Here is a 57671-nt window from a genome sequence, read left to right on the forward strand (position 1 = left end):
AGATGACTTGGCAAATACTTACCAAGATACTTAAAGGGGTAAACTTTCCTGAAAACGGAAAGATTATCTCAATGTTCTAAACAACAAATAAGGCATAAAGCCTATCTTACCTTTCGGGAGCCGGATGCGGTAGCTCTGCATGTCCGGTTCTGAGGAGGGGCCTAATTGAGCGATTGGTTAGGTCTACTCACACAGGGACAATCATACTTCTAAATTCTTTAATCTTAACTATACACTTGTTATTTAATCTTAATGTTAAGGAAGCTTCAATTGTCTCTTCCAACACAATACCGCACTTATAACCGTTTTCGGTTTTAAATTCTTTTTGAACAACTTTACGCTTAGTAGGTTCAGAAAATATAAATTTTTCCTTACCGTTACTGTTAAAATCACTTCCTGGACCGACGACTTCTATTGTACCGGTTGTCACTTTATAAGCGCTTGAAAGGGTTTTAGCTCCAATCTTTGTACTATCTACCAGTTTTTTTCCGTATATTTTAGCCTTTTCTCTTTTAGAGGTAGGAGTATTAGGGGGCGTTTGCTCTAAAGGATCTACAGAATTAGTTGTCATCGACTGAGTGGGAGTACTCGTATTACCTCAAGACGAAGGATGCTTTGTTATATCAGTTATTTTACTTTCGGCATCAGTACCGAGTACTGCTATTTGTCCACTTCCTATCTTATAGGCGTTTTCTATAATTTTACTTCCTGTGACGGTAACTTTTACTGCCCCTTCTACTGCTGTATAACATGCATAACCAGCACATACTATAATAACTCCAAGCAATTCAGCATCATTATCACTATAATTAGCTTGTCTCCTACGATGCTCTTTGACAGCATAAATTTGTGCAGCATATTCCTCTTTTGTCCTTGACATAAAACGCCCTTCATTTAAACTAATAATAACAATTAATGTAAGATTTTCTATGATTAAGTCAATATAAATCTTTTATTATAAAGTAAAAAACCGAAAATTATTTATTAATAGATAGTTGATTGTAGTTAGAGAGATATTATAAATACGAGTTTAGAATAAGCACTTATCCTAAATTCGCCTTTGTTTGCTTTGAAAAGGTGTGAGTGAGTATTCACGGTTTTTTACTGTCACCTAGTTCAATTGACCACGGGAAGGTATTATTGCGTGGATAAAAAAACGCATTCGGTGTCATACCGTGGTTTGACCACGGTATTCATAAAAATAACTAGTACTAGTTGTTTTTATATTTTTACTGGATCCCGCGATCAAGTCGCGGGATGACAGGATAGAATTGTGTCTGCACAACAACACATGCTTGCAATGACGATTTGGTATCCACGCGGGAATGACATTGAAGCTATGAAATAAGCCCATTAACCTTGCGTAATGGCAGCTACTTCATCGGCAAAGTTTTTTTCTTCGTGTTCTATACCTTCACCAAGTTCGTATCTAATAAATTTGGCGATTTTAATTTCTGCACCGAGTTCTTTTTCAGCATTTTTAATTACTTCCGCAACGGTAAGTTTAGGTTCAAATAAGAAATTTTGCTGAAGCAATACAACTTCCGAGAAGAATTTACGTATTCTACCTTCTACCATTTTTTCTATAATATTATCAGGCTTTCCTTCTTCTTTAGATTTTTCAAAAAATACTTTTCTCTCACGCTCTACGAGTGCTTGATCCAAGCTTGAATCATCTATACTTTGCGGGTTATTTCCTGCTACATGAACAGCAATTTGTTTAGCTAAAGCTTCTAGTTTTGCTTTATCTTTTGCGTTAGACGCAAGACCTACTAATACGGAAATTTTTCCTAAATTCGGTACAACTTCATTATGCACGTATGAACCGATTGCTCCTTCAGATATCTCTAATATATCCATACGACGTAATGTTAAATTTTCACCGATTGTAGCGATATTTTCTATAATTTCTTCTTCAACTGATTTACCGCTTTGCATTTTAAATGTTTTTAGCGTGTCTATAGTTTTTGCAATTACTGCAAGATTTGCAATATCCTTAACTAGATCCTGAAACTGCTCATTTCTAGCAACAAAATCCGTTTCGGAATTTACTTCAATTACCACTCCGGTAAGCCCATCAACTTTTGCAGCCGTTAAACCTTCAGAAGCAATGCGTCCGGCTTTCTTTACAGCAGCAGCTAAACCTTTCTTACGAAGAAAATCAATAGCTTCTTCAAAATTACCGCTGGTTTCTATTAATGCTTTTTTGCAGTCCATCATACCTGCACCAGTTTTTTCTCTTAATTCTTTAACCGCTGCAGCACTTATATTTATTTCACTCATACCTTACTTTCTCCTTAATTATTATATTTGGCTTGGGTTGTAGCTCGAAGAACGACCTCGGTGTCACCCCGTGGCTTGCTCCTAGGATCCATAAAAACAATTTAAAATACTAATATTAGTATTTTAAGCTGGATCCCGCGATCAAGTCGCGGACAATGGAAAAGCCGATCCATGCAACAACACTTATGCATTATAAGAATTTTTATTTTCATCGGCATCATTTAATACTTGCTCAAATTCTGTATTTGTCTCTTCATCAATATTTTTCGTTTTAGAGAATTTTCTAGCTTGTTTTAATTTAGAAACATTTTTAGAAGTTAACGCCTTATCTGTATGCTCTTGCATAGCACCCATATCAACTCCTGAAGCTTTCATTGATTCTTCAAGTCCTTGTAATGCCGCATCTGCAAATAAACTACAATAAAGTCTTATTGATCTTATAGAATCATCATTACCCGGAATCGGATAATCTACATTATCAGGATTAGAATTAGTATCAACTACTGCAACTATAGGAACATTAAGCTTTACCGCTTCATTAATTGCGATATGCTCTTTATTAGTATCAATAACTACTAGAAGATCAGGTTTAGAATTAAGATTTCTAATACCGGCAAGAGATAGAAGTAATTTATCTTTCTTACGGCTCATATCGAGTATCTCTTTTTTAGTATAACCCATAAGGGCTTCTTCGTTTTCTAAGGTTTTGTCTAACTTATTTAGCTTTTCTATTGAACCCGCAATAGTTTTCCAGTTAGTTAGCATACCACCAAGCCATCTATGATTTACATAATACTGCCCGCATTTTTCGGCATACTCCGCTATAATATCGCTTGCCTGTATTTTAGTACTTACAAATAATATTTTACCGTCTTTTTTTACGGTTTCATATATTGCATTCAAAGCAACACTCATTAAAGCGACACTTTGTCTTAAATCGATTATATGAACATCATCACGTTCACCATATATATAAGATGCCATTTTAGGATTCCAACGTGAGGTCTTGTGACCGAAATGCACGCCCGCATCTAATAATGCTTTAATGTTAACAGATGGTATTTTTGACATTTTTAAATTCTCCTAATTGTTAGTTTATACCTCCGTAAGATGTCCATTCTAATGAACTAACATATATCTTACGTGTGAATTTTTTACTTAAGTTTTGGATAATCGTCATTGCGAGCAGCCGTAGGCTGCGTGGCAATCTCATCAAATATCCTGTGAGATTGCTTCGTCAATTATTACATAATTTCCTCGCAATGACGACTTACAAGCCTATAATTATATACGCATATTGCGTAATTTACAAGCTTTTATTCTTTTCGCCAAATAGTAGTACCATCAGGTTGATCTTCTAGAATTATTTTTTCCTCTAATAACTGGTTACGAATTTGATCGGCTAATAACCAATTTTTTTGTTTTTTTGCTTCCAAACGCTTATTTACAAGCTCATTTATATAGAGTTTATCCACACCGCTATTAAACCACTCGTGTGGAGTCTTATTCATTAAACCAATAAAATTAGCACAAGTAATAATAGCAGAGGCGTTAAGCTGCCTTTCTTCTTCAGTTTTAGAAATAAAAACAGCTTTAGCGTAGTCATTAATGATTTTAACGGCAAGCGGCGTATTTATATCATCAAGTAAGCTTTGCATGAAATCATGAGGTAAATCTATTTTCTGCACATTAATATTTTCTATAGCTCTATACCAATAATCTAAAGTTTTCTTAGCATCTTCTATAGCTTTATCATTATAATCAAGAGGACGCCTATAGTGACTACTTAATAAAAATAACCTTACTACTTCTCCTTGAATTTGTTTATTCATTAAATCCCTTACGGTAATAAAATTACCAAGAGATTTACTCATTTTCTCACCGTTAACCGTTAGAAACCCATTATGTACCCAATATTTAGCATAGGTAGAACTTGGAAAAGCACATCTACTTTGAGCAATCTCATTGGTATGATGCGGAAAGATTAAATCTGCTCCGCCGCCGTGAATATCAAAATTCTCACCTAAATATTTGTAGCTCATGGCTGAACATTCAATATGCCATCCAGGGCGACCAAGTCCCCAGGGGCTTTCAAAATTCATATTTGCCGATTCATTTTGCTTTGCCGGTTTCCATAATACAAAATCTTGTGGATTTTTTTTGGTTTTACTATTTTCTACATGCACTCCCTCAAACATTTCTTCTAAATTGCGGTTAGATAATTCCGTATAATTTGGCGCTGATAAAACATCAAAATAAACATGATTATCAGCAATATATGCGTGATCTTTTGCTATTAAGCGTTCTATTATTGCGATCATTACATCAATATGCTTTGTAGCTTTCGGCTCAATACTAGGTAGCATACAACCTAAATATGCCATATTTTTATGAAACTCTTTCGTAACTTTATCAGTCAACTCATCAATAGTAACACCAAGTAGTGCAGCTCTATCGATAATTTTATCGTCAACATCCGTAATGTTACGTACATATTTTACTGCCTTCTCACCGAATATTTTTATAACTATACGATAAAGTAAATCATATACTACTCCCGACCTACTATTGCCTATATGAGGATTATCATAAACAGTCGGTCCACATACATACATTTTTACGTTAGCTTGATCTTGAGGATTAAAAACCTCCTTAGTACGGCTCAGAGTGTTATATAAGTGAAATTGAATTTGCATATTTTATTTACCAAAAACTAAAGTATATTTCTTTCAAAAGTATTATTACATACTCCTTTTGAAAAAAGTTTAAAATTCGAAGTATACATTAGCGTGTGATATATTAAACACATTTTGGCTAGAAAATTCATTGGTTAACAAAAATTAGTAATTAATAGTTTACATAGGTTAACAAATATTATATAATTTGCCTCGTTTGTATTTAAAAAATAATAACTAATCGAGGTTTGAATGAATTTACAAAATTCCCACTCAAAAAAATATGTTTTAACTTTTTTCATGTCAACATGTTTGTTGACTAGTAGCTTTTTAAGTACAAGTGCTAGAGCGGCAAGCTTTAAAGATTTAGTTAGTAAAATCCCGGCATGGGAAAAGCACAATTCAACACAGCAACAAAATATTTGGAAAGATTTGACTCCAAATGAAAAAATCAAAAAATGGCAAGAAGCAGATTTAGTTCCTAGTTTTACTCAAGCACAAGATGATCTAGGAATAAAGTATAAGGAAACAGATTTATCAAGTTTGTTATATAATACTAGACATAAAGCAAGACAAGCAAGAGCTGAAATTTTATTATACATCGAAAGAGTAAAACAACAGGATTTTGATACAAAAAAACAAGAATATATTAATCAAGGTGTAGTTCCTACAGATATAGAAGCAGCAACAAATCTTGGAATAAGTTATGACCCTAGCAAAATAGACAATAATGTAGAACACAATCAAAAGGTACGTCGTGCAGAAAAAGACAAAAAAGCAATAATCGAACTATATATCAGCTCAATAAACAGAGATATTAAATACAAACATTATGTTGATAATGATATTATCCCTGAAATGCAAGAAGTAAGGACTGCTCTTAACATGAATAAAGATGATGCAGAATCTTTTGTTGCTTCAATAAGAACTGAAATTATGGAAAACGCAAAGGGACAATATATAGCCGATAGCCATATTCCTACAGAAAAAGAGTTAAAAAAGAGGTTTGGTATATCTCGTGATGATAATAGAGACGGCTATATTAAGTCAATAAGACTTAAAGTTATGGACAAAGAAAAGCCACAATATATAGCCGATAGCCATATTCCTACAGAAAAAGAGCTAGAGCAGAAATTTGGTGCTGATAAAGGTGAGGCAACAAACTATATCACATTAATAGCAACGCAGATGATGCTTGGTAAAAAATCGTACTATATAGATAATAATATTATCCCTAACGCTGACGAATTAATGAATGAATTTAAGATAGGGAAAGTAAAAGCAAATTCTTATATAGACCAAATAAGAGCCGGAATAGCAGCAAACCAGTTGCTACACAACAATGATACTAATAACCCATCTGCCGGACGTTCTCAAAAAAAGAGCGGAAACCAAAACGACCATAAGTATAGGTCAAATCAAGGTATAAATAATACAGGAACATCTTCAGGGATTTTCACGGGTAGAAAAAAGAAACAAAAATATTTTTTTGATCCTATAAGTACTTTTAAAAAGTACTTTAATACTAAAGAAAGTAAGGGTAATTTAACGCAGTCTCAACACAATCTAAATAGAATAATACAACAAGAAGAAAATATTGAAGACTTTAAAAATCTTATCAACACAGATCCTATAGCAGCATTAACTCTTCAAGTAGATAGTATTTATAAACAAGAAGCAGTAACGACTATCTTAAGTGATTTTAATGATGATACTATTCAAAGGGTATTATTTAGCAATGATAAGGGACAATTAGATTTCAATACCAATATTGACGTTAAAAATAGACCTATTTTAAAAGAATTATTAGAAAATAGTTCTTCTGAAGAAAAAACTAAATTTGCTGAAAGAATTCAAGACTATGCAACACGAAATATATCTAATAGTCAATTTGAAGAAAAGGCACGATTAGATCTTATCAAACTAGCAGCAAGTAAAGATAAGAGTTCAGTAGAAAACTTTTTAACTCTGCAATTAGAGTTAAAAAACAGAATGCAACCCTATATTGTAAAAAGTGTCTATATTTTAACACCAGAAATAGTAAAAGAAATAAATATAGAACTAAAAAATAAAGGGCTAATAAGAGATAGTTTAACTAAAGACGATATGATTAAACTAGCCAAAGAAGTAAATAACCACACATTAAATTCAGTAATTAAAGTAATATTATCTGATAGTACCATACTCAGCAATGAAACCAATAAAATTTTAGGGTTAGCAGTAGGTAATAATGCAAATAATTTAGAACAAACACAAAGCGGCATTCCGAATCCACCACCTCTACCGCTAAATGGAAGCATGCCACCCCTACCACCTCCCTTCAATTCTCAAGGTTTTAGTAGCAACTCTAACCATTTTGATTTAAATCAGTTACAAGCAGAATATCCTCACATACATGCATTATATATTCAGTTTACTAGCAATACTACTGTTCAATCAAAAGCACCACTTCAACCTACAGCCTCTAGTGCAACCAGCACAGACAGAAGCACACCAGAGACAGCTTATGCCAAACTATATGCAGAATATAGAACTGAGACAGGAGGTACAAAAGCTAATGATTTACAAGATCAGCTTATAAAAAGACAAGCTGATCTTACAAATGTTATACGTCAAATATTAACAGAATCATACGCCAACCAAGGAGCTGACGAGAAAACTCTTGTAAATTTATTTAGCATTTCAACCCCTGAAATCGCAGAAAAAGCTAAAGAAGCTTTTAACACCCTTGTTCAAGACCAGTATATAAAAGATATAACCGTAAATGGTAAGAAAACAATAACAAGCGAAGAGATAATTAAAAATCTTTTCAATGAAGACACTGATGATGCAGTAAAACGTATTTTATTATCGTCATGTAAAATATCTGAAGAATTAAAGAGACCTATTAAACTTGAATTCAATAAATCAGAATTGCTTAGAGAGTTACAGAGCAAACAAAATCTGTTTGAACAATTAGCATTTGCCTATACTAATGAAAAACACCTCGATCAAGATGTATTTGGCAATAGAGTCGACGAGTTAATTAAAAACCCTAATGTATTAACTATAGTACAACAAGCTAATTTTTTAATAACAGAAGATACAAACTTAAGAAAAATAATTAATTCTGATCAAGCACAGGATAAACTTGATCATTTAAGAACAGCTATTTTAAACACAATAAAATTTGAAGAATTAATTACAGCAAATTTACCTCACAATGAGTTTATTGCTATAGTAAAGGAAAAAGCCCCCGAATTATTAAAAGAGCTTTTAAAAGCTTCTACTATCAAACTAACAGGTAATAATAATTTAGATCAATTAAGATCAGCTTTGCCTTCATTTACAGACATGAGCAATGAACAAATAAGCATTCTTGCTAGTAAATTAAAGGGGCCTATAATATTAAAAGCTATTAAAGAGTGCTCGCAAGAAAAAGCTAAAAAACCCATCCATACCGGAAACATGCCACCACCACCACCGCCACTGCCTGATTCACAAGATTGGGAATTAGCTTATCTAAAAAGTTTAGGGATTACTCAATTCAATACAAATACATCTACTTTTAAAACAACTCCAAAAATTTATCACTTTAGCTCCGATATAGCTTTAAGATATAAAGAATTTACTTTATCAGGACAAAAATCAGCAGGACATAAAGCAAAATACTCCGATGCCGATTTATTAAAAAAAGCTATAGTGGAATCAGTAGCATTTGAGCATTCAAAAAATTTATCTAAAGCTCATCAAAATAATAAGTATTTTGAAAAAATCCAAGAAGCAGTCGACACTATGCACTCTAGCTTTATAGGTCCTAGAACTGAAATAGGACAAAAAATACATAATATTTATACTTCTAAACTTTTGGAATTAACAAAAGATAAAGAATTTATTAAATATGCTGAAGATAATATTATACTTAGCAAAAAATTAACGGAGGCGTTTACTTCCGCTCACTCTGATTTTATAGGTCCTAGAACTGAAATAGGGCAAGAAGTACATAATATTTATACACAGCAATTGACAAAATATCCAGAAGAAGCAGTAAAAGAGGCATTTAATACTGCTCATTCTGATTTTATAGGTCCTAGAACTGAAATAGGGCAAGAAGTACATAATATTTATACTTCTCAACTTTCAAAGTTAGCAAAAGATAAAGAATTGTTTCTATTTGTTCAACAAATACTAGTAGAGTCTACTGAACTAGAACAAAAATATGGTAGTGATATTCAATCAGAAAATAGTAACAATGAAAAGAAAATAGGACGTTTAAATTCGAAAAAATTACGATTATTCCAACAAGAAAACAAAGCTACAAATGACGAATCCTCAACAAAGGATGATACACAACCTGAAGATAGCAATAAAAAGTCAGAGCAATCTGATTCAAAGTCAGAGCAATCTGATTCAACAACCGCTTTATCACCGAGATTATTGAGTTCTAACGATAGCAAAAATGATAAATCATCAGATGACAAAAAATCACTTCTAGCATTAAGATCTAGTGATGAAGACGATGAAGGGTATGCAACTGATGAAGAAGAATTAGAAGAAAGCAATAGCACCACTGACGAAGAATTAAAAAAAGATATAGTTTTAGAAAGCGAAGATGAAGCTATCGATGTGTCATTCAAAACTGAAGCAATTACAGAACAAGATGAGGCGACACAGAGACAACAGGTATCTGGCGATACTAGTGGGAAAGTAGCAATATTAGTTAAGGCGACTTCAACTCTTCACAAACCTGTTCACTATAATATAAGTGATAGATTAAAGGTTACTGCAATAGGGGCCGGTGATGAAGAAACTAGTATAAACAGAGGGGTATGGATTAGCGGCTTATACGGCATCAACAAACAAAGCACTTGGAAGAATATTCCAAAATATCAAAATCGTACAACCGGCATAACTATCGGGACTGATGCTGAATTCATCAATAGTCATGATGTTATAGGAATAGCTTATAGCCGTTTGGAATCCCAAATTAAATATAATAAAAAACTAGGGAAAACAGTAGTTAACGGTCATCTTTTAAGCATTTACGGTCTAAAAGAACTAATTAAAGGTTTCTCATTGCAGGCTATAACATCTTACGGTCATAATTATATTAAGAATAGATCTAAAAGTATTAATAATATAATTGGAAAATATCAAAACAATAATTTAAGTTTTCAAACTTTATTAAATTATCAATATCGTACAAAATACGATTTACATTTTATTCCTAATATCGGTTTTCAATATGATTATTCAAGAGCTAGCAACTATAAAGAGTATAATGTAGATATAGAAAATCTCATGATTCAAAAGAAATCAAATCAATTATTTGAAAGTAGCCTTGGCGGTAAAATAGTGTTTAAGCCTATAGTAACCAAAAACAATATAGTATTAACACCAAGTTTGTATGGTAATATTGAGTATCACTTCAATAATAAAAATACAAAAGTTAATGCAAAAGCGACTTTTAAAGGACAAACATTACAAGAAACAATTATTACACTAAAACAACCTAAGCTTGGATATAATATCGGTAGTAATATACTTATGAGTAGAAAAAATATCAATGTTCTACTTGAGTATAATTATTATACGCATAGAAAGTATCAAAGCCATCAAGGACTTATTAAACTAAAAGTCAATTTGTAAATCACCAATAGAAAATTTAAATAAGGATAAGCTTTTCCTAAGAGCTTATCCTTTCTTAATGAATAAACTTATTAACCAAACTCCTGCATAGAATACTGGAGTATTACATATAGTAAAAAATAGTTTAAATGAATAGCTGTTAAGTACAAGATGACCTAATTGGTCAAAAGGAAAAATATTAAATAAGCTTATAATCCCAATTACAATAAAAGTATCGATAAATAAAGAAATTGCCGTACTAAAATTATTTCTTATCCATAAATATTTACCTTTAGTAATTTTACGTATCCATAAATAGATTAATATCAACAAGTTGAGCTATATAACAGGCAAATTCTAAACAAGATATTAGTAGCTTCCAATTTATCCATGAGACTTATTATTAAAACTACTATTATATTAAAAATAATAGCAAGCTTTACACAAAAATTGGCTCTTTCTTTACCGTAAAACTCAGCTATTAAATCCGTTAATAAAAAAGTTAACGGGTAAAAAATTGCTCCTATAGATAATTCAAGAATATAAAAATTAAAAATATTAAGGTAAACAAATTTTTGATATATTAAGTTTCCCTATTATAATAAGAACTGTAAAAAACATACATAAAATGATATAAGTTTTTTCTTTTATATTAAATTCTATAGACATTTCTAAAATTATTTTAGGTGCAAAAATATTGCTGTACTCTAATAATATATATTGGGAGTTCTGAAAACTATACTAAATTCTCTGATATCATGCCATTTATCCATAGGTGTTGTTACATGACTCCTGTTATGTCATTCCCGCAAAAGCAGGAATCCAGTACTTTTATCTGTCACCCCGTGGTCAAGCCATGGGGTGACACAGTGGTTTTTACCGACCCACACAACAATACCAACAACGGTAGACAATGACAAGTATGAGAGATATTACTAAGATAAAGCTGTAACTATTTAGCTATAGGTAAGCTATTTTCTGCTTGATTTTCTTCAATTTCATTAATCTTAGAAACTAAATCAGATTTCTTTTTTGAGGAAAGGTTAGCAAGTACTATTGCATTTATTAAAAATAATGTTGTAAGTATTATAGTACTTTTAGTAAGAAAATTACCGACTGTTTTAGCACTGACTACTCCCATATTATTACCGCCGCTTATACTACTAATTCCATCCGATCCGCTACGCTGCATCAGAATAACTATAATTAGCAATATTGCAATAGTAATATGTACAAAAAGAAGAATGTCTATCATATAATAAAATAATCGTTACCGTATAAATGTAAATCATACATTAGTTTTATATTATTTGCAACTTAGCTTTATAAAATAAACATACTACTATCTGACAGAAACTAGACTAAAATCAGCATATGAGTTTTTCAAGAAAGGTTAAAAACTCACAAAGTTTAGGATGTGTTATGGTGCTACTAGGGGGAATCGAACCCTCGACCTCTTCATTACCAATGAAGTGCTCTACCCCTGAGCTATAGTAGCACGATTATTTCAAACCCTTTTTGCCACATATTTGTCATAAAATCAAGAAAAATTTTGGAAATTCGTTTACTATTTACAAAAAAGCTCTTATCTTCATTCGCTCCACTTATATGTACCCCATCACAAGATGCTACTGTAGTTTCATTAGCATACATCCCAAATTCTTTCTGTAAATAATCACTTAAAATCTTTAGTGTTTTTTCTTTGATTTGGCATGCTAATATCATTTTATTATCTTGTACTAACTTGTGTAATTTGGGTATCTCTTCTACAGTAACAAGCCTCATTGCCAAACAACCATTTTCTTCTTGTTGTAGAAGGTCAGCCGTTACACTCGTAACTCTATGACATGTACCGAATAAGTCTAGATCTATCCTTGAAATTGCTTCATCACTAGTTACTTCTTTAAAAGTTCTGGAATGATTGATGTATCCTCAGAGATACTGGCAAAAACTAATCTCTTTTCAGTTATTTTATATTCACAAGCATCACCATAGTAATAACTCTTAGGTTTAAAGACTACAATTGTGTTATTAAATTCAACTAGGTTTGCAGGTTTTGTAATTTTTTCATATTTTATCTAAACTTCTATTTTTGTAAAAAGATAAGGCAATCAATGCAAAAATACAGCTTAATATGACATAATAAACTGCTGAGGTTACATGCCCTGTTTTGTGTACTAAATATTCAAAGACAAGAGGCGTAGTACCACCAAAAATACTTGTAGCAGTGTTATATGAAATAGAGAGAGCAGTGTTACGTATATTTGTAGGATACAATTCTGCTTGTAATGCTGGTTCAGGACCGATATAGCTAGCAGCAAGTATAGCAAGTATCAATTGTGCGATAATTACACTTGTGAAGGCCCCACTCTCAAAATTATTAAGTAAAAATGGCGTTGTTACAATAATTATTATCAGATTAATTACAAAAATTTTCCTGCGACCTATAATATCGGATAGATAACCGCTTAATAAAGTTACGACTATCATAATCACGTAACACAAGCTAGCAAGGCTATTTACCTCATTTTCAGTAAAGTTGCGGCTGATTTTTAAAAACGATACCAAGTAAATTGTAGTTAGATAGAATATTATCGAACCGGGAGCATTTATAAAAATCGAGATTAATATATCAAGCCAATAATTGGTAATGACTTTTTTTAACGGTGATTGTAAAATCTTGTTCTGCTCTCTTAGATTTTTAAAATTCGGTGTTTCGTGTGTATTTTTTTTAATATAAAATGCTGCAAAAAGAATAAAAAAACCAAGTAAAAAAGGTATTCTCCAGCCAAAACTATCAAATTGTGAAGCTGTTAGGATATTCTTAACAATATAAGAAACAAAAGAACCAAGCAATAAACCGGAGCATATACTAGACATTGAAATACTACCGGTTAAGCCTTGGTGTTTATGGCTAGTATGCTCAATAACAAAGGAAATAGAGCCGGTCAAAACTCCTCCCATTGATAATCCTTGTAGAATTCGTACACAAATCATTAATATAGTCGCAGTTATACCGATAGTATGGTAAGTTGGTAATATTCCTATTAATACGGTTGGGGCAGACATGCAAAATAACGCACTAGTTAAGGCTACTTTGCGTCCAAATCTATCACCGATAACACCAAAAAATATGCCGCCCAACGGTCTTGCCAAATAACCTATAGCAAATACTAAAAAAGCTTGCAGTAAAGAAGTATTAGCATCATCATTTGGAAAAAATTTTGTTCCTATTATGGGTGCAAAATAACCGAATAATACATAATCATACCATTCAAAAGTGTTAGCGATACCGCTTGAAAATACTAGTTTACTGCGATTCATGTTTTCTATTCATAGCGTTTTTTTCGGAATATATTATAAATAAGGTGGTAGGAATTATTATTACTGCTCCATGAAGTGTGCTTTTATCAGGAAATTCGTTAAATATGAAATATGCCGCTATTACCGAAATAACCAGCTCTAAATATCTATAAGGAGCGGTAGCGGTTGCATCTACCATGGAAAAAGCTTTAAGCAGGAAGAATAATATTAAGCTTCCGCTACTACCGAGTACAAACAATAAAGCTAATTCAAAACTACTAGGAGTTAGCCAATACTGCGATGCTACAGGTAACGACACTATAGCAGTTACTATTGCCGAATAAAATAGCATGCTAATCATCGATTCTTTTATTACGAATTTTTTATTAATAATATCAAGCATAGCAAATGAAATAGCCGCTAATACAAAATACAAAATTTCTGGGTTAAAATCCTCGGCATGCGGTTTAAGCGTAACAACAAGTCCTATAAATCCTACTACGGTAACTACCCATCTTGGCCAAATAATATTTTCGTTCAGAAAAAATACGGCAAGTATTAACGTAAATAAAGGAATAGAAAAACTTACGACTGTTGCAGTAGTAACGGGAGCTATGGTAAGACCGTAAGTCCAAGAAGTCATACCGAAAAATAATAATAACCCTCTTAATATATGTACAAAAGGACGACTTGTTTTTAAAGTATTTTTACCATAATAAACAACAAAAGGTAGTAAAACTATGCTACTGAAAAAGAAGCGGAAAAAAGCTACTTCAAAGCTATGTAAACGAGTTCCAAGATATTTAGACATTACATCATTGGCACTACTACTTACTAAACTAAGTAAAAACCAACCTATACCGGTTAAATATGTTTTTAATGCATCATTCATTAATATGCTCCAATAATTTCTATAATTTTACTTAAATGTCTTGACTTTTAGCATAAAAGAATTCTATCTTTTATGACAATAGTATAAATATATAAACAAAAATTTTATATAATAATACGGTAATCAATTTTAAGCAAGTAAAGGTTATAATTATATGTTAAGAATAGTGAAAAAATTAGGGATAATTTTGTTTGTATCCAGCATAAGTATTAATAGTTTTGCTAAAAGCATGTATGATGATGTAGACTCTGCTCCTGACTATGATAGTACACCGTATTACGAAAACGAAGGCAGTTTAGTTTTCAAGATGCGTCTAGGAGGTGTTGTTTCAAGTGCTAAGCAAAAAGGATTACCTACTCCTACCTCTCCTCAACCTGTTTCAGTAGGAGAAGTAGCAAAAAACGGTTATGGAGGTGATGTGTCCACTACTATATTCTTTAATAATTATTTAGCTACTGAATTATCACTTGGCTTTAATGTTTTACGCACTAAATATACATCCCTTGCAGCCGTTGCTCATAATTATGGCGTTGATAATGTTAAACTAGGAAAAAACAAACCTATTTATATGATTCCTGCAACAGTTACCGGACAATTTCATATAGCTCCTTACGGTGGAATAAGACCATATATAGGTATAGGTTATCACGGTTCTTATATGCTTACGCAAGCTACCGGTCTTAAAATTAGAAACGGACACGGTGCCGTAGGACAAATAGGTGTAGATTTTTATGCTAAAGATGATACTTTCATCAATATTGACGTAAGACAATTTTTCTTAAATCCTCAACTTAAGTATAAACCAAATTTAGTGGGTAATAAAACCATGACCTCTAAAGTTAAACTTAATCCTTTAATAGTTTCTATAGGTATAGGATTTACTTTTTAGCCTTGTTGCATGGTTCTTGAAGCGTATTTGTCATCCCGCGACTTGATCGCGGGATCCAGTTTTTTTATTTTTTTGGATATCACGGTTAAGCCACGGTATGACACTAAATAGCTAATAATATAAACATACATTCACCTATGTCCCTACAAATTATCCAGTTATTATACTTAGTTGCGGCTGTTTGCTTTATTCTATCACTCAAATTCTTATCCTCACAGAAACAAGCACGTTTAGGCAGTACCATAGGTATTTTGGGGATGGCGATAGCAGTCGTCGTTACTTTTTTCCTACCGGATTTTACTTATAAATTACCCATTATAGCAACCATATTATTAGGTGCTGTAATCGGCGGGATTATCGCACTTAAAATCTCCATGACGGCAATGCCTCAATTAGTAGCGGGATTTCACTCTTTTGTCGGTCTTGCTGCGGTATTTGTAGCTTATGCTACAGTACTTGCTCCTGAAAATTTTTCTATAGGAATAGCAGGAAGTTTACCGATTAATGCATTAATAGAAATATCAGTAGGCGTCTCTATCGGTGCTTTAACTTTTAGCGGTTCAATTATAGCTTTTCTAAAACTACAAGGCTTAATGAAAAGTAGCCCGTTAAAATTCTACGGTCAGCAATATATATGCTTATTAACGGCAATAATATTGGTTATTCTAGTAATATCGTTTATTCGTTCAGAGAATATCTTTTTATTTAATCTAATAGTCTTTTTATCACTGTTAATCGGAGTATTACTAATAATACCGGTAGGCGGTGCAGATATGCCTGTTATAGTCTCAATGCTAAATTCTTATTCAGGTTTTGCGGCAGCAGGTATAGGCTTTACGCTTAGCAATAGCCTACTTATTATTACTGGAGCATTAGTAGGTAGTAGCGGAGCTATACTTAGCTATATAATGTGCAAAGCGATGAATCGCTCATTAATTAAGGTTATTTTTGGGGCGTTTTTGCCTGCACCTACTGGAATTAACAAGGATATAGATGACGATAAAATAGCAAAAACAAGCTGCCCTGAAGATGCAGCACATTTACTACTTAATACATCATCGGTGATAATTGTTCCCGGTTACGGTATGGCAGTAGCCCAATCTCAGCATATCATAAAAGAACTGGTTGATATATTAGAACGTTCAGATATTAATGTACGTTTTGCCGTACATCCGGTAGCAGGTAGAATGCCAGGGCATATGAATGTTTTACTTGCAGAAGCTAATATAGATTATGAGAAAGTACTTGAGCTTGAAGAAATTAATAGGGATTTTGCTACCACTGACGTAGTGCTTGTGATTGGGGCAAATGACGTAACTAATCCTGCTGCTAAAAATGATCCGAACAGTCCAATTTACGGTATGCCGGTACTCGATGTCGAAAAAGCACGTACGATTTTGTTTATTAAACGTTCTATGGCATCAGGATATGCAGGTATAAAAAATGCGCTATTTTATCACGATAATACTTTTATGTTATTCGGCGATGCTAAGAAAGTAGTTGAGGAGATAGTTAAGTTTCTAAATGAAGATTGACTTAAATAACTCTATTTGTTATAACTTCTTAAATTAAGCCAAAAAACAATTATCATGAATTCGCAAAAAACATTACCGCTTCTGCCAAAACCACGGCTATATGGTTAATTGAAAATACTTCTTTAACTTTTAAACAAATTGCCGATTTTTGCGGTATTCATGAATTTGAAATAAAAGGTATGGCTGACGGTGAAGTAGCACAATCTATAAAAGGTTTAAATCCAATTGCAAACGGTCAGTTAACTTTAGAGGAAATTGAGCGTTGCAGTAAAGATCCTAATGCTAATTTACAAATTTCATACAGCCCTGCTGATGAATTGATGAAAAATCAGAAAAAACAGCGTGCTAAATACACTCCTATAGCAAGACGTCAAGATAAACCGGATGCTATATATTGGTTATTGTCTAATTATCCGAACATCCAAGACCATCAAATAATTAAATTAATAGGTACTACTAAAATTACTATAGATGCTATTAGAACCCGTAGCCATTGGAATATGAATTCTATTCGTCCTCGTGATCCCGTATTACTGGGGATCTGTAGTCAAATAGACCTGAATAAAATAGTAGAAAGCCTAAAGCCTCCACAAAATTCTACAAAAGAATCATAAAATTATACTAACTGCTATCCTGCGAAAAGCTTGCTTACGTGAATTATTTTTTGATTGTTACCCCGCCTTGATCAGCGTTATTGCGTGGCTCGTTTATGTCATTCCTGTATAGTTGAACATTGCTGGATGGACCGGTAAAATCCACTGTGTCACCCCGTGGCTTGACCCACGGAGTCCATAAAAAAATCTAAAATACTAATAATAGTATTTTAAACTAGATTCCGTGGTCAAGCCACGGAATGACAACGGATGCGTTTTTCAATCCACACTGACAATACTTTTCTCACAAACGGATTTTTGTATGGATTAGAAAAGTGATTATTGCCTAATAAATCGTTTATCGCTAGGTAAAGTATAACTTTTATCGGTAGAACGATAGGGACAAATATCAATGCCTCCACGCCTAGTATATACTATATAAATAGAAAGAAAATCAGGACTTATAGCATTTTTAATATCTGTAAAAATACGCTCAGCACACTGCTCTGCAAACTCATTACAATTTCTAAAAGATATTAAATATTTCAGAAAAGAATTATATTTTAACTTTTTTCCTTTATATTTTATAACGATTGTACCCCAATCCGGTTGACCGGTTACTAGGCAATTTGATTTGAGTAAATTAGAATTAATCTCTTCTTCTACCAAAACATCTTCATACTCAATTAAACTATTATCGGGTGCACCGTAATTATTGCATACTATATCTAAATCATCAATATTTTTACCGCTTGGAACACCAAATTCTACTCTTGTATTTATAGGAAATATACGTCCTGTTACTTTAGCGTGTGTAACATTACTTAGATCCTGCAAGATAATTCTTTCTAGTTCTTTTACTGATTCAACAACAAAGTTATTAAAAGAATTTAGATATAATTTAAACGATTTTGATTCTACTATATTTTCAGAATCCGTCGGTATATAAAAAGTGCCTACTCCAACCCATGGCTTACCGTTCTTATTAAGACAAGATAGTTCATATGTATTCCAAACATCTACACCGTAAAACGGAAGATTATTACTATTTATTCCAAGTTCGTTTCGATTATTTATACGTGGAATTTTAAATAATAAAGTCACATCATAACTATCTTTATAAGTACTTTTTTTACCAAGTAAAGAAGTAGATAAAGGCATTAATTATGCTCCTTGTGCTAAAATTTCTTTTTGTTGTAACTCATCATATTCCTTTAGCATATAACCACGTCCCCATACTGTGTCGATATAATCTCTACCGCCGGCAGCATCACTTAACTTTTTACGAAGTTTACAAATAAATACGTCAATAATTTTCATTTCCGGTTCATCAACACTACTATATAAGTGATTTAAGAACATTTCTTTAGTTAAGATAGTTCCTCTTCGGAGTATTAATAGCTCTAAAATAGCATATTCTTTGTTCGTCAAATGTACTTTTTTGCCGTCAACTTCTACACTTCTAGTATCTAGGTTTATGCTAACCTTATCAAACCTAAATACTGATGCTGCATGACCTTTAGAACATCTAACTATAGCTTTAATTCTAGCAATTAATTCCTCTCTTACAAACGGCTTGGTTAGATAATCATCGGCTCCGGAAGAAAAACCAGTAATCTTTTGATACGTATCCGTTAAGCTAGATAAAATTAAGATTGGGGTTTTTATTTTTGCAGCACGCAATCTTAGTAATATCTCAAAACCATTAATATCCGGTAACATAAGGTCTAAGATTACTAGATCATAACCACCAACTTTACCAAGTCTTAAACCTTCTACACCAACTGAAGCTTTATCGCAAACTATCCCTTCTGAAGCTAAAGTTAGTTCAATTAAGTTAGCCATTTCCGGCTCGCCTTCAATTAACAAAACTCTCATTATTTTTCTCCATAAAATTCAATTTTTATATTGTGCTATAATTTAATTACAGTTAATTATTGTTAACTAAATTATAATTTTTTATCTAGTGCTTTATATATTCATTAATAACATAAGTAAAGAATATTTAATCAAATTGATAAAATTTTTACTATTAAGCTCTATCTGTGGTTTAAAAACCATGGCGTTTAAAATGAAATTTATTAAATAATTAAATGATTTTCTTAGTTTTGATGCTCTGACATTTTCTTATGATATAAGGCACCAAAATCTATAGGATCAATCATTAAAGGCTGGAATCCTGCATCTTGAGTACAGCTAGCTATAATTTTTCTGGCAAATGGAAATATCATTGCCGGACAATGAACGGATAATAAAACCGGATGTTGTTCAGAATCAATATTAATTAAATTAAATACTCCAGCATATTTTAATTCTATCTGAAATAATTTATATTTCTCATTTCTTGCAATTGCCTCGATATTTAACTCTACTTCATAGAAATTTTCTTCCGATAAATTAGTAATATTTATATCTAGAGATAAATCAATTTGAGGGCGTTGATCCAAAGCCGCAAGAGAAGACGGGGCAGAAGGGTTCTCAAGAGATAAATCTTTTATATATTGTGCATTAACGGAAATATGCGGCATTGTCTCATTAGTATCGGTGTTTATTGTACTCATAAAAATCCTTATTAAAAATTTAATATAATTTTCTACATAAAAAAGTTATGTTAGCGGTAAAGTTACGCCTACTTGTTTCATATATTTTCCTTGGCGATCGGCATATGAAGTATCACAAATTTGATCACTCTTTAAAAATAAAAACTGACAAGCTCCTTCATTTGCATATATTTTAGCAGGTAATGGAGTAGTATTAGAAAACTCTAAAGTTACATGCCCTTCCCACTCCGGTTCTAACGGAGTCACATTTACTATTATACCGCATCTTGCATAAGTGGACTTGCCGACACAAATAACTAATACATCACGCGGTATTTTAAAATATTCTATAGTTCTGCCAAGGGCAAAGCTATTAGGTGGGATAATACACACATCTACTTCTCTATCAACTAAATTATATTCACTGAAATTTTTTGGATCAACCGTAGTAGAATTTATATTGGTGAATATTTTAAATTCATTAGATACTCTAGCATCATAGCCGTAAGAAGATAAGCCGTAAGAAATAATCTTTTCTTTATTATGCACTCTTACCTGCTTTTCCGCAAAGGGCCTTATCATACTGTGATTTATAACAGCTTCTTTTATCCACTTATCTGACATTATAGCCATAATCAAAACTTGATTTTAATTAATAAACTAATGATTATAACTCATAATTATTTACAATACAAAATTTTTCTTTAAAACTATAAGTCTGAGACTACTTGAATTAATGATAGTGATAATAATACAACATTATATAATTAAAATTAAATTATTACAAATTAAAATAGTTTTTTATTGTCAATTCTGAAAAGAATTATTAATATAATAGCGTAGTTGTTATATTTATTAATACTAAAATTTATTTTGTATAGTAATATTTTATGTAAGTTTATAGGAGCCTTATTAAAGTGAAAAAATTATTATTAACTGCAAGTATTATTTGCCTTGCATCGGCTGGTCTTGCCGAAGAAAATTCAACACCTGTTATTTCTAATTCTGATACTGAAATAAAATTAGAAGGATTCTATTTATTTGAAAACGGTTATATTAAACAGGATCATTTAATTTTATTTGATAAAAATGTAACTGATAACAGGAAAAAGCTAGGGTTTTACACGGAAGCAGCGTTTGCGGCCACTATTGCTAAAACTATCAATGATGTAATAGCAGGTGTTAAAATAGTGCTTCAGCCTACTACAAGAGCAAAAACCTCTACAAGTTATAATGGATCACATATCTTTATTGAAACTAGTTACGGTAAAGTAGAACTCGGCTCTCCTGCTGATGCAAGCGCTAAGTTGCGCATTACCGGTAGTCAAGTAACTGCAGGTACTGGAGGATGGTCTAGATATGCTCTACTTGACGGTCAATATATGCGGTATAATGGGTTAAAATCGGATTTTGATACTAATGCTAGCTTTTATCTTGAGTCATACTCTAATTCTTTTGATCAAATCAATGATAAAGCTGAGAGAGCTAGAAGATTGAATTTTTTCACGCCTAAAATGAAAGGCTTCCAAGCCGGAGTTTCTTATACTCCCGATACTGCTAATACAGGCGGTAATAGAGATATAAATAATTTAACGCTTGAAAGCTCAGGCAGAAACGGAGTTAGTGTTTCTAAAACCGGAATAAAGACGGTTAAATTAGAGAATAACGAAACCATGACTATTAATCAGAATATTAGGGATGCTTTTTCTGCCGGCTTAACTTATGAACATGAAATTAGCGAAGATGCAGACTTAAAATTATCTGTCACCGGAGAATACGGTAAACCTGCTCGTCGTCTTATTCATGCCAAAATGGACGGAACTACAATTCAAGTGCTTAATACCTATAAGCTTTCTAACTTAAAAGCATATAATCTTGGAGCTGTATTTACTTACGGTAATTTCTCTTGTGGTGCTTCTTACGGTAATTTAGGTAAAAGCTTAACTGCTAAGGAATATTATAAAGTCGGTCGTGATACCTATTATTACAATGGAGCAGTTGCTTATGGACAAGGACCTATAAAAACAAGTCTTGAATATCTTAAAACTTCAAGATATAAAAACACCGTTAATGCTGTAAGCCTCGCTACTGAATATAAGATCATGCCTGGTTTATTACCATATGCTGAAATTTCTCATTTCCAAGCTAAAGGTAAACCTGTATATTACCCTGAAGCACCTAGTAAAACAACACGAGGTACTGTTGGTCTTATAGGTACAAAACTTAAGTTTTAATTTATTTACAAATTAATTGCCATCACTATTATAATCAAGGCTTAGAGCAATCTTATGCCTTGATTATTTCATTTTTTTAATTGAACTATCAATAAACTTTATAGTTCCATCGTTGTAATAATCTTGTTTTCTCTTCTGTTAAATCTTTCAACCATTCTATTAGCTTACAGCGCTCTAATTCTTGTCAAATTATTAGTAATACGCTATTAACTGGTGTTTATATAACCTTTTCGGTAATAATAATGAAGATTTTACATATTATCAATTAGAGGAAGGTTATCAGGATGATCAGGTTGATGTTATAGAGGAGATAGTAACATCTATTAATTTAAATAGGTAAGATGAGTTTAAAAGCCTATAAAAACTTTTAATAATAGAACGGTACAAGCGAATTTATAAATAATTCGCTTGTATCAAACCATATAAAACATGCTATTTTTTGTATATACTCAATCTTTATTATAATTATGATGATTATGATGAAAATCTATTATTTTTTGGGAAGCCCATAGGAGGTAATTTACCGGTACTACCTCTTTTGCCTAAAAATGCAACAATGTTTTTCTCAAGTTTTACTTTTCCATTGTTATTCCAACCTAAGCCGTCTTCTTTATTGAATATTTTAATATCTAGAAGCTTAGCATTCTTAAATTTTTGCAGCGTTACACCTTGCCCTTTTTTCATTTCAGGTATTTCATCTATATTAAATACCAGTAATTTACGACTTTCACCGATACAAGCAATACTATCCCCGTTTACAGGTAAACAAGCTATACATACATGACCATCCGGTACATTCATAATTTGCTTTCCTGTTTTTGTTTGAGCCATTACTTCATTTGAATTAACTAAAAACCCCTTACCTACACTACTTGCAAGTAATAAAAGCTGATCAGGTTTATAGACTAAAATATTCGTAATATCGTTATTACCTATATCTACAAGTAGCTTTATAGATTCCCCTGTTCCTTTACCTTTAGAAATATTATCGGCAAGCAAAGTAAAAAATCTGCCTTCTGAACTAACTATTAATATTTTATCAGTCGTGTAAGCTTCTAAAATAAATTTTTCTGCATCACCTTCTTTATATTTGATAGTCGATAAATCGGTGTTATGACCTTTTAACGAACGTACCCACCCCATTTTTGAGCAGATAATAGTAATCGGCTCTTGAGTAATGAAAGCCGTTATATCAACTACTTGATTCGTAAGCGTTACTTCTTCAAAACTTGTACGCCTTGCTCCTATTACCGTATTTAATCCAAATTTCGTTTGTACTGTTTTGATTTCTTTTTTAACTATTTTCCATAGTTCTTTAGGATTATTTAGAATTTCTTCTAATATAGCTTGTTGCTTCTGCAAATTACTATGCTCATTAATAATTTCCTGCTCTTCAAGCTTGCGAAGCGAGCGAAGACGGGTATTTAATATCGCTTCTACTTGTATTTCGGTTAGTTTAAATTGCTCCATCATTATCGCTTTTGGCTCATCTTCTTCACGAATAATTTTAATTATCTCATCAAGATTTAGATAAGCTATCCTAAGCCCTTTTAGAATTTCTAAACGATGCTTGATTTTGTTTAAAAGATCAGTTGATCTGCGAGTAACAATATTTTGTCTGTGATCTAGAAACTCTTGTAAAATCTCTAAAATATTCATTACTCTCGGCACGTTATTACTGCCGATCACATTCATATTTAACTGAATGCGACTTTCTAAATTCGTTAGCTTAAATAGAGATTCCATAACTATTTGCGGATCACATCCCCGATCTCTCGGCTCTATAACCAACCTTATAATGTCTGTTGATTCATCTCTAATATTGCTAACAAGGGGAATTTTTTTATCCTTTAGTAATATTGCTATTTGTTCTATAAGTTTTGATTTCTGAACCTGATAAGGTATATCGGTTACGACTATCTGATATGTACCGTAACTTAGCTCCTCTTTTTCCCATCTGCTTCTCACTCTAAGACTACCGCGTCCAGTAGTATATGCAGCATTAATAACTTCAGCTTTATCAATAATTATGCCGCCGGTCGGGAAATCAGGACCTTTGATAAAGTTCATTATATCGTTAATTTCAGCTTTCGGATGGTCGATTAAATGTATTAGAGCATCACAAAGCTCATGTAAATTATGCGGTGGTATATTGGTTGCCATACCGACTGCTATCCCTTCAGAACCATTAGCTAGTAAATTCGGAAAACTTGCCGGCATTATTACCGGTTCTAAATCGGAATAATCATAAGTAGGGCGAAAATCTACCGTATCTTTATCGATGTCCTCCATTAATAACGTACATATGTCCGTCATACGTGATTCGGTATAACGCATAGCTGCTGCATTATCACCGTCGATAGAGCCGAAATTACCCTGCCCATCAATTAAAGGATAACGCAACGAAAAATGCTGAGCAAGGCGTACCAAGGTATCATACACTGCCACATCACCGTGCGGGTGGTATTTACCTATTACGTCACCGACCACCCTCGCACATTTCTTATAGCCGGAATTCGGCTCAAGCCTTAACTGTAGCATTGCGTATAATAACCTACGATGTACAGGCTTGAGTCCGTCACGTACGTCAGGAAGCGAACGTGACATAATTGTTGATAACGCATAAGCAAGATAACGCTCTGATAATGCATTACCAAAGTCAATATTTTCTATTTTAGCTTCTTTCATAAGTTATTTAGTTTTTATTTATCGTCATTGCGAGCAATCGTTGTTGCGTGGTTCTCTATATCATTCCTGCGAAAGCAGGAATCCAGAAAAAAAATATAAACACAGCAAATTCTTAAAATTAAAAGCTCGATTTATCTCGCTTTATGATGGATTTCTGCTTTCGCAGGAATGACATAAGAGTATACAAATATCACTTCAACACACAACTCTGCTTATTATAAGCTAATTTCTTACAAACCGCTTTAGCTTGACTAAGACTACCATAATCACCGGCTAAGATTAAATAGAAAAATTTGCCGTCGTCATATTTAACTTTTTTGGTTGTGATAACAACATTTTTAAGAATTTTCGGGAATTGTTTTTTTATTCTTTCCCCTTCTTTCATTGCTTCTGCTTCAGATTTTACCGAACCTAGTTGTACTTTATAACTTTCATTATTTTTACAATTTTTAGCATTACTAACCTTATCTTTACTTCCTTTTTCAAGCTTTATTATATTTAAATCCGTTTCATTTTTGGAGTTATTATTTGGCTCTATTAATGCAATAAGGTTAGATATTTCATCAAAAGATTCATCGCTTTGGCTTTGGTTGCGAGAATCTATACTCATAGGTTTCTCAGGGTCAGGAAGCAATTTTACGGTTTTAATATTTGTATCTTTAGCAATAAGATTTTCATATATCGTACTATGTACTGCGGCTATTTGGTTATTTTCTATTATAGACGGTTTTATTTTTGTAGGCAGCTCATCAGGATAAATAGTAATTATCGGCTTGCTATTCTGATAATATTGATAACCAAAATAAATAGCAGATATACATACTAAAAATACTAGAAATATTTTAATAAAAATATTATGGATCATATTTAGTAATTTGATAATAGAAAAACGTCATTGCGAAGAAAAATTGTAAGTTTTGACTAAGCACTCTCAGGAGTATTATTTCATGCGATTGCCACACAGCCTACGGCTGCTCGCAATGACGACGCGGTATCCACATGAGCAATACCTCCTTGCAATGACGATGAAAACCTAACTACATTTTGTTCATTGGTTCTACACCTATCACTTCGAGACCGCTAGCTATAACTTTCTGTATGGCACTTGCAAGAGCAAGGCGTGCTAGAGTTAATTCTTTATTGCTCTCAATTACAAATCTATAATCGCTATTTTCTTTACCGAAATTCCACATAGAATGAAATTTTGAAGCTAAATTTATTAAATAAAATGCGATGCGATGCGGTTCAAAATATTTTGCAGATGCTTCTAATGTTTTTGTCCAGCTAGCCAAAAGTTTTATAATCTCAATTTCTTCTTCAGAGGATAATAAAGATAAATCATACTTACCTGATTCAAAGTTATTATAAGATTCAGGCATTAATTCTCTAGCTTTTGATAAAATAGATATCGTTCTCACATGTGCATATTGTACATAAAAGATAGGATTTTCTCTTGATTGTTCTTTCACTTTTACCAAATCAAAATCAAGTGGCTTATCATTTTGTCTAGTCAACATCATAAATCTTATTATATCTTTCCCCACCTCATGATTTACGTCTTGCACACTAGCAAAGCTCCCAAGACGTTTTGACATTTTAACCGGCACACCGTTTTCAACGAAATTGACCAATTGACAGATTTTAACGTCCACTTTAACCTGCTCCTTACCTAAAGCTTTAACTATTGCCTCAATTCTTTTAACATATCCACTATGATCGGCACCAAGTACATAAATTAAGTGATTCGCTCCCCGCTCTATTTTATCCTTAGCATATGCAAGATCAGAAGCAAAATAAGACCAACTTCCATCAGCTTTTTCTATAGGACGATCTTGACTATCACCGTACTTAGTAGATTTAAATAATTTTTGAACTCTATTATCCCACTCTTCGTGAATTTTACCTTTAGGGGCAGGTAACGTACCTTCATAAATTAGCCCCATACGCTCCAGTAGTTTAACTGTTTCCTCTATCTCACCTTTATCATGCAATGATTGCTCAGAGAAAAATATATCATGCTTAATCCCTAAATCTGCTAAATCTTTTCTATTTAAATCAAGCATTTTTTCTACGGCAAAACTTTTGATTATTTTGAACCTTTCAGCATCGTTCATCGTTAATAATTTATTGCCGTATTCTTTCGCTAAAATTTGCCCAAGCGGAATTAAATACTCTCCCGGATATAACCCGGTAGGGATAGTAATTTGCTCACCTAAAGCCTCTTTATAACGTAATAATACCGTACTAACTAAATCATTTATTTGTGAGCCTGCATCATTAACATAATATTCTTTTGTAACGGAATAACTTACCTTTTGCAAAATCCTTGCTAGCACATCACCATATACCGCACCCCTAGCATGCCCTATATGCATTGGACCGGTGGGATTTGCCGAAACATACTCGATGTTAATATTTCTGCTTTTATCTATATCAATTTCAAAAAACTTTTCTTCATGCTGTAAAATATCCTTTATTGATGCCTGCCAACTATCAGCTTTTATAGTAAAATTAATAAAGCCCGGTCCTGCTATTTCTATACTTGCAATATAAGGTAATGTTATAAGGACTTCTTTAAATTTTAAAGCCACTTCCCTAGGAGCAATACTTTCTTTAGCTGCAATAATCATTGCAATATTACTTGATAAATCACCGTTAAAACTATCTTTCGGTGTTTCAATAGTAGCAGTATTTGCTATTTCTTGATTATTATATAATTGCCTGCTTGCCACAATTATATCTTGTTTCAATTGATTAAATATATTCATAATTATTAAATGTTATTAAAATTCAGCGAATAGAATTCTTACAAACGCTCGCTAATAAGGAAGAATTTGTAGGAGACATAGAACGCAGCACCGCAGCGTACACTTTAGTACGTGAGGATGCGAGTACCGGAGCGACGCACAAATTACCCTTAGAAGCAAGTTATGTAGGAAGTCGAGCAGAGCTGATTATATTCCTGAATGGCAAAACGGTCAGTCATCCCTGCTATATAATCAGCAACAACTCTAGCTTTACTATATGTTTCATTAGAGTCTATTAATATTTTCCAATTAACCGGCAATAAATTAATATCATCCATATAAACCTTAAACAGACCTTGTACGATTTTAGTACATTTAAGGCTGATGGCCGTAATTTTATTACTTTTATAAACTCGCTCATGAAGAAACTTCTTAGTTTCCTTAATATTTTCATTAGTTTTTTCCGTAAAATCCACTATCTGATAATTCAAGTTACGTATCTCATCTATGTTAGTAATTTTTTCTTTATTTAAATTTTCTTTTGTTTGCCATAATAAATCGGTAATTAACTCATGTATTAGCTTACGTACTACCTCATAAATCAGACATGAGGAACTAATATTTTTAAATTTTGACTTAAGTTCAACAACATGTTGATCAATATATTTAAGTTCAGCAAGACTATTAAAATCGATAATTTTAGCACCGATACTATCTTCCAAATCATGCGAAATATAGCTAATATCATCGGCAAGAGCTGCTATTTGAGCCTCTGCTGATGCATAGGTACTAAGTTCTAAATCATTTTGCTTATTATACTCTGCTATATATTCATTTACCTCGCCTAGTATAGGACCGTTATGTTTTACTATTCCTTCTAAAACTTCCCATGTTAAATTTACTCCATTATAAGCCGCATATCTTTTTTCAAGTAATGTTAGTATCTTTAAAGATTGAGCATTATGAGAAAAGCCGTTATACTCTCTCATACATTCATTTAAAGCCCGCTCTCCCGCATGACCGAAAGGCGTATGCCCAAGATCATGAGCAAGTGCTATTGTCTCAGCTAAATCATTTGATAAATTTAAAGTACTAGCGACCGAACGTGCAACAGTCGAAACCTCTAGAGAATGAGTTAGCCTATTTCTGTAATGATCTCCCTCGTGATTAATAAAAACTTGAGTTTTATATTGCAAACGCCTAAATGCATTAGTATGTATAATGCGATCACGATCACGTTCAAACTCGTTTCTATAAGAGGTCGGGATTTCCTTATATAATCTTCCCCTACTTTTAAGAGGATCAGAAGCGTATGAAGCAAGCATCGTTATCCTTTATTTTGAAAGACGTTGTTGTGTGGTTCTAACTTTTCGTCATTGTGAGGAAACTGCATAGCAATTGACGAAGCAATCTCAGGAGTTTGTTATTATTTCATGAGATTGCCACGCAGCCTACGGCTGCTCGCAATACCGATTGGGTATCCACACAACAAAGCCAACTTGAAAAATATCAAGATATACTATATAATTTATGAGACTTTTACAAGGTAATTTTAAGTGACGATAACAATTACGGATAGAGCTTTTGAACGGGTTTGCGAGTTAGTAAAGCTAGAAAAAGATAAGAATTTAGTACTACGAATTTCGGTTGATAGCGGCGGTTGCTCAGGACTTATGTATAATTACGAACTAGTCTCAAAAGATAATATAGAGCAAGATGATTATGTCATTACTAAACATAATGCTACAATTATTATTGATCCTATCTCCCAAAAATTTATGCTAGATTGCACTCTTGATTTTATAGAAGAACTAGGCAGTTCATATTTCAACGTTAGTAATCCGCAAGCTAAAGCAAAATGCGGCTGCGGTAATTCTTTCTCGGTGTAAATGCAAGTATTGCGATTGGGCATTGTTATTAGAATGCTGATGTCATTCCTGCTGTTGCAGGAATGACATCGCAACGTCAAACTTTTAATGTTAATCATTAAGTTGCATAGTTGCTCCACCTACCTAAACTTCGTCATTATTATCATAAGGAGGACGCTCTACTTCATTACTATTAACGTTATTATCTTTATCTTCTTCGTTATCTGAAGCATTATTATCTAATGTTAATATAAACATGTTGTTCTTGGACTTGTTGAGAGCTATTAAACTTTGTTTTAATGTTTCAAGCTTGAGATTTTCTTAAATTTAGTCCTTGTCCTTTACATTGCTCCGTAGAGAGAATTTTAAGACCTTGAAATTGTCTTATTAACTCATCACATACCAAAACTCCGCAGTCTGAAGTATTTCCTTCTTCTTGTTGTTGAGTTTTTAAATCCATTATTTCTGCATCAGAGCACACCTCGGTAATAAGTTTTACTAAGTCAGGACGATCATTTAACAATCTGCCCAAAGAATCATTATAAGTAAATATTATCTTATTTGTATCATTATCTCATATTTACCCAATGCCTATGTCCTGTATTAATCGGCATTTATTTACTTCTTGTTGATCATTAGTTAATTGCTCATTTTGATTTTGTTGTACTTCTGGCCACTCCTTGGCTTGCGGCTCCGGCAGTGAAACCAAATCATTTATTATAGTCTGTGTATCACTTAAAAATTTTGTTCTGTCAGCCTCTTTAGTAACTATACTCAGATCTTCCATCTTCAAGCATTGAGCGTATAAAAGCAGTATTTTCCTCCATCTCCGTACTATAAACTTTATGAACTTTTAACAATAATTTTTGTTCTTCCTGAGGGCTAGCTATACTTGCAGCCTTTAAAGATTCAAAAGCAGCTAGCGGTATTAAATTTAATTTAAATAAAAATTCTCCTAAAGATATATAAAGATCTTTTTTTAAAGATAGATACTTCTCTACTTCTTTTTTATTCTTAGGGATGTTAAAAATTTCTCTAAGAATAAAACTACACTCTTCTATCGGGTCTATACTTAAACTTACCTTGAAATATTTTATTGCTTCAAGAAGCAATTTAATTACTATTTCGCTTTTATTTTCGTCCTTATAGAATCTCCCTAAATTTAAAATAATCCACCTATTTTTTTACAAATATTGCTAAAAATGTACGGTATCATGGTTATAGAGAAAGTTAAAATCTTTCTCAATTTCCAGAGCACTAATATATTCTATTATTGCTCTAAACCAATCTAATTCCGATTTACTATTTTCATAGATCATACCTAAATAATAATGAGCACTGGCTTTTATTTCATTTATAGATATAATAATATGCTCAGCTTGCGATCCCGTCAGTTTATCAAGCCATTCTAATGCTTCTTTATAATATTTTTTTGTTCTTTATTAGATTCTACATTATCGGTTACTTGATAAGGTTTTAATTTTATATTACTCGTTCCTGTTTAGGACTACCAAGCAGTGTACTGCCAACTGCTTTTATTTGATTCCATATAATAATTATACCTACAAATTATTTGCATTTATACAAATAAAAACATCTTTGATCTATAAGCTGAATAAATAAATATTAACACTATTTAAAAAAATTCTAAATAAGTAAATTTACAACAAAGATTTAAAGGCGAATTTGTGAAATTCTAACGATAAGAAAGTTTTATTTTTTATATTGTAAAAAATTATTACTTCTATTTTAAAATTGAATTAATAGGGGATATTTATATATATTTTTAAAGGTAAAATTTGAAGTTATTTTTCTTTTGTAATTTTATCATATTTTTTTAGTTTGATAAGAATGGACTCTAGATTATCCAACTTCATCATACATGGACCGTCGCTTGGGGCGTTATCGGGGTCTTGATGTACTTCCATATACATACCGGCGATACCTACAGAAGTTGCCGCCTTTGCAAGTAACTCTACATATTTTCTTTCTCCGCCGGTACTGCCTCCTAGCCCGCCCGGTTGCTGAACGGAATGTGTGGCATCAAAAACTACAGGTACATTTAACTCTGCCATTATTGCAAGACTACGCATATCAGATACCAAGTTATTATAGCCAAAACATACTCCTCGCTCTGTAAATAATATATCCTTTACTCCAAAAGCTTCTAGTTTTGTTTGTACATTTTTCATATCCCACGGAGCTAGAAACTGCCCTTTTTTTACTTTTACTATTTTACCTGTTTTTGCTGCAGCTTGAAGCAAGTCGGTTTGTCTACATAAAAATGCCGGAATTTGTAAAATATCTGCTACTTCGGCTGTTTCAGCACATTGACTCTCTGAATGAACATCAGTAACAATAGGGCAATCGAATTCAGATTTTACTTTTGATAAAATTTCTAAACCTTTCTCAATACCAAGTCCTCTAATCCCATGTACGGAAGTTCTATTAGCTTTATCAAAAGAAGATTTATAAATAAATGGAATCTCAAGCTTGCTAGTTAGTTTAACAAGTTTTTCTGCCATAAACAACGCATGATCTTTTCCTTCAATCTGACAAGGCCCTGTAATTAGAACAAACGGTAAATCATTTCCTATTTTGATATTGTTAAGTTTTACTACTTTTTGCATAATTCTTAGATTTAATTAATTGAACGAGGCACGGATTAGTGTTTCTCTGTTATATCAGGTACTGATTCATTTTCTATTAAGTCATTATTAATTATTAGTGTATAATATTTTTCTTTTATTGTTGTTAAATCATAACTACCATGATAACAACCTTCTAGGTTAATAATTTTTTTTAAATAAAAATTTACCTGCTCTGTTTCTAACGGTTCATCTATATTTTTTACAATAGATGACTTAATATTAATTATATACGCTTTTATTTTTTTTAATTCTTTAATAATTATAAAAATATCATGCGGTTTTGTTACCAATATTCCTACAAACAAAATTAATAATATTTGCGTTAAAGACATATTTATATTAATTTCTTATGTTTATATTTTGGATTTAAAATACTTTCCCCGTTAGTATTTAGCATATATTCATGATAATCTTGATAATTTCCTTCAAACCATGTAGCATTATTTTCTTTATCATATGATATAATATGAGTGGTTATTCTATCTAAAAACCATCTATCATGACTAATCACTAATACACAACCTGCAAAATCTAAAATAGCATCTTCAAGCGCTCTTAACGTATCAATATCTAAATCATTAGACGGCTCATCTAATAATATAACATTTGCTCCTTCTTTTAGTAGTTTTGCCAAATGTACTCTGTTACGTTCTCCACCTGAAAGTTGTCCAACTTTTTTTTGTTGATCACCGCCTCTAAAATTAAAAGCTGCACAATAAGCTCTACTTTTAATTATTCTATTACCAAGTTGTAATTCATCTAGACCTTCTGAAATTTCTTCCCATATAGTCTTATTATCATCTAAATGATCCCGTGATTGATCGACATAACCTAATTTTACCGTTTGACCAATTTTAATAGAACCACTATCTGGCATTATTTTACCTGTAATAATATTAAACAAAGTAGACTTACCTGCTCCATTCGGTCCAATAATTCCTACAATAGCTCCACGTGGAACTTTAAAACTAAAATCTGATAATAATATTTTATTATTAAATTTTTTAGCTATATGTTCTGCTTCAATAACAAGATCACCTAAACGAGGTCCGTTAGGTATAATTATTTGAGTAGGATCAGTTTTTTGTTCTTGTTGTTTATTTAATAACTCTTGATATGCTGTAATACGTGCTTTATTTTTTGATTGTCTAGCTTTTGGAGTTTGACGAATCCATTCAAGTTCACGATTCAATTGTTTTTTTCTATCATCGTCTTCTTTACTTTCTAAAGCTAATTTTTTTTGCTTCTGCTCAAGCCAAGAACTATAATTTGATTCCCACGGTATACAATTTCCACGATCTATTTCTAATATCCATTCTGTAACATTATCTAAAAAATAACGATCATGGGTAATTACTATTACAGTACCTTCATAATGCTTTAAATAATCCTCAAGCCAAGAAACTGATTCTGCATCCAAATGATTTGTAGGTTCATCAAGTAACAACATATCAGGTTTCTCTAAAAGCAATTTACATAAAGCCACTCTTCTTTTTTCTCCACCGGAAATTTTTGTAATATCTGCTTCTTTTGGTGGGCAACGTAAAGCAAGCATTGCGATCTCTATTTCACGTTCTAGATTCCATCCATCACAATTGTCTATTTTTTCTTGTAATTCTGCTTGTTTATCAAAAAGCTTTTGCATTTCTTCATCAGTGATTTCAGCAGCAAATTTGTTACTTATATAATTAAATTCATCAATAAGTTTTTTCTTTTCATGAAGACCTTCTATGATATTATCAAAAACATTTTTACTAGCATCAAGATACGGTTCTTGAGGTAAATATCCTACTTTTATACCAATTTTAGCTGTTGCTTTACCTTCAAACTCTTTATCAATACCTGCCATTATTTTTAATAAAGTCGATTTGCCTGCTCCATTTGGACCTATTATACCGATCTTAGCTTTTGGTAAAAATGATAAATTTGTTTCTTTTAAAATTCGTTTACCATTTATAATTTTGCTTAAACCAACTATTTCATAAACATATTGATATGACATAAATTACTTATTTCCTTATATTATTATTTTACACCGATATATTATATTTACTACTGTATTGTATGAATTTATTGCTCTATGATCATATAATTCAAAATCAGAAATTGTAAGTTCTATCATTGTTTTTCTCGTTTAGATATTTATCTTAAGAAATAAAATGCTGGCATTTTAATTTAATTTTAATAATATCAAGTCTAATTCTTCCAAATCTTTATAATGAAATATTAATTTTCCGCCTAGTGGATAATTTTCTATTGTTATTTTTATACCAAATTTTTCTGATAAAGCTTTTACTAATAATTCTAGATCATTATCCGTAGCTTTGTCCTTTAAAAAACGCTTTCCTATTTTGTTATTATTGTTCGGAGATTTTGTATACTCATTCTTATACCATTGTCTTACTAGTTCTTCTGTTTGACGTACATTTAAATCATTATTTATAATATGATCGGCTATTACTTCTGCATGTTCATGATTTATTAAACACCGGGCTTGACCCATACTTAGTATATTTTCATTTACTTTATCTTGAATAGACTGCGGCAAATTATTAAGCCTTACTAAATTAGCTATATGACTACGACTTTTACCAAGCCTTTCAGCTAATTTTTCTGCCGTATAATTAAAATTTTCTATTAAATATTTAAAGCCACGAGCTTCTTCCATCACTGTTAAATCAGTTCTTTGTATGTTCTCAATTAATGCTATTTCCATACTCTCTCTAGCATCTAAATTTTTTATAATTACCGGTATCTCTAAAACTTTTGCTAATTTACATGCACGCCAGCGTCGCTCTCCTGCTATAATTTGGAAATTATTATCAACAATAATAGGCTGTAATAAACCATTATTCAATATAGAATCTGCTAATTCTTTTATTTTATCATATTCAAAGTTTTTTCTAGGCTGATTCTCGTTTGGTCTTATTTTATCAATATTGATTATTTGTACTATTTCTGATTCTATAGAAATAACTTCTTCTCCAAGTAATGAAGATAATCCTCTTCCTAGTCCTTTATTTTTCGCCATATCTTTCTAAGATTTCTTTTGTAAGTTCTATATATGCAACTGCTCCCGAACATTTATAATCATATATAATAGCCGGTTGTCCATATGAAGGAGCTTCAGATATTTTAATATTTCTTGGAATAACGGTTTTAAATACTAATTCTCCTAAGCATTTTCTAACATCATCTTCTACTTGTTCAGTTAAACGATTACGCTTATCATACATTGTAAATAATATACCTGCAATCTTTATCTTAGGATTTAATTTTTTCTCTACAATTTCAATTGTTTTTAACAAATGACTTAATCCTTCTAAAGAATAAAAATCACATTGCATTGGAATCAGTACTTCATCGCTTGCAACTAAAGCGTTTACCGTTAATAAATTTAATGAAGGAGGGCAATCAATAATTATATAATCATATAATATTTTTATTTCTGCCAATAGCTTCATTAAAATATATTCTCGGTCCTTTAATTTTGTTAAGTCTAATTCAGCCGCAGATAGATTAGTGTTTGAAGTAATTATTTCTAAATTTGGTATATCTGTAGAAATTATTGCATCTTGCAATTCTATTAAATTTGTTAATACTTGGTATATAGTATTTTTGCGTTGTTGCTGACTAATTCCAAAACCGGTACTACTATTCCCTTGAGGATCAAGATCTATAACTAAAATTTTTTTATTTACAGCAGCAAAAGCTGTAGCTAAATTTACAGTAGTTGTAGTTTTAGCTACCCCTCCTTTTTGATTAACAATAGCAATTACTTTCATATCATTTTCGTTAAATTACTAACTTCTAGAATTTTCCCTTCTTCACAAGTAATACTTTGATGTATTAAATAACCAAATAACCATCTCTCTTTAGCTTCTACTATTTCAGTTAAATAATTTTTTCCTTTTAATAACAAAAATTTTTCTCGTACTGAAATATTTTTTATGCAATTAAATATTGTATTTAAGTTAGAGAAAGCTCTACAAGTTAATATACTACAATCTATTTCTACTTTTTCTATTCTTTGATTGATTATTTGTATGTTATTATTTGATATCTTTGATGCTTTTTCTAAAAATATACATTTACGTAAATCAGCTTCTATTAAACTTACTTGCGCTACCCCCGCTATAGATAATACTATACCAGGCAAACCAGAACCGCTTCCTATATCAACCAAATGTATGTCTTTATTATCAATATATTGTATTAATTGTAATGAGTCTAATATATGACGTTGCCAAAAATTATGTATAGTATTATCCGATACAAGATTGATTGATTTATTCCATTTTTTAACTAACTTTTGAAAAATTTCTAACTTTTCAATTATTTCACGTGGAACTTCCATCACTATATTTAGTTTTTAAATAAATTATAATAGCCGTAATTGCTGCAGGTGTAATCCCTGGAATTCGACGTGCTACACCAATAGTAGTAGGTTTATAGGAAGAAAGTTTTTCCTGTATCTCTAATGGTATACTTGGTATTTTAAAATAGTCAATATTTTTAGGTATGAACTGCGCCTCTTCACTTTGAAATAAATTAATATCTGCGTGTTGTCTAGTTAAATATGAAGCATATTTTGCTTCAATATAGAGTAATTGCAAAATGTTATTATTTTGTGTTTCTTTAAGCATAGGAAAAATTTTAATAGCTTGTTCAACATTAAAATTAGGTATTTTAAATAAGTCTAATACTGTTTTATATGTACCATCCTGTGCAACCTGTATACCCATTTTAGCAAGTTTACTAGTAGTTAAAGACAAGGTATTTAATAATGATTTTATTTTTTCTATATCTTCACATTTTTTTGTGAATATTTTTTTACGTTTTTCTGATACGACTCCAATGTTCATCCCTAATTCCGTTAAACGTAAATCAGAGTTATCTGCTCTTAAAGATAATCTATATTCTGAGCGAGAAGTAAACATACGATAAGGTTCTATAGTACCAAATGTTGTTAAATCATCAATCATTACTCCAATATAACTGTTTGCTCTTGTTAACATAAACGGTGCTTGATCTTTTACTGCTAAAGCAGCATTTATACCGGCTATTATACCTTGCCCTGCGGCTTCCTCATATCCTGTAGTACCGTTAATTTGCCCGGCCAAATATAATCCAGCTATTTTTTTTGTCTCTAGCGTAACACTTATTTCACGTGGATCAACATAATCATATTCTATAGCATAACCTGGACGTAAAACCTTTACATTTTCTAATCCTGGTATTGTTTTGATTAATTTATGTTGCACATCTTCAGGCAAAGAAGTAGAAATACCGTTTGGATAAATCGTATAATCATCTAACCCTTCAGGTTCTAAAAATATACGATGTTCTGATTTTGTACTAAATCTGACTATTTTATCTTCAATAGAAGGACAATATCGCGGTCCTATTCCTTCTATTTGCCCTGAATACATTGCGGATTTATCAAGATTCTCACGTATAATATCATGAGTTTCTGAGGTTGTTTTTGTGATAAAACAATTTATCTGAGAAACATTAACAATATTTGTTAATTCAGAAAAAGGACGAGGAATTTTATCGCCGGGTTGTAAAATTGTTTTACTATAATCAATAGTACGTCCATCAATGCGAGGCGGTGTACCTGTTTTTAAACGAGCCAGTCTAAAACCTATTTGTTTTAATGTATTTGATAATCCATACGAAGGCTCTTCATCTACTCTACCAGCAGGAATTTTTTTTTGTCCAATATGAATAAGACCTGATAGGAAAGTACCTGTAGTTAATATAATTTTTTGACAAAGAATTTTGCTACCGTTATTTAAAATAACCGCTTCAATTTTAGAAGATTTAATTTCTATATCTTCCACTTTTCCATATAATATATCTAGATTAGGATAATTCGTTAATATTTGATACATCGCTTTTTTATAAAGCTTTCGATCAGCTTGAGCTCTAGGTCCCCAAACTGCTGGTCCTCTAGTCTCATTCAGCATTTTATAATGTATACCAGCTTGGTCTATAACATAACCCATTAACCCATCAAGTGCATCGATTTCTTTAACTAATGTGCCTTTTGCAATGCCACCGATTGCTGGATTGCAAGACATTTCGCCTAAATTTTCCGGTTTTAACGTAATTAAGAGAGTAGGAACTCCAAGACGTGCAGAAGCAGCGGCTGCTTCTACGCCTGCATGTCCACCGCCTATAACTATTACGTCATATTTTAGCATTAATTATTCTATAATTTCAGATTTATTAAAGAAAAATTCGATTTCTCTTTTCGCACTATTTTCACTATCTGAACCATGAATACTATTAGCCTCAATTGATTCGCCTAAATCTTTTCTAATAGTACCTGCTTCAGCTTCAGCAGGATTAGTTGCACCCATAACGGTGCGGTTTAAAGTTATAGCATCCTCCCCCTTAAGCACTTGAAGTACTACCGCTCCTGAAGTAATATATTCAACTAAGCTATTAAAAAACGGTCTTGCTCTATGCTCATCATAAAAACATGCAGCTTCATATTTAGTTAAAAATTTCATTTTCTGAGCCACTATTTTTAAACCGGCATTTTCTAAGTAAGTATTAACTTGCCCTATTTTATTCCTTTTGATAGCATCAGGCTTAATCATTGAAAAAGTATATTGTATTGTCATTTTGTAACCTATTTATTATAATTATTAAATGTATTTTTTAGCTGAACGATTCCATATTAAAGCAAATAATCCTCCTCCTAAAAGAGCAGAAATACTGAAAAATATAAATACCCCATTCCAACCATAATTATCGCTAATCCATCCTACGCCGACTCCCGCAATAGCCGCTCCTAAATAACCAAATAACCCTGATAATCCATTAGCCGTACCGACAGCCTGACGGGTACTAAAATCAGCAGCTGCTATACCTACAAGGAGCTGAGGTCCTGAAACCAAAAAGCCTATTAAAGAAAGAATTACTATACTTAATAATTCACTGTGAATAGGAAGTTTCCAAAACAAGACTAACAATAAGCTAAGCAATACCATACATATGGATGCAACAGGACCTCGACGACCTTGAAATAGTTTATCAGATAAAACACCTGCTATTAATGCCCCTGGGATACCTATCATTTCATATAAACCGATTTGTAAGCCTGCATTTGCAAGACTTATATTACGTAAATCTTTTAAAAATGTTGGAGCCCAATAAATTACTCCGGAACGTATTATATAAACAAACATATTTGCTAAACAAACATACCATATTAGCTTATTACAAAAGACCATTTTAAGTAATTGTGGAGTTAATAGCTTCTCATAATCTCCTATAGCTTCAGGCGGATATTCTTTATATTCCTCTACGGTAGATAAACCTACTTCTTTTGGAGAATTACGAAGCCTATTATATAAAAAAAGCGATACTACACAAGCAACTACACCTGGGACAAAAAAGGCAGCTCTCCAATCAAATTTATCGATTAAATAACCGCAGCTTATCATAGCAAGGGCACCACCTATTTGATTAGAAGTTGCACCCATAGCCCATTTAGTTCCAAGTTCTTTTGAAGCGAACCAGTGAGTAAGCATCTTTGTTGCAGGAGGCCAGCCCATAGATTGAAACCAGTTACTGGCTATCCATAAAATTCCTATAAGCCATAAAGAATCTGAAAAACCTATTAGCATAGTAATGATCCCGACAAATAAAAGCCCCAAAACCATAAATATCCGAGCATTAACTTTATCGCTAATAAACCCGTTACACGCTTTACTAACTCCATACATAATAGATGAAGCAGTTAATATCCAGCCAATTTGTGTTTTAGTAACCCCAAAATATTCTCTTATAGCAGGAGTTGCTATATTAAAATTCTGACGACAAAAATAAAAAGTTGCGTAACCTATAATAATAGAATACAAAACCCTTACTCGCCAACTATTATATTTTTTTACATATGGCGATCTTGGAGTTTTAATTTTGGATCTTGTATTTTTCATATTATAAACTCTCCGACTATAAAAAAGCAAGTTTAAGAGTCTAGCAGTAAATAAATTTTAACAAATTCTATTTTTCAGTTTTATTTACCAAAACTTTATACTCTTTATTTAAACCTTTAACGGCATATATCCATAATATTACTATTACAAAGAATATAGAAGCAAAATAAGGAGTTGCCTCTACAAAACCAAATACAGGAAATAAAATAAAGAATGTAGATTGAATAATAGCACCGCCTGATTTACCAAATCTTCCTCCGATAACTTCAACAGCAGCTTGCCCTTTTACTCGTAAATCCTTATCAAGCGGAATATACGCCATGTTTTTAGTGGCATCAAATAAAGAATATTTTACACCTTTACTTAAAACATTTTGAATCATACCGATCATAACAGCAAGTGCTAAAGGACCTGAAGCAAGAATACCTGTTAAATGCATAGCAATAACACTATCAAAAAAGATAAATGCAAAAAACGCTGCACCGGTAATTAACATCATTAATGGAGTTATCATAGCTGCAGTTAACCATGATACTTTTCTTAAAATATTACTACCTATAAGCATGAAAGCAATTGCAACCCAACCCTGATAAAATTGGAACTTACCCATATATATAGTATAAGCCTCTTTCGTTGGATATAATTCTTTTACTTTGGATTTCCAAACACCTTCAACTAAATTTACTGAAACACCGTAAGCAATAAGTAACAATGCAATATAACCTACATACTTAGAAGTAAAGATCATTTTAAAACTGTCTATTAATGACATTTTAGCTTTAGCTTTCTTTTCTTTTACTAATGCTGGATCATAAAGTCTAGGATCGGTTAGAACGTTTTTATTCATCCATCTATATGTTAATATTACCAAAAAGCTACTTGTTATCATTATAACAAATAAAGGCACAAATTTTAGATGTTCTGCAACTATTTGAGTTTTTTCATGCAAGCAATATCCAATAATTACGGATGTTACAGGCAATGCTAAATTAGCAAGTAAACCAAACATTGAGTAAAAACGTTTAGCTTCATCGGTTTTAGTAATTTGGTTAGCAAATTGCCAAAATAATAAACTAAGCATCATTGTTCCCCAAAGCTCTGCCATAGTATAAAAAGATGCAAAACTCCATTTCCCAACTATTCTTATAAACCATTTGAAATTAGGATAAGCTAAACTCCAAGATTCTATGGTTTCAGGATCAGGATGAACTAAATCAGGGTAGGGGTAAAGAACAAACGCAAATAATGCAAAATACCCTAAGAAAAATGAAGTAATAACATAAAACACGTTTTCTTGCTTTAAAATATCGCAGAGCTTAACATAAATTACCATAGCGATTATGGCAGAAGGTAGTACGATATATGTTTTTAAGAAACTTATTGCTTCTGCCCCTATATCCGTTACTACAAACCCGTCTTTAATTGAACGAAGCGTTGAGTAGTTTAATAAAATACAGAACATCATAAACGCCATAGGAAGAAACTTCTTATTTTCATATCTTTCTATAGGCCAAATTACCTTGCTTAGTTCCGAGAGATAATTGTCACTTTTGGGATTATTCATAAATTAAATTTTTCTATTTTTTTGAAGATAAATATTGTACTAAAATATGTTAGAAAAGTCAAACCTATTGATTTTTTCTCAAAAGAAATTAAATAAAATTATTAACTATAGGATGCGTAAAAGAAATATAACAATTTATTTACTTGATTTTAGCTTCTATCTATAATTTTCTATTTATAAATTATTATAATAAAATATATGTCCAAATTAAAAACAGCTCTATTATTAACTGCTATAATTTTTATAACAGGTTGTAAAAGTAATATGAAAAATGAAAACAATATTTCATTACCGCAATATGTAACTTTGAACATTCAAACCTTAAATAGTTCAGAGGATAAAACTATTAGAATAAAGGCAAAAACTTTAAACTTTCCTTTATCTTCAGAAGATTTACGTGATATATCTATTTTAGAAAAGAAATATGATCAAGAAGAAAATTGTGCAGGACTTGCTGCACCGCAAATAGGCATATCAAAATGTATAATAATATTTGCAGTACATGAAGATGCAGAGTTAAAAAAATGGCGTCCTGACCTTAAGGATACAATGCCTAAAACTATTTGGATTAACCCCTCATATAAACCGATAGGTATTGATAAACATGAAGATTACGAGGGATGCTTTTCTGTTGAAAATGCTACAGGACCAGTAGCAAGATTCAAGAAAATTCATTATCACGCATATGATATAAATGGCAATCAAATTCAAGGTATCGCAGAAGGATTTTTAGCAAGAGTTATCCAGCATGAAATCGATCATCTAAACGGAAAAGTATTTTTAGATTATGTAGCTCCCAAAAAAATAATGACTAAAGAAGAATATTTAGAAATGCGTAAAAAAGCAATGGAGCAGGAAAATATAAAATCTTAGAGTTCTCTAAATCTCAAATATCATTCTAGCTAAAATTTGAGTATGTCATTCCCGCGAAAGCGGGAATCTAGCAAAAAGCGACATTATCTAAGCTTTTAATATGAAAAATTAAATATATTTGTATCTTTTAGTTACTGAATTCCTATCTTTGCAAGAATGACATTGTTCCATGTTAAGGCAACGTAAATTTACTTTATATTATTTGGTATAATACTATTGCATCGGATACGGGACGCACGAGATGTTCGCCTAAAGCTTCATCTTCATCACCTATTACATTATTTATAATTTTTTCGCCCATTAATAATGTCCGTCTAAATTGATTGCCGATTCATATCCAAGTTAACATATAATCTGCAAGTTCTGTTTTAGTTATCCTATCACAGTATACTTAACAAGGTGTTTTTCTAAAATTTTAAAGCTTCAGGGATTGTTAATTTATCAACATTTATTTCTTTCTCTTTCCGTATATATTGATCTTACTTGCACAAGCTTAAGGTCTTTTACATGTTGCTTATAAATATGCTCGACTACAACTATAACTATAGTACCGTCATTACACACTCCTAAGGCAGTACAAGCATGAGCCGGATCATCTTGCTTTGGATTATCTACAACATTTTTACCGTTTTGAATCAATAAGGGAATACCGGTTACTATTGAAGCAGTGTTACTTAAATTTATAAGCTTACCGTCTTTATAGATAAATTCCAAAATTAGCTTTACAGAATCATTTATATTTACTACCAGCAAACTTGTTGCTTGTGGAAAGGACACAATATAAAGCCTTTCTATGGAATTTGATTATCACCATGCTTACTTATTGCCGTAACAATAAAATTAGACCTATTCTGATCAATCAAAAATTCTTTGTTAGTATACGACGTTAATTTGGTAGACGCCCAAACATCATTATAGAAAGTAATACCTTTTAGGTTTGAAAAATAATTAACTTGATTTGGAATAACAGATTTATCGCCTATTGCTACTAAAATTTTTGCACTAGCCTTGGTAATTTGAATATTGCCCTGATCTATAATTAACAAACTTTGTAGTTGTTTTCTAAGACTAAATAGTTTGCCGTCTATCATTAAAGTAAGGCTTGGTCTGCCGTCATCACTACCGGCGATTTCAAAGAATCCGACATTAATAGCAGCAGCTGCATTAGTGCGGTGTGCCATAACGTTTACTGTTTCTCTGTCTATAACCTGATTATGAGCTTTAACTAGTTTTAACCCAAAATTCTTAGGATCAATAGTTAACACATGAATCACATGCTTATCTTTTTCATAACGATTATATGTTAAGCCTTTATATTCCTTTGCGTATATTTTAAAACTGATTATTAAAGCAAGAAATAAGTAAACTAATCTAATAATATTGTTTTACTTTTTTTAACAATAAAATTTAACCATAATGCCTCTTTACTTGGAGAGAATCTCTTACTCTTTTCCGTCCATATTTTAACTATTTCAAAAAGCCTGTTAAAATAAGGTTTTATTGTATCTTCATGCATATTGTAAAAATCGCGATCATCAAGTTGTATAATATCTGAACCGTATCCGTAAGAAGCATAAAAAATGCCTTCCGGCTTTAATGCAGCATGAATTTTTTATACACATTGATTGTTTCATTATAAGGTACATGAAGGAGAGTTGCTTGAGCCCAAACACCATCAAACGACTCCTTAAAATCGATATCTTGAAAAGTGGAGTGTAGTACATCTATTCCGGTTGCTTTTGTAGCTCATTTAACCATTTCGGTTGAACCGTCAAAAGCAGTAACTTGATATCTTTGACTTAAAAAATATTTTGTATCACGACCAACTCCGCAACCTGCATCTAAAATATGAGCTTGTTCAGGTAAATAGCTAGTAAATGCTTTATAGTTATAAGACAAATCTGCATTGATTGTTCTGCTATAAAACTCTTGAGCGTTATTATTATAATATTGTATATTTATACTCACCAAACAATAACATACAAATAGAAAATACATATATATAAATTTCTATTATATATTAGACTTCTTTTCGAACTCGCTTATAGGGAGGAATTTGGAGGACACACGGAACGCAGCACCACAGCGTATAAAAAAGTACATGAGGATGCGAGTACCGGATTGACGTACAAATTACCCCTAGAAGTAGAGTTCCAAAAGAAGTCTATTGACTATTAGACTTAAAAATGGTCTACTTATCAAGAATAAGGCTTAAGGTTTATATGATAAAAAAAATAATATTTGGAATAGCTATTTTACTTAGTACAAGCTGCTTTGCCAATAGTACAACTTCTGACGGCTCAAAAAAAGATGCAGCAAAAACTAACGATGTTACAACACAAAAAATTATAGATGATTTTTCTACTTACGCCGGTACTATAAAACCGGAAGTACGGGAGGAAATACAAAAATATAGAGTAGCAATAGTCAAGATTAATAAGAAGAAACGTGAACTATATAACAGCCTTTCCAAAGAGGCTCAAAATTTTTTAGCAGAGCAACAAAAATATAAACAAAAACTATCTATCTCTAAACTACCGGCAGAAAACGACCAAAAGAATAATACTGCTAATTCTAATGATAATAAAAGCAAAGATACAAAATAAATTACTTTTCTTAGCCGTTATTGTGTGGGTCAAAAATCGTCATTGCAAGCAGCCGTAGGCTGTGCGGCAATCTTATGAAATAATAACAAACTCCTGGGATTGCTACGCAATTTCCTCGCAATGACAGATAAACCTATCCATACAACAACTCCGCTTTTAGCTAGGTATTTCATAAATCTGCTCTACTACACCATCAAGACCCATTAAAAAAGTATAAACTTTTAATTGGGGGAATTTTTCTTTTATTATATCACGGGCCTTGTTTAAAATTGCTGCATGTGCTGCCGTTTCTTTTTCCTTGGTATTTAGCTGTTCCTGACCTATAAGTATTTTATAAGCTCCACATTCTCTATGATCAAGAAAAACAATTTGTTTTATGTTATGTAATTCTTGCAAAATCTCAATAGTATCTTCTATTGTTTTTCCCCAATAAGTATATTTGTCGTTAACGAGAGCAAGCGATGCACCGGGCAGTGATACTTTATCAAAATTATCTTCTAATCCTAATTGCTTCATTAATTTATCTGTTTCATCTATTAATCTAAAATCTACACAACTAATTAAAAGAGTAGAAGCTTCATTTAATGTTTTTAAATGTTCATTACTTACTTCTACCTTTACAACTTTCTTATTGGCAATTATATCATTGTTAGCAGCGTAAAGATTTAAACTAGACACTATAATAAACCCTAAAATTATATATTTTACATGTATCATAAAATTCTCCTATTTAAAAATATTTCTTACAGGCTTTAAAATAAGAATAACCTGTAATGATTGTTAAAAAAGCGGCAATCCATAAAATTATTTCCCCTACTATATCTAAATAAATAATTCCTGAACCTTTTGAGCCTAGTATCAATATCGATAAAGCAAACATTTGTAAAAACGTTTTTACCTTAGCGAGTCTCGATACAGGCACACTAACCTTTACTAGAGCTAAAAATTCCCGAAGACCGCTAACTAAAAATTCTCGTGCTAAAATTAATAAGCAAGGTATCTCATCTACATTATCTTTTTTTATTAGCATGATAATAACACAACCTACAAGTAGCTTATCTGCTATAGGGTCAAACATCTTGCCGAAACTTGTAACTAAATTATATTTTCTTGCAATATAACCGTCAAAAAAATCCGTAATACTAGCTAAAACAAATAATAATGCCCCAAGTTTACGTGCAAGTGAATTATTTATATAAAATACCAGTATAATAACTGGAATTACCATTATTCGAGCAATAGTTAGATAATTAGGTAAATTTTTATCTATTCTCATTAATTAATTAAATTTATTAATATAATATTGTTGAACGATGGATAGAATATTATTCCAAGACCAATATATTAAAAGTCCCACAGGAAAACTACTAAACATAAATAAAAAAATTAGCGGCATAAATTTCATTACTTGAGCTTGCATAGGATCCGCAGGTTCAGGGCTCATTTTTTGCTGTAAAAACATAGTAATAGCCATTAAAATAGGCCATGCTCCAATCATTAAAAATGACGACGGCGAGAACGGTAATAAGCCAAATAAATTAAAAATAGTAGTAGGGTCAGGTGCAGATAAGTCTTTAATCCAGCCGTAAAACGGTGCTTGCCGCATTTCAATAGTTACATACAATACTTTATAGATGGAGAAAAATACTGGAATTTGAACAAGTATAGGTAAACAACCAGCTACCGGATTTACTTTTTCTTTTTTATATAAAGCCATAATTTCTTGATTTAAACGTGCTTTATCATCACTGTATAAATTTTTTATCCTATCGATTTCCGGCTGTAAATTTTTCATTTTTTTCATCGAACGATAAGACTTATTGGCTAAAGTAAACATTAATAGCTTAATTATAACCGTAACAATTAATATACTAACACCGAAATTACCGACATAGCCATAGAAATAATTCATGGCATAGAAAACCGGTTTGGTAATTATATAGAACCAGCCAAAATCAATAGCTCTATCAAATAATTTAATATCATATTGCTTTTCATATTTATCAAGCAAGTCTACTTTTTTTGCTCCAGCAAAAATTCTGCTTTTAATTGAAAAATTTTCGCCGGGCTTTATTATTTGTACCGGTGAAATAAAATCTACCTGATATCTTTCAGTCCCTTGCTTAAGAGCATAATTAAAATTCGAGCTGTAATTACTTGATTTATCCGGAATCAAGGAAGATAACCAATATTTATCGGTAATTCCTATCCAGTCAACCTTACTTGCTGCAAATTTTTCACTTTTCTTATCTTTAATATCATCATAAGAATATTCTTTAAGATTCTCGTCTATACACCCGATAGGTCCTTGATGTAATATATTCACCGCTTTCTCTACGGCAATATATTTACGATTTATTAAACCGTAAGATTGCACAGGAAGTTCTTTATCACTATTATTAACGATGGTTTGCTCTATAGTAAATAAATAGTTTTCATCGACAGTAATAGTAATTAAAAATTTAACTCCGTCTTCATTAACCCAAAATAAATGAACAGGTTTTTCAGGGCTTAATATTTCACTATCACTATTCCATATAGTATCGTTGTTAGGGAGTTTTACACTAGATAAATTACTAACTAAACCAACTTCAGCAAAATATGCATTTTCTGTATTAGCCGGTGAAAATAATCTCACTTCAGGACTATTTTTAGATAAATCTTGTTTATATTTCTTTAATATTAAATCATCAAATCTAAGTCCTTTTAATGAAATAGAACCGGTAAGTGATTCAGATTCTATTTTAATACGCTGTACTTGACTTTCTTCTTGAACAACAATACCAGTTGCAGGTGCGACTAAAGCTTTTAACTGTTGTTTCTTTAAATTTTCTGCTTTCTGCACTGCTATTTGCTGTTGCTGTTTTTTTTGTTCAGGTTTTACAACAAAATACTGCCAACCGAAAATTATACTTAAAGACAATACAATAGCGGCTATTAAATTAATTATATTATTATTCATTCCTAGGTCTTAAATTTTAATATTTTTAAAGCTTTAAGTTTTAAAGCATTTAGAGAAAATAATCAAGTAGTATATATACTGCTTTGCTTTCAAAAGTAGTGAATATCCAAGCTGAAAGACAACTTCCATCTTGGATACAAATTTAATTTATTTTTTTATTTTTACTACTTTTCATTTTACTTCAGATATATTATACCACTCCTACATTCTGAAATATTTTTAATTTAAATTCAGGAAGTATAGAAATGAAATGTTCAGAAATATTGTCCTGTATATTTTCATAACCTACTAAATTGACTTCTTTAACAAAGATATATATTTCTATAGGCAACCCATTAATCGTAGGTTCAAGCTGTCTTACTAGAAAAGTAAACCCTTCGGTATAAACTGCCGGATTATTTTTTAGATATTCCTGAATATATAATTTGAATAGTTTAATGTTGGTTAAATCTTTCTCTTCTTTATCAAGAGTGATTTTATCTATTACATCCTTTGATATATAAGGAGATTTTTTTAGTGCTTTTAAAATAGTAGCATCACAGAAGTTAATAGTTGCCATATTAATATTAAATACTCTCTTTACCCTTCTTGCTCCTGATTCACTAATTCCTCTATAATTAGTTACGTTAGAATTTAAAATACTGTAAGTAGGAACTGTGGAAATAGATTGGTCAAAATTCCTAATTGTTACTACGGAAATAGTAATTTTTTCAACTGTTCCTTCAATTGCACCTATACGTACCCAGTCTCCAATATTAATAATTTCTTGAGTAGTTAGTTGCAAGCTTGCAAGTAATCCTAAAACGGTATCTTTGAAAACAAATGTTAAAAGAGCTGCGGCTGCACCTAAGCTTGTTAAGAATGTACTAAGCGAAATATTTAATATATATGAAATAGTTACCATTGCTGCAATAACTATGACAATAATTTTTAATATTTGAAAATATAAGCTAAGCGGTGCATTTTTTGTAACGGCTTTGATTCTATTGTGATACAGATCTGCAAAAGCATCTATAAGCGTTAATAATAACATCGTCACAGATATACCAGTATATAAGATTACTATAGTATCTTTGATTCCCAGTAATACATGTGCTTTAAAAGCAGTAGAATGAAAAATCTTTCCCCAACATACAAAGTAAAGTGCTAATAAAGTATGTAATAAATAACGAAATATAGGATATTTTTTTATCCTTTCATAATCATCATAATGATGTCTAGTTAAATAATTTTTTACAGGAATAAAAATTAATCTTTTAATTAGAAATATCACCGGTATAAGAGATACTAACATAACAAACAATAATACTAACTCTGTACTTGAGGTATGATATAGATCCATTAAATATTGCATATTTTACCTATCATTATTATTATAAATATAAATCTTTTTTATTATTACTAAGAATTTTATTTTTATCAATAATTTTAACTCAAAAGAATTTGGTATTGCTAAGCAAATATAGATACTGTCATTGCGAAGCCACGAAGTAACTGCGGCAACCCATAAAAATAATAAAAAACTGAATTGCTTCGTCAATTACTTACGTAATGTTCCATAACTCAGACGTTAAATGAATTAAATAACTTATTTATCTATGACATTTCCTAATATCAATCCAATTATTTTCTCTATAGGTCCACTTGCTATCTCTTGGTATTCTCTTTCATATGTAATAGGAATTTTGCTAGGCTGGTTCTATGCAAATAAAATTATAGAAAAATTTAAGCCTCAAATTACCAAAAAAAATCTAGAAGATTTCATTACTTATGCCGTTATAGGCATAATAGTCGGAGGCAGACTAGGGTTTGTTTTATTATATAACCCTTCTAGATATTTTTCAAATCCAATAGATATCTTAAAAACTTATGAAGGCGGGATGTCTTTCCATGGCGGAGCTTTAGGGGGGACTATTGCTGCTTATTTGTTTTGCCGAAAATATAAAATTAATTTTTTAAGTCTCACGGATATAATAGCCCCTGTAGTACCTATCGGATTATTTTTAGGTAGAATCGCTAATTTTATTAATGGCGAACTATACGGACGTATTACAAATTCTTCTTTTGGTATGATTTTTCCGAATAGCGATTTTATGCCAAGACATCCTAGTCAATTATATGAAGCTTTTTTTGAAGGTTTAGTATTATTTAGTATCTTAGCATATGCAACATTTAAGCACAAAACTCTTAAAAAGTGCGGTTTAAACTCAGGAATATTTTTAACATTTTACGGTCTTTTCCGAATCACTATTGAAATATTTAGAGAACCCGACATACAAATCGGGTTTATTTTAGATAGCTTAACTATGGGACAAATTTTATCTGTACCTATGTTACTTTTAGGAAGTTATTTAATATGTCAATCGAATCCAAAATAAGACAATTAATTGATCAAAACGGTTATATTACTTGCGATGTCCTCATGCAGGAGGTATTAAACTTAAATCCTACTTCCTATTATAAGCAAGTAAAATCATTGGCTAACGAAGGTGACTTTGTTACGGCTCCTGAAATTTCACAGCTATTCGGTGAAATTATCGGCTTATGGTGTATCAGAGAGTGGCAAAGAATTGGCTGCCCAAAAAGTCTTAGTTTAGTAGAGCTTGGTCCTGGTCGAGGTCTATTAATGCGTGATTTACTACGTACTGCAAAATTAGTACCAGAATTTTATAAAGCTTTATCAATTGAACTAATAGAAATTAATAAAAATTTTATTGCTCATCAAAAGGCTAATTTACAAGATATTAATTTACCGATTAGTCATCAATCATTTGTAGAAGATATACCAAAAAAAACTACTATAATAATAGCTAACGAATTCTTTGATGCTATACCTATAAAGCAATATATTAAAGTCAAGGAATTATGGTATGAAAGAATATTTGTAGTGCAGCCGGTAGACGAAAGAATTAAATATGATAAAATAAGCGTTAATAAGCAATTACAAGAATATCTGCTGCGTACTCATATTGAAGCAAAAGACGGGGCAATACTTGAAGAATCTTATAAATCGATAGAAATTATAAAATTTATAGCGCAGCATCTAAAAAGGCTAAGCGGCAGTGGCTTAATAATAGATTACGGCTATGATATAGCTCCGAATGGTAGAACTAGATATCAATATAATCAAACATTACAAGCGGTTAAAAACCATAAATATTGCCCCATCCTTGAAAATCTTGGAGAAGCTGATTTATCGGCACATGTGGATTTTTATGCATTAAAGACGGTAGCTAAAAACAGCAAAATAAACGTAATAGATACAATATCGCAACGAGATTTTTTAATAGAAAATGGAATCTTATTACGCAAACAAACATTGCAAGACAAGCTTAATGATAGACATCTTTCCAAATTCGCTTATAGAGAGGAATTTAAAGGAGACACGAAACGCAGCACCGCAGCGTACACTTTAGTACGTGAAGATGCGAGTATCGGATCGACGTATAAATTACCTCTAGAAGTAGAGTTTGGAAAGATGTCTGAGCAGGCACAAATAATAGAAAGACAGGTAGAAAGACTAATATCACCGAAACAAATGGGAGAATTATTTAAAGTATTACAAATTATGAATTAATTTAGGTTTTGTGGACATTTCTAAAAAGATTTAATTTTGGCTATTTGTTGCTGCAAATTATAAGATTTTTTTGAAATATGAATAACTATTCTAGCAAAAATCTTATTAATTTTCGCTACAAAATACCTCAAAATAGCAAATCAACTAGAAATGTCCACAAAAAAAACCTAGGTTCTAAGTCTTGATTATAAATAGACAACTTAAGTCCCCTTCTTCACATTTCAGCATGGCTTCAAATTCTTTTATACGCTCTTCGGTTTTTCCTGTAAGACACATAAGCAGTATCATTGGATATACGGAACCGCCATAAACCCCAAAACTTCGAAATTCACAATCAGCATCTCAGTACTTAATCCATAAATTGGGGGATTTTTTAAGTAAATTAACTTGTTCTTGTTTGTCTGAAATATGTTTTAATATTTCTTGGTATATTTGATTTAGTTTCTTATCAACTTTCTTATATTCTGCTTGTGTCATGGTATTATTACAATCAACAGAAAATACTTGCTTTTTTCATTATTTTATCATTTTTAAAATAATTAATTAAGCATCACACACCGTGACGTTCTGCAATTAAACTTTTTATTTTACCGATAGCTTTAGCAGGATTTAAGCCTTTCGGGCAGGTCTTAGTACAGTTCATAATCGTATGACAACGGTAAAGCTTAAATGGGTCTTCTAAAGCTTCAAGACGTTCACCGGTATTATCATCCCTTGAATCGGCAATCCATCTATATGCTTGTAGTAAAATCGCAGGCCCCAAATATTTATCACCGTTCCACCAATAGCTAGGACAAGAAGTAGAACAGCAAGCACATAATATACACTCATATAAACCGTCAAGCTTTTCTCGGTCTTTAATCGACTGTAACCTTTCAGAGTTTGAAGGGGTAGGGCTATCGGTTTTGAGCCAAGGTTCTATAGATTCGTATTGTGCATAAAAATGCGACATATCAGGTACTAAATCTTTCACTACTTTCATATGAGGAAGCGGATAGATTTTGATATCGCCTGATATATCTTCTATTGGTTTTATGCATGCTAAAGTATTTGTACCGTCAATATTCATTGCACAACTACCGCAAATTCCTTCCCGACAAGAACGCCTAAAAGTTAAAGTAGAATCGATTTCGTTTTTGATTTTAATTAAAGCATCTAAAACCATCGGTCCGGTTTTGCTTAAATCTATCTCAAAACTATCGATAGTAGGATTCTCATCAAGATCAGGATCATACCTATAAATTTTTATCTTGCTAGGTTTAAGCATTTCCTCTTGTTCTTTATACTCTCTACCTTTTTTTACTACTGAATTTGGCGGTAACCTTAACTCTGCCATTTAAGTACTCTCTTAAAATTTGTTTTTAGAACTATACAAAATAATTAGCTAATTCACAATCTTTCATACCTGTTACGTGGATGACATTAATGTCTCTAGGTTGCCATGCTACTTACAGTTACTCACAAGGTATTGCTAGCGTGGATACCGATGTACCGATGTCATTCCCGCAGAAGCAGGAATCCAGAAAAAATAGTCTTAATACTAACAAAATAAACCTAAAAAAACAAGTTTTTTGTAGGTTGTACTGGATTCCCGCTTCTGCAGGAATGACATCAAGAGCATTTACTGGTCCACGCAACAATGCCTACTCACAATGACGATATTTATAGTTAGCAATCCATATACGAAGATCAACTTCAAAAAGAGCCAGGAGTTCACAAGACAAGGAACACAGCGTATACTTAATACGTGAGTACCGCAGTACTTACAACTTAGCCAATTTTTGAAGTTGATTGAGTATATTCCATTATACATTAAACTGCTCTTTTTATTGAGTCATATATATTTGCTATTATTTATGAAATTACTGAATTGCCTATAACCCTTTAATCCATCTGCAACATAATGATCTTGAGGGAAACCCATTAAATATTTACATTCATTGATTGCTAGTCTTCTTATCTTATCACTTATATAATAAAGACCGGTTCTAGCACCGACACCAACACCAAAAGCTGATAAAGTGAATGACCGAAAGGGCTGTAAATCCTTTCACCTTGACCGCCTTTATTAACTTGACCAATCCTAATTGGTTTTCAACCGGTGTTTTATCTAAAATAACATCATCTCTATTAATATATAGGTTTTTATCAACATCCTGTTCTAAAATATCATTAAGAAAAATCATTTCATAAGACTCTTCCGGTTTTACATATTTGAGTGTATATTCACTGCTAAAATCTTTTCGTAAACAAACAAAATAAACTCTTTCTCTTTGTTTGCGGTACTCCAAATAATGAAGCATTTAATACATTTCTATATACTTTATAGCCAATCTCATCTAATTTTTGGTCTATAGTTTCAATTACGCTGCCATTATTAATATTCAGAATATTTTTAACATTCTCAAGCAATAATATATAGGGTTTGTGATATTGTACTATTCTGATTATTTCATACAAGAGTCTACATCTCCTATACCAAGCCTCTTACCTGAAATACTAAAAGATTGGCAAGGAAAACCGACACATAAAATATCATGTTTGGGGATTTTGGTTTCTGATATTTCCGTAATATCACCGTATGGCTTATCACCGAAATTTCTTTTATATGCTTCTTGTACGTCTTTGTCTATATCAGAAGAAAAAACACATTCAAGACCCTTTATTTCCAAGGCTTTTCTAAAAGCACTGATACCACAAAATAAATCTATAAATTTATACATAAATTATACTACTAAACTTAGGAAGCGGAATTTTCTTTTTTAGCTTTAGTTATTTTTGTTTTCTCAGATGATTTTTCTTTATCTATTTTTATAGTAGATGAATCATTAAAAGGAAATTTATTCTCCTCTTCTGAATCTAAAGCTCTACCACTAAGTAAATTTTTAATTTGCTGACCGGACAATGTCTCATATTCAATTAAAGCATTTGCTAAGGTATGAAGTTGATCTATATGTTTTGTTAAAATATCTTTTGCAAATTCATATCCTTGCGTAATAATTCTTTTAACTTCAGCATCAATTAACTCTGCAGTAGCTTCCGAGGTTTCATTATTAGGTTGTCTACCATACATATCGTCACCACTTGAACCGTGAAATATCGGTCCTATTAAATCACTTAAACCTGCTTTTGTAACCATCGCTCTTGCAATATTAGTTGCACCTTTTATATCCGACGAAGCTCCTGAGGTTACTTTATTTCTACCGAAAATAATTTCCTCTGCTACTCTTCCTGCCATATAAACTGCTATAGATGATTCCATCTGTTCACGATTCTGAGAATATTCATCAGTTTCAGGAAGTCTTTGCACCATCCCAAGAGCATTACCACGTGGTATAATCGTAGCCTTATGAATAGGTGATGCTGCAGGACAATAAAGTCCTACTAATGCATGTCCGCCTTCATGATATGCAGTCAACCTTTTTTCTTTCTCCGACATTGCAATGGAGCGACGTGCAACTCCCATCAGCACCTTATCTTTTGCCTCTTCCATGTCGTGCATATCTACTTCTTTCTTACCAAGCCTTGCAGCAATAAGAGCAGCTTCATTAACTAAGTTAGCAAGTTCAGCACCGGAAAAGCCCGGGGTACCGCGAGCAATAATTCGTGCTAGTACCGTACTATTATATTTAATTTTCTTTAAATGTACTTTTAGAATTTGCTCACGACCGTTTATATCAGGGTTTGCAACGGCAATTTGACGATCAAACCTACCGGGACGCAGTAATGCACGATCAAGAACGTCAGGACGGTTTGTAGCTGCAATGATCACAACTCCCTCGTTTGCTTCAAATCCATCCATTTCGACTAACATTTGGTTTAAGGTTTGCTCACGTTCATCATTGCCGCCACCCATACCGATACCTCTATGGCGACCTACCGCATCAATTTCATCGATAAAGATAATACAAGGAGCATTACGTTTACCCTGTTCAAACATGTCACGCACACGGCTTGCACCAACACCTACAAACATTTCAACAAAATCAGAGCCGGATATGCTAAAAAACGGAACATTAGCCTCACCTGCAATTGCTTTAGCAAGAAGTGTCTTACCGGTTCCGGGAGGACCTATAAGTAAGCAGCCTTTCGGTATTTTACCGCCAAGCTTTTGGAACTTGCTTGGATCTCTTAAAAAATCTACTATTTCAGTTAATTCTTCTTTTGCTTCATCGATACCTGCTACATCTTTAAAGGTAATTTTTGGTCCTTTATCTGATAGCAACCTAGCTTTAGATTTTCCAAACCCCATGGCTTTCCCACCTCCATGCATTTGACGCATGAAAAAAACCCAAACACCTATCAATAAAAGCATAGGAAACCAAGAAATTAAAAAGCCTAAAAAAGTATTCATTCTTGTTTCAAGAGGCACTACTTCAATATTAACGTCATTGCTAGTAAGACGATTTACTAAATCAGGATAATCAGGAGCATAAGTGTTAAAAGTAGAGCCGTCATTTGAAGTGCCTTCAATTACTCTACCCTGAATTTTTACCGAATTAACGGTCTTTTCATCAACTCGTGTTAAAAAATCCGAGAAAGTTATATTATTTCTTCCGCCAAGTAAACCGTCAGATTGGAACACATTAAAAAGTAATATTACAAAAATAAAAAGTGCTGCCCAAGCTAAAATACTTCTACCTTGATTATTCATCGATATAAAACCTAATAAAAATTTTTATTGGTATAAGAGAGGTCTGTAAATAAATTTTAATTAGTAGTTAAAATTTATTTACAGATAACCTCTTAAATACCGGTGTTAGCAAAAATGGGTGAAACGAGATACAAAATTTGGAGAAAAAGATACTTCAAAGTTCCACATGTGTTATCATAATATGATATATGTGGTATTGCTATAACTTTTTCAAGTATTTTAATTATAGGTAAGGTCAATAAAACTGCATTGTGGTTTTTGCAGGATAGATTTTTCAAAGGTTCTAAATCTAATTGTTTCTTTATTATTTTATAATCTTCTAACGATAGATGAGTTACAAAACAATTTGGAGTTTCTTGATTTTTTGTGATACAAAATCTATTATCCCAAATAACGGATTTATCTAGTAATATTTTACTCTCAGGTAATTTTTTGCCGAATTCCCTGTATATAAGTAACTCGTTTTGTATACGCTTAATTATACAACCATGAAGTGTATTCTTAAAGTTTACGTCTTGAGTAATTAATTTCAAAATAGGTTCTACCGAATAAAAACGAGCTGCTCTAGATTGTCCACTAATTATTATCAGTAAAAAATTAATTATTTGTACTTTCACCTCATTTGAAAACTTATCAAATTTAACTAAATCAAGAAAAGCAAAGCCATATTCAAAAATCTTGACCGCTTCAGCTATCGCCGATATTAATTCAGGCTTAAACTCGTTTTCTATAAGTTTGTTGGTTTTAAGTTGTTGTGAGATTATTGCGGCTTTAGACATCTTTCCAAACTTCGCTTCTAGAGGTAATTTAGACACCGTTCCGGTACTCGCATCCTCACGTGGCATTGTTGCGTGGATCAATTTTACCTCTGTCATCCCGTGGCTTGACCACGGGATCCAGTTAAAAATACTAAAATTATTAGTACTTTGTATTGTCTTTATGGACCCCGTGGTCAAGCCACGGGGTGACACAGTG

General features: G+C 32.0%; 50 protein-coding genes, 1 tRNA gene and 8 pseudogenes (1 of these 59 running past the window's edge). 13 read left to right on the forward strand and 46 right to left on the reverse strand.

Annotated features, from left to right (window positions below):
- Window positions 1-187: 187 nt before the first annotated feature.
- The 5 genes from RAT170B_RS11785 to cysS all read right to left on the reverse strand — a co-directional run bounded on the left by RAT170B_RS11785 (window position 188) and on the right by cysS (window position 4979).
- Window positions 188-571, reverse strand: coding sequence for a hypothetical protein (locus tag RAT170B_RS11785; protein ID WP_082068695.1), 384 nt, complete (start codon window positions 569-571; stop codon window positions 188-190).
- A gap of 27 nt (window positions 572-598) precedes the next feature.
- On the reverse strand, window positions 599-880 hold the full coding sequence (locus RAT170B_RS06395; RefSeq protein WP_045805919.1) for a hypothetical protein: 282 nt from the start codon (window positions 878-880) through the stop codon (window positions 599-601).
- A gap of 473 nt (window positions 881-1353) precedes the next feature.
- Window positions 1354-2283, reverse strand: a complete 930-nt coding sequence (tsf, locus tag RAT170B_RS06400; protein ID WP_045805920.1) for a translation elongation factor Ts — start codon at window positions 2281-2283, stop codon at window positions 1354-1356.
- 183 nt (window positions 2284-2466) lie between these two features.
- Window positions 2467-3354: a 30S ribosomal protein S2 gene (gene rpsB, locus RAT170B_RS06405; protein ID WP_045805921.1), complete on the reverse strand. Its 888-nt coding sequence runs from the start codon at window positions 3352-3354 to the stop codon at window positions 2467-2469.
- 245 nt (window positions 3355-3599) lie between these two features.
- On the reverse strand, window positions 3600-4979 hold the full coding sequence (gene cysS, locus RAT170B_RS06410) for a cysteine--tRNA ligase (protein WP_014013829.1): 1380 nt from the start codon (window positions 4977-4979) through the stop codon (window positions 3600-3602).
- Window positions 4980-5210: 231 nt separating this feature from the next.
- Between cysS and RAT170B_RS06415 the strand changes: the two genes are divergently transcribed.
- Window positions 5211-10586: an autotransporter outer membrane beta-barrel domain-containing protein gene (locus RAT170B_RS06415; protein ID WP_186786303.1), complete on the forward strand. Its 5376-nt coding sequence runs from the start codon at window positions 5211-5213 to the stop codon at window positions 10584-10586.
- Window positions 10587-10631: 45 nt separating this feature from the next.
- Here RAT170B_RS06415 and RAT170B_RS06420 read toward each other — a convergent pair.
- From RAT170B_RS06420 to RAT170B_RS06445, 6 genes and pseudogenes are all read right to left on the reverse strand, one after another.
- Window positions 10632-11234 (reverse strand): annotated as a pseudogene (locus RAT170B_RS06420) (queuosine precursor transporter).
- Between the two features lie 283 nt (window positions 11235-11517).
- Window positions 11518-11820 (reverse strand): preprotein translocase subunit SecG, encoded by a 303-nt coding sequence (gene secG / locus RAT170B_RS06425; protein WP_004996773.1) that lies wholly within the window; start codon window positions 11818-11820, stop codon window positions 11518-11520.
- 168 nt (window positions 11821-11988) lie between these two features.
- Window positions 11989-12063, reverse strand: a tRNA-Thr gene (locus RAT170B_RS06430).
- An 89-nt stretch (window positions 12064-12152) separates the two neighbouring features.
- Window positions 12153-12356 (reverse strand): annotated as a pseudogene (locus RAT170B_RS06435) (hypothetical protein); the annotation flags it as partial.
- A gap of 276 nt (window positions 12357-12632) precedes the next feature.
- Window positions 12633-13889, reverse strand: a complete 1257-nt coding sequence (locus RAT170B_RS06440; protein WP_045805923.1) for an MFS transporter — start codon at window positions 13887-13889, stop codon at window positions 12633-12635.
- Window positions 13876-14760: a DMT family transporter gene (locus tag RAT170B_RS06445; protein WP_014013824.1), complete on the reverse strand. Its 885-nt coding sequence runs from the start codon at window positions 14758-14760 to the stop codon at window positions 13876-13878. The genes RAT170B_RS06440 and RAT170B_RS06445 overlap by 14 nt, the downstream gene beginning before the upstream one ends.
- 154 nt (window positions 14761-14914) lie before the next feature.
- Between RAT170B_RS06445 and RAT170B_RS06450 the strand changes: the two genes are divergently transcribed.
- From RAT170B_RS06450 to RAT170B_RS06460, 3 genes and pseudogenes are all read left to right on the forward strand, one after another.
- Window positions 14915-15649, forward strand: a complete 735-nt coding sequence (locus RAT170B_RS06450) for an OmpW family outer membrane protein (RefSeq protein ID WP_045805924.1) — start codon at window positions 14915-14917, stop codon at window positions 15647-15649.
- Window positions 15650-15786: 137 nt separating this feature from the next.
- On the forward strand, window positions 15787-17184 hold the full coding sequence (locus RAT170B_RS06455) for an NAD(P)(+) transhydrogenase (Re/Si-specific) subunit beta (RefSeq protein WP_014013822.1): 1398 nt from the start codon (window positions 15787-15789) through the stop codon (window positions 17182-17184).
- Between the two features lie 54 nt (window positions 17185-17238).
- Window positions 17239-17798: pseudogene (locus RAT170B_RS06460) on the forward strand (cell cycle transcriptional regulator TrcR).
- A gap of 318 nt (window positions 17799-18116) precedes the next feature.
- Here the strand turns inward: RAT170B_RS06460 and queF are convergent.
- The 4 genes from queF to dcd all read right to left on the reverse strand — a co-directional run bounded on the left by queF (window position 18117) and on the right by dcd (window position 20950).
- Window positions 18117-18938, reverse strand: coding sequence for an NADPH-dependent 7-cyano-7-deazaguanine reductase QueF (gene queF, locus RAT170B_RS06465; protein WP_045805925.1), 822 nt, complete (start codon window positions 18936-18938; stop codon window positions 18117-18119).
- A 3-nt stretch (window positions 18939-18941) separates the two neighbouring features.
- Window positions 18942-19655 carry a response regulator transcription factor CtrA gene (ctrA, locus tag RAT170B_RS06470; RefSeq protein ID WP_045805926.1) on the reverse strand — a complete coding sequence of 238 codons (714 nt, stop codon included), beginning with the start codon at window positions 19653-19655 and terminating at the stop codon, window positions 18942-18944.
- 224 nt (window positions 19656-19879) lie between these two features.
- Complete coding sequence (secB, locus tag RAT170B_RS06475; protein ID WP_004996787.1) at window positions 19880-20338, reverse strand: protein-export chaperone SecB; 459 nt, start codon at window positions 20336-20338, stop codon at window positions 19880-19882.
- Window positions 20339-20383: 45 nt separating this feature from the next.
- Window positions 20384-20950, reverse strand: coding sequence for a dCTP deaminase (gene dcd / locus RAT170B_RS06480; protein WP_004996797.1), 567 nt, complete (start codon window positions 20948-20950; stop codon window positions 20384-20386).
- 284 nt (window positions 20951-21234) lie between these two features.
- On the opposite strand from dcd, the gene RAT170B_RS06485 reads away from it, so the two are divergent.
- Window positions 21235-22551 (forward strand): porin, encoded by a 1317-nt coding sequence (locus RAT170B_RS06485; protein ID WP_014120484.1) that lies wholly within the window; start codon window positions 21235-21237, stop codon window positions 22549-22551.
- A 474-nt stretch (window positions 22552-23025) separates the two neighbouring features.
- Here the strand turns inward: RAT170B_RS06485 and parC are convergent, their stop codons facing one another.
- From parC to argS, 3 genes are all read right to left on the reverse strand, one after another.
- The gene (parC, locus tag RAT170B_RS06490; protein ID WP_045805927.1) at window positions 23026-25239 is read right to left on the reverse strand and encodes a DNA topoisomerase IV subunit A; all 2214 of its coding nucleotides are present in this window, start codon (window positions 25237-25239) and stop codon (window positions 23026-23028) included.
- Between the two features lie 190 nt (window positions 25240-25429).
- Window positions 25430-26104: an SPOR domain-containing protein gene (locus RAT170B_RS06495; RefSeq protein WP_045805928.1), complete on the reverse strand. Its 675-nt coding sequence runs from the start codon at window positions 26102-26104 to the stop codon at window positions 25430-25432.
- A gap of 172 nt (window positions 26105-26276) precedes the next feature.
- The gene (gene argS / locus RAT170B_RS06500) at window positions 26277-28007 is read right to left on the reverse strand and encodes an arginine--tRNA ligase (RefSeq protein WP_014120482.1); all 1731 of its coding nucleotides are present in this window, start codon (window positions 28005-28007) and stop codon (window positions 26277-26279) included.
- A 29-nt stretch (window positions 28008-28036) separates the two neighbouring features.
- Between argS and RAT170B_RS12465 the strand changes: the two are divergent.
- Window positions 28037-28222 (forward strand): annotated as a pseudogene (locus tag RAT170B_RS12465) (palindromic element RPE1 domain-containing protein); the annotation flags it as partial.
- On the opposite strand, the gene RAT170B_RS06505 reads toward RAT170B_RS12465, so the two are convergent.
- Entirely contained in the window at window positions 28157-29311 is a 1155-nt protein-coding gene (locus RAT170B_RS06505) for a deoxyguanosinetriphosphate triphosphohydrolase (RefSeq protein WP_045805929.1), read from the reverse strand. The pseudogene RAT170B_RS12465 and the gene RAT170B_RS06505 overlap by 66 nt on opposite strands.
- A 231-nt stretch (window positions 29312-29542) precedes the next feature.
- On the opposite strand from RAT170B_RS06505, the gene RAT170B_RS06510 reads away from it, so the two are divergent.
- Window positions 29543-29875: an iron-sulfur cluster assembly accessory protein gene (locus RAT170B_RS06510; RefSeq protein ID WP_012719360.1), complete on the forward strand. Its 333-nt coding sequence runs from the start codon at window positions 29543-29545 to the stop codon at window positions 29873-29875.
- Window positions 29876-30158: 283 nt separating this feature from the next.
- Here RAT170B_RS06510 and RAT170B_RS06515 read toward each other — a convergent pair whose 3' ends face one another.
- From RAT170B_RS06515 to tlc1, 13 genes are all read right to left on the reverse strand, one after another.
- Complete coding sequence (locus tag RAT170B_RS06515) at window positions 30159-30386, reverse strand: hypothetical protein (protein ID WP_045805930.1); 228 nt, start codon at window positions 30384-30386, stop codon at window positions 30159-30161.
- Window positions 30387-30434: 48 nt separating this feature from the next.
- Window positions 30435-30641, reverse strand: a complete 207-nt coding sequence (locus RAT170B_RS12470) for a hypothetical protein (protein ID WP_024704436.1) — start codon at window positions 30639-30641, stop codon at window positions 30435-30437.
- A complete protein-coding gene (locus RAT170B_RS06525; protein WP_045805931.1) occupies window positions 30616-30966 on the reverse strand; it encodes a hypothetical protein in 351 nt (116 codons plus the stop codon). The genes RAT170B_RS12470 and RAT170B_RS06525 overlap by 26 nt, the downstream gene beginning before the upstream one ends.
- 693 nt (window positions 30967-31659) lie before the next feature.
- Window positions 31660-32484 carry a 3-deoxy-8-phosphooctulonate synthase gene (kdsA, locus tag RAT170B_RS06530; RefSeq protein WP_045805932.1) on the reverse strand — a complete coding sequence of 275 codons (825 nt, stop codon included), beginning with the start codon at window positions 32482-32484 and terminating at the stop codon, window positions 31660-31662.
- A 35-nt stretch (window positions 32485-32519) separates the two neighbouring features.
- On the reverse strand, window positions 32520-32837 hold the full coding sequence (locus RAT170B_RS06535) for a DUF2672 domain-containing protein (protein WP_045805933.1): 318 nt from the start codon (window positions 32835-32837) through the stop codon (window positions 32520-32522).
- A gap of 2 nt (window positions 32838-32839) precedes the next feature.
- A complete protein-coding gene (gene ettA, locus RAT170B_RS06540) occupies window positions 32840-34507 on the reverse strand; it encodes an energy-dependent translational throttle protein EttA (RefSeq protein WP_014013809.1) in 1668 nt (555 codons plus the stop codon).
- 168 nt (window positions 34508-34675) lie between these two features.
- Window positions 34676-35536 carry a ParB/RepB/Spo0J family partition protein gene (locus tag RAT170B_RS06545; RefSeq protein ID WP_014120474.1) on the reverse strand — a complete coding sequence of 287 codons (861 nt, stop codon included), beginning with the start codon at window positions 35534-35536 and terminating at the stop codon, window positions 34676-34678.
- On the reverse strand, window positions 35523-36290 hold the full coding sequence (locus RAT170B_RS06550) for a ParA family protein (RefSeq protein WP_045805934.1): 768 nt from the start codon (window positions 36288-36290) through the stop codon (window positions 35523-35525). Before RAT170B_RS06550 ends, RAT170B_RS06545 begins: the two co-directional genes overlap by 14 nt.
- A complete protein-coding gene (gene rsmG / locus RAT170B_RS06555; RefSeq protein ID WP_146620372.1) occupies window positions 36287-36862 on the reverse strand; it encodes a 16S rRNA (guanine(527)-N(7))-methyltransferase RsmG in 576 nt (191 codons plus the stop codon). The genes RAT170B_RS06550 and rsmG overlap by 4 nt, the downstream gene beginning before the upstream one ends.
- Entirely contained in the window at window positions 36846-38714 is a 1869-nt protein-coding gene (gene mnmG / locus RAT170B_RS06560) for a tRNA uridine-5-carboxymethylaminomethyl(34) synthesis enzyme MnmG (RefSeq protein ID WP_045805936.1), read from the reverse strand. The genes rsmG and mnmG overlap by 17 nt, the downstream gene beginning before the upstream one ends.
- 3 nt (window positions 38715-38717) lie before the next feature.
- Window positions 38718-39140 carry a nucleoside-diphosphate kinase gene (gene ndk, locus RAT170B_RS06565; RefSeq protein WP_010976767.1) on the reverse strand — a complete coding sequence of 141 codons (423 nt, stop codon included), beginning with the start codon at window positions 39138-39140 and terminating at the stop codon, window positions 38718-38720.
- Window positions 39141-39164: 24 nt separating this feature from the next.
- Complete coding sequence (locus RAT170B_RS06570) at window positions 39165-40460, reverse strand: MFS transporter (protein ID WP_045805937.1); 1296 nt, start codon at window positions 40458-40460, stop codon at window positions 39165-39167.
- A gap of 67 nt (window positions 40461-40527) precedes the next feature.
- A complete protein-coding gene (gene tlc1 / locus RAT170B_RS06575) occupies window positions 40528-42024 on the reverse strand; it encodes an ATP/ADP exchange transporter Tlc1 (protein ID WP_045805938.1) in 1497 nt (498 codons plus the stop codon).
- A gap of 198 nt (window positions 42025-42222) precedes the next feature.
- Here tlc1 and RAT170B_RS06580 point away from each other — a divergent pair, with 198 nt between their 5' ends.
- Window positions 42223-42897 carry a peptide deformylase gene (locus RAT170B_RS06580; RefSeq protein ID WP_014120468.1) on the forward strand — a complete coding sequence of 225 codons (675 nt, stop codon included), beginning with the start codon at window positions 42223-42225 and terminating at the stop codon, window positions 42895-42897.
- A 441-nt stretch (window positions 42898-43338) separates the two neighbouring features.
- On the opposite strand, the gene RAT170B_RS09160 is transcribed toward RAT170B_RS06580, so the two are convergent.
- From RAT170B_RS09160 to RAT170B_RS06600, 4 genes are all read right to left on the reverse strand, one after another.
- Window positions 43339-43674 (reverse strand): phosphodiester glycosidase family protein, encoded by a 336-nt coding sequence (locus RAT170B_RS09160; RefSeq protein ID WP_261368765.1) that lies wholly within the window; start codon window positions 43672-43674, stop codon window positions 43339-43341.
- A gap of 14 nt (window positions 43675-43688) precedes the next feature.
- Window positions 43689-44171 (reverse strand): hypothetical protein, encoded by a 483-nt coding sequence (locus RAT170B_RS11795; RefSeq protein WP_261368766.1) that lies wholly within the window; start codon window positions 44169-44171, stop codon window positions 43689-43691.
- 92 nt (window positions 44172-44263) lie between these two features.
- On the reverse strand, window positions 44264-44413 hold the full coding sequence (locus RAT170B_RS06595; RefSeq protein WP_041404294.1) for a hypothetical protein: 150 nt from the start codon (window positions 44411-44413) through the stop codon (window positions 44264-44266).
- A gap of 230 nt (window positions 44414-44643) precedes the next feature.
- The gene (locus RAT170B_RS06600; RefSeq protein WP_225981290.1) at window positions 44644-44865 is read right to left on the reverse strand and encodes a class I SAM-dependent methyltransferase; all 222 of its coding nucleotides are present in this window, start codon (window positions 44863-44865) and stop codon (window positions 44644-44646) included.
- Between the two features lie 54 nt (window positions 44866-44919).
- Between RAT170B_RS06600 and RAT170B_RS09170 the strand changes: the two are divergent.
- Together RAT170B_RS09170 and RAT170B_RS06605 are read left to right on the forward strand one after the other, a co-directional pair.
- A pseudogene (locus RAT170B_RS09170) lies at window positions 44920-45069 on the forward strand (palindromic element RPE1 domain-containing protein); the annotation flags it as partial.
- 50 nt (window positions 45070-45119) lie between these two features.
- A complete protein-coding gene (locus RAT170B_RS06605) occupies window positions 45120-45503 on the forward strand; it encodes a hypothetical protein (RefSeq protein WP_045805939.1) in 384 nt (127 codons plus the stop codon).
- A 156-nt stretch (window positions 45504-45659) separates the two neighbouring features.
- On the opposite strand, the gene RAT170B_RS06610 is transcribed toward RAT170B_RS06605, so the two are convergent.
- The 4 genes from RAT170B_RS06610 to RAT170B_RS06625 all read right to left on the reverse strand — a co-directional run bounded on the left by RAT170B_RS06610 (window position 45660) and on the right by RAT170B_RS06625 (window position 49819).
- Window positions 45660-46220, reverse strand: a complete 561-nt coding sequence (locus RAT170B_RS06610; protein ID WP_017443546.1) for a carbonic anhydrase — start codon at window positions 46218-46220, stop codon at window positions 45660-45662.
- A gap of 13 nt (window positions 46221-46233) precedes the next feature.
- Entirely contained in the window at window positions 46234-46779 is a 546-nt protein-coding gene (gene pgsA, locus RAT170B_RS06615; protein ID WP_014013797.1) for a CDP-diacylglycerol--glycerol-3-phosphate 3-phosphatidyltransferase, read from the reverse strand.
- Between the two features lie 3 nt (window positions 46780-46782).
- The gene (yidC, locus tag RAT170B_RS06620) at window positions 46783-48465 is read right to left on the reverse strand and encodes a membrane protein insertase YidC (RefSeq protein ID WP_045805940.1); all 1683 of its coding nucleotides are present in this window, start codon (window positions 48463-48465) and stop codon (window positions 46783-46785) included.
- Window positions 48466-48655: 190 nt separating this feature from the next.
- The gene (locus RAT170B_RS06625) at window positions 48656-49819 is read right to left on the reverse strand and encodes a mechanosensitive ion channel family protein (protein ID WP_045805941.1); all 1164 of its coding nucleotides are present in this window, start codon (window positions 49817-49819) and stop codon (window positions 48656-48658) included.
- Between the two features lie 244 nt (window positions 49820-50063).
- Between RAT170B_RS06625 and lgt the strand changes: the two genes are divergently transcribed.
- On the forward strand, window positions 50064-50843 hold the full coding sequence (lgt, locus tag RAT170B_RS06630) for a prolipoprotein diacylglyceryl transferase (protein WP_014013794.1): 780 nt from the start codon (window positions 50064-50066) through the stop codon (window positions 50841-50843).
- Entirely contained in the window at window positions 50822-52042 is a 1221-nt protein-coding gene (locus tag RAT170B_RS06635) for a class I SAM-dependent methyltransferase (RefSeq protein ID WP_045805942.1), read from the forward strand. The genes lgt and RAT170B_RS06635 overlap by 22 nt, the downstream gene beginning before the upstream one ends.
- A gap of 174 nt (window positions 52043-52216) precedes the next feature.
- Here RAT170B_RS06635 and RAT170B_RS12255 read toward each other — a convergent pair.
- Window positions 52217-52519 (reverse strand): annotated as a pseudogene (locus RAT170B_RS12255) (lysozyme inhibitor LprI family protein).
- A 73-nt stretch (window positions 52520-52592) separates the two neighbouring features.
- The gene (locus tag RAT170B_RS06645) at window positions 52593-53378 is read right to left on the reverse strand and encodes a succinate dehydrogenase iron-sulfur subunit (RefSeq protein WP_045805943.1); all 786 of its coding nucleotides are present in this window, start codon (window positions 53376-53378) and stop codon (window positions 52593-52595) included.
- An 89-nt stretch (window positions 53379-53467) separates the two neighbouring features.
- Between RAT170B_RS06645 and RAT170B_RS06650 the strand changes: the two genes are divergently transcribed.
- Window positions 53468-53698 (forward strand): hypothetical protein, encoded by a 231-nt coding sequence (locus RAT170B_RS06650; protein ID WP_146620373.1) that lies wholly within the window; start codon window positions 53468-53470, stop codon window positions 53696-53698.
- A gap of 332 nt (window positions 53699-54030) precedes the next feature.
- Here RAT170B_RS06650 and RAT170B_RS11805 read toward each other — a convergent pair whose 3' ends face one another.
- From RAT170B_RS11805 to tilS, 4 genes and pseudogenes are all read right to left on the reverse strand, one after another.
- On the reverse strand, window positions 54031-54228 hold the full coding sequence (locus tag RAT170B_RS11805; protein ID WP_231920530.1) for a hypothetical protein: 198 nt from the start codon (window positions 54226-54228) through the stop codon (window positions 54031-54033).
- Between the two features lie 46 nt (window positions 54229-54274).
- A pseudogene (locus tag RAT170B_RS11810) lies at window positions 54275-54765 on the reverse strand (DNA cytosine methyltransferase).
- A gap of 17 nt (window positions 54766-54782) precedes the next feature.
- A complete protein-coding gene (gene ftsH, locus RAT170B_RS06665) occupies window positions 54783-56696 on the reverse strand; it encodes an ATP-dependent zinc metalloprotease FtsH (RefSeq protein ID WP_014013788.1) in 1914 nt (637 codons plus the stop codon).
- Between the two features lie 105 nt (window positions 56697-56801).
- Window positions 56802-57671 (reverse strand): annotated as a pseudogene (tilS, locus tag RAT170B_RS06670) (tRNA lysidine(34) synthetase TilS) (it continues 736 nt past the right edge of the window).

It is taken from the genome of Rickettsia argasii T170-B (assembly GCF_000965185.1).
Classification (GTDB): Bacteria; Pseudomonadota; Alphaproteobacteria; order Rickettsiales; family Rickettsiaceae; genus Rickettsia; species Rickettsia rickettsii.

Bases quoted from the DNA above. Each gene is read 5' to 3' on its own strand.
- yidC (WP_045805940.1), bottom strand. From the start codon at position 48,465: ATGAATAATAATATAATTAATTTAATAGCCGCTATTGTATTGTCTTTA.
- secG (WP_004996773.1), bottom strand. From the start codon at position 11,820: ATGATAGACATTCTTCTTTTTGTACATATTACTATTGCAATATTGCTA.
- RAT170B_RS06415 (WP_186786303.1), top strand. From the start codon at position 5,211: ATGAATTTACAAAATTCCCACTCAAAAAAATATGTTTTAACTTTTTTC.
- parC (WP_045805927.1), bottom strand. From the start codon at position 25,239: ATGAAAGAAGCTAAAATAGAAAATATTGACTTTGGTAATGCATTATCA.
- tlc1 (WP_045805938.1), bottom strand. From the start codon at position 42,024: ATGAATAATCCCAAAAGTGACAATTATCTCTCGGAACTAAGCAAGGTA.
- RAT170B_RS06595 (WP_041404294.1), bottom strand. From the start codon at position 44,413: ATGCATGAAGATACAATAAAACCTTATTTTAACAGGCTTTTTGAAATA.
- queF (WP_045805925.1), bottom strand. From the start codon at position 18,938: ATGCCTTTATCTACTTCTTTACTTGGTAAAAAAAGTACTTATAAAGAT.
- kdsA (WP_045805932.1), bottom strand. From the start codon at position 32,484: ATGCAAAAAGTAGTAAAACTTAACAATATCAAAATAGGAAATGATTTA.
- RAT170B_RS06535 (WP_045805933.1), bottom strand. From the start codon at position 32,837: ATGTCTTTAACGCAAATATTATTAATTTTGTTTGTAGGAATATTGGTA.
- dcd (WP_004996797.1), bottom strand. From the start codon at position 20,950: ATGGCTATAATGTCAGATAAGTGGATAAAAGAAGCTGTTATAAATCAC.
- tsf (WP_045805920.1), bottom strand. From the start codon at position 2,283: ATGAGTGAAATAAATATAAGTGCTGCAGCGGTTAAAGAATTAAGAGAA.
- ctrA (WP_045805926.1), bottom strand. From the start codon at position 19,655: ATGAGAGTTTTGTTAATTGAAGGCGAGCCGGAAATGGCTAACTTAATT.
- ftsH (WP_014013788.1), bottom strand. From the start codon at position 56,696: ATGAATAATCAAGGTAGAAGTATTTTAGCTTGGGCAGCACTTTTTATT.
- RAT170B_RS06550 (WP_045805934.1), bottom strand. From the start codon at position 36,290: ATGAAAGTAATTGCTATTGTTAATCAAAAAGGAGGGGTAGCTAAAACT.
- RAT170B_RS06455 (WP_014013822.1), top strand. From the start codon at position 15,787: ATGTCCCTACAAATTATCCAGTTATTATACTTAGTTGCGGCTGTTTGC.
- RAT170B_RS06395 (WP_045805919.1), bottom strand. From the start codon at position 880: ATGTCAAGGACAAAAGAGGAATATGCTGCACAAATTTATGCTGTCAAA.
- RAT170B_RS06445 (WP_014013824.1), bottom strand. From the start codon at position 14,760: ATGAATGATGCATTAAAAACATATTTAACCGGTATAGGTTGGTTTTTA.
- RAT170B_RS06570 (WP_045805937.1), bottom strand. From the start codon at position 40,460: ATGAAAAATACAAGATCCAAAATTAAAACTCCAAGATCGCCATATGTA.
- RAT170B_RS06450 (WP_045805924.1), top strand. From the start codon at position 14,915: ATGTTAAGAATAGTGAAAAAATTAGGGATAATTTTGTTTGTATCCAGC.
- ndk (WP_010976767.1), bottom strand. From the start codon at position 39,140: ATGACAATACAATATACTTTTTCAATGATTAAGCCTGATGCTATCAAA.
- RAT170B_RS06545 (WP_014120474.1), bottom strand. From the start codon at position 35,536: ATGGCGAAAAATAAAGGACTAGGAAGAGGATTATCTTCATTACTTGGA.
- RAT170B_RS06635 (WP_045805942.1), top strand. From the start codon at position 50,822: ATGTCAATCGAATCCAAAATAAGACAATTAATTGATCAAAACGGTTAT.
- RAT170B_RS06580 (WP_014120468.1), top strand. From the start codon at position 42,223: ATGTCCAAATTAAAAACAGCTCTATTATTAACTGCTATAATTTTTATA.
- RAT170B_RS06495 (WP_045805928.1), bottom strand. From the start codon at position 26,104: ATGATCCATAATATTTTTATTAAAATATTTCTAGTATTTTTAGTATGT.
- RAT170B_RS06440 (WP_045805923.1), bottom strand. From the start codon at position 13,889: ATGAATCGCAGTAAACTAGTATTTTCAAGCGGTATCGCTAACACTTTT.
- rsmG (WP_146620372.1), bottom strand. From the start codon at position 36,862: ATGGAAGTTCCACGTGAAATAATTGAAAAGTTAGAAATTTTTCAAAAG.
- RAT170B_RS06625 (WP_045805941.1), bottom strand. From the start codon at position 49,819: ATGCAATATTTAATGGATCTATATCATACCTCAAGTACAGAGTTAGTA.
- RAT170B_RS06645 (WP_045805943.1), bottom strand. From the start codon at position 53,378: ATGGCAGAGTTAAGGTTACCGCCAAATTCAGTAGTAAAAAAAGGTAGA.
- RAT170B_RS11805 (WP_231920530.1), bottom strand. From the start codon at position 54,228: ATGATTTTTCTTAATGATATTTTAGAACAGGATGTTGATAAAAACCTA.
- RAT170B_RS11785 (WP_082068695.1), bottom strand. From the start codon at position 571: ATGACAACTAATTCTGTAGATCCTTTAGAGCAAACGCCCCCTAATACT.
- rpsB (WP_045805921.1), bottom strand. From the start codon at position 3,354: ATGTCAAAAATACCATCTGTTAACATTAAAGCATTATTAGATGCGGGC.
- mnmG (WP_045805936.1), bottom strand. From the start codon at position 38,714: ATGCTAAAATATGACGTAATAGTTATAGGCGGTGGACATGCAGGCGTA.
- ettA (WP_014013809.1), bottom strand. From the start codon at position 34,507: ATGTCATATCAATATGTTTATGAAATAGTTGGTTTAAGCAAAATTATA.
- RAT170B_RS06505 (WP_045805929.1), bottom strand. From the start codon at position 29,311: ATGCTTGCTTCATACGCTTCTGATCCTCTTAAAAGTAGGGGAAGATTA.
- lgt (WP_014013794.1), top strand. From the start codon at position 50,064: ATGACATTTCCTAATATCAATCCAATTATTTTCTCTATAGGTCCACTT.
- cysS (WP_014013829.1), bottom strand. From the start codon at position 4,979: ATGCAAATTCAATTTCACTTATATAACACTCTGAGCCGTACTAAGGAG.
- RAT170B_RS12470 (WP_024704436.1), bottom strand. From the start codon at position 30,641: ATGGAAGATCTGAGTATAGTTACTAAAGAGGCTGACAGAACAAAATTT.
- pgsA (WP_014013797.1), bottom strand. From the start codon at position 46,779: ATGAGAATAGATAAAAATTTACCTAATTATCTAACTATTGCTCGAATA.
- RAT170B_RS06610 (WP_017443546.1), bottom strand. From the start codon at position 46,220: ATGATACATGTAAAATATATAATTTTAGGGTTTATTATAGTGTCTAGT.
- argS (WP_014120482.1), bottom strand. From the start codon at position 28,007: ATGAATATATTTAATCAATTGAAACAAGATATAATTGTGGCAAGCAGG.
- secB (WP_004996787.1), bottom strand. From the start codon at position 20,338: ATGAGTACAATAAACACCGATACTAATGAGACAATGCCGCATATTTCC.
- RAT170B_RS06605 (WP_045805939.1), top strand. From the start codon at position 45,120: ATGATAAAAAAAATAATATTTGGAATAGCTATTTTACTTAGTACAAGC.
- RAT170B_RS06650 (WP_146620373.1), top strand. From the start codon at position 53,468: ATGTCTCTAGGTTGCCATGCTACTTACAGTTACTCACAAGGTATTGCT.